The organism is Mycobacterium sp. KBS0706, assembly GCF_005938675.2.
In the GTDB taxonomy this organism is placed as follows: Bacteria; Pseudomonadota; Alphaproteobacteria; order DSM-16000; family Inquilinaceae; genus Inquilinus.
This window is the reverse complement of sequence record NZ_VCCH02000006.1, coordinates 115,344-163,656: the sequence shown is the minus strand read 5'-3', so window position 1 is coordinate 163,656 and position 48,313 is coordinate 115,344. Positions and strand designations below refer to the sequence as shown.

The 48,313-nt window shown below is 69.5% G+C and carries 40 protein-coding genes (1 of these 40 running past the window's edge); 15 read left to right on the top strand and 25 right to left on the bottom strand.

Annotated elements, in window-relative coordinates; all coding sequences use genetic code 11:
- Positions 1 to 208: 208 nt before the first annotated feature.
- From FFK22_RS42720 to FFK22_RS05255, 7 genes are all read right to left on the bottom strand, one after another.
- Positions 209 to 364: a hypothetical protein gene (locus FFK22_RS42720; RefSeq protein ID WP_186002316.1), complete on the bottom strand. Its 156-nt coding sequence runs from the start codon at positions 362 to 364 to the stop codon at positions 209 to 211.
- Between the two features lie 70 nt (positions 365 to 434).
- Positions 435 to 1,187: an ABC transporter ATP-binding protein gene (locus tag FFK22_RS05280; RefSeq protein ID WP_138888971.1), complete on the bottom strand. Its 753-nt coding sequence runs from the start codon at positions 1,185 to 1,187 to the stop codon at positions 435 to 437.
- A complete protein-coding gene (locus tag FFK22_RS05275) occupies positions 1,184 to 2,038 on the bottom strand; it encodes an ABC transporter ATP-binding protein (protein ID WP_138888972.1) in 855 nt (284 codons plus the stop codon). Before FFK22_RS05275 ends, FFK22_RS05280 begins: the two co-directional genes overlap by 4 nt.
- Positions 2,035 to 2,958 carry a nickel transporter permease gene (gene nikC / locus FFK22_RS05270; RefSeq protein ID WP_138888973.1) on the bottom strand — a complete coding sequence of 308 codons (924 nt, stop codon included), beginning with the start codon at positions 2,956 to 2,958 and terminating at the stop codon, positions 2,035 to 2,037. Before nikC ends, FFK22_RS05275 begins: the two co-directional genes overlap by 4 nt.
- Positions 2,955 to 4,001: an ABC transporter permease gene (locus tag FFK22_RS05265; protein WP_138888974.1), complete on the bottom strand. Its 1,047-nt coding sequence runs from the start codon at positions 3,999 to 4,001 to the stop codon at positions 2,955 to 2,957. Before FFK22_RS05265 ends, nikC begins: the two co-directional genes overlap by 4 nt.
- Positions 4,002 to 4,008: 7 nt before the next feature.
- Positions 4,009 to 5,592 carry an ABC transporter substrate-binding protein gene (locus FFK22_RS05260; RefSeq protein ID WP_138888975.1) on the bottom strand — a complete coding sequence of 528 codons (1,584 nt, stop codon included), beginning with the start codon at positions 5,590 to 5,592 and terminating at the stop codon, positions 4,009 to 4,011.
- Positions 5,593 to 5,635: 43 nt separating this feature from the next.
- The gene (locus FFK22_RS05255; protein ID WP_138888976.1) at positions 5,636 to 6,832 is read right to left on the bottom strand and encodes a mandelate racemase/muconate lactonizing enzyme family protein; all 1,197 of its coding nucleotides are present in this window, start codon (positions 6,830 to 6,832) and stop codon (positions 5,636 to 5,638) included.
- Between the two features lie 112 nt (positions 6,833 to 6,944).
- On the opposite strand from FFK22_RS05255, the gene FFK22_RS05250 reads away from it, so the two are divergent.
- Together FFK22_RS05250 and FFK22_RS05245 are read left to right on the top strand one after the other, a co-directional pair.
- The gene (locus FFK22_RS05250; RefSeq protein ID WP_221938402.1) at positions 6,945 to 7,625 is read left to right on the top strand and encodes a GntR family transcriptional regulator; all 681 of its coding nucleotides are present in this window, start codon (positions 6,945 to 6,947) and stop codon (positions 7,623 to 7,625) included.
- Between the two features lie 6 nt (positions 7,626 to 7,631).
- Positions 7,632 to 8,543, top strand: coding sequence for a dihydrodipicolinate synthase family protein (locus FFK22_RS05245; protein ID WP_138888978.1), 912 nt, complete (start codon positions 7,632 to 7,634; stop codon positions 8,541 to 8,543).
- Between the two features lie 30 nt (positions 8,544 to 8,573).
- On the opposite strand, the gene FFK22_RS05240 is transcribed toward FFK22_RS05245, so the two are convergent.
- From FFK22_RS05240 to FFK22_RS05225, 4 genes are all read right to left on the bottom strand, one after another.
- On the bottom strand, positions 8,574 to 9,548 hold the full coding sequence (locus FFK22_RS05240) for an amino acid ABC transporter permease (RefSeq protein ID WP_138888979.1): 975 nt from the start codon (positions 9,546 to 9,548) through the stop codon (positions 8,574 to 8,576).
- Between the two features lie 32 nt (positions 9,549 to 9,580).
- Positions 9,581 to 10,867 (bottom strand): FAD-binding oxidoreductase, encoded by a 1,287-nt coding sequence (locus FFK22_RS05235; protein WP_138888980.1) that lies wholly within the window; start codon positions 10,865 to 10,867, stop codon positions 9,581 to 9,583.
- A 70-nt stretch (positions 10,868 to 10,937) separates the two neighbouring features.
- Complete coding sequence (locus FFK22_RS05230; RefSeq protein ID WP_221938401.1) at positions 10,938 to 11,786, bottom strand: transporter substrate-binding domain-containing protein; 849 nt, start codon at positions 11,784 to 11,786, stop codon at positions 10,938 to 10,940.
- A gap of 91 nt (positions 11,787 to 11,877) precedes the next feature.
- Entirely contained in the window at positions 11,878 to 12,609 is a 732-nt protein-coding gene (locus FFK22_RS05225) for a GntR family transcriptional regulator (RefSeq protein WP_138888982.1), read from the bottom strand.
- A 150-nt stretch (positions 12,610 to 12,759) separates the two neighbouring features.
- Here FFK22_RS05225 and FFK22_RS05220 point away from each other — a divergent pair, with 150 nt between their 5' ends.
- Positions 12,760 to 13,803, top strand: coding sequence for an SIS domain-containing protein (locus FFK22_RS05220; RefSeq protein ID WP_221938400.1), 1,044 nt, complete (start codon positions 12,760 to 12,762; stop codon positions 13,801 to 13,803).
- A gap of 40 nt (positions 13,804 to 13,843) precedes the next feature.
- Positions 13,844 to 14,641 carry a PfkB family carbohydrate kinase gene (locus tag FFK22_RS05215; RefSeq protein ID WP_138889043.1) on the top strand — a complete coding sequence of 266 codons (798 nt, stop codon included), beginning with the start codon at positions 13,844 to 13,846 and terminating at the stop codon, positions 14,639 to 14,641.
- A 38-nt stretch (positions 14,642 to 14,679) separates the two neighbouring features.
- Here FFK22_RS05215 and FFK22_RS05210 read toward each other — a convergent pair whose 3' ends face one another.
- The 5 genes from FFK22_RS05210 to FFK22_RS05190 are packed head-to-tail and all read right to left on the bottom strand — an operon-like array spanning position 14,680 to position 21,773.
- Complete coding sequence (locus FFK22_RS05210) at positions 14,680 to 15,900, bottom strand: mandelate racemase/muconate lactonizing enzyme family protein (protein ID WP_138888983.1); 1,221 nt, start codon at positions 15,898 to 15,900, stop codon at positions 14,680 to 14,682.
- Positions 15,897 to 17,630, bottom strand: a complete 1,734-nt coding sequence (locus tag FFK22_RS05205; protein WP_138888984.1) for an ABC transporter ATP-binding protein — start codon at positions 17,628 to 17,630, stop codon at positions 15,897 to 15,899. Before FFK22_RS05205 ends, FFK22_RS05210 begins: the two co-directional genes overlap by 4 nt.
- An 8-nt stretch (positions 17,631 to 17,638) precedes the next feature.
- Positions 17,639 to 18,763 carry an ABC transporter permease gene (locus FFK22_RS05200; RefSeq protein ID WP_138888985.1) on the bottom strand — a complete coding sequence of 375 codons (1,125 nt, stop codon included), beginning with the start codon at positions 18,761 to 18,763 and terminating at the stop codon, positions 17,639 to 17,641.
- 9 nt (positions 18,764 to 18,772) lie between these two features.
- A complete protein-coding gene (locus FFK22_RS05195; protein WP_138888986.1) occupies positions 18,773 to 19,759 on the bottom strand; it encodes an ABC transporter permease in 987 nt (328 codons plus the stop codon).
- 58 nt (positions 19,760 to 19,817) lie between these two features.
- Positions 19,818 to 21,773, bottom strand: a complete 1,956-nt coding sequence (locus FFK22_RS05190) for an ABC transporter substrate-binding protein (RefSeq protein ID WP_138888987.1) — start codon at positions 21,771 to 21,773, stop codon at positions 19,818 to 19,820.
- Between the two features lie 257 nt (positions 21,774 to 22,030).
- Here FFK22_RS05190 and FFK22_RS05185 point away from each other — a divergent pair, with 257 nt between their 5' ends.
- The 3 genes from FFK22_RS05185 (at position 22,031) to FFK22_RS05175 (ending at position 25,041) form a co-directional block, all read left to right on the top strand.
- Positions 22,031 to 22,759 carry a FadR/GntR family transcriptional regulator gene (locus tag FFK22_RS05185; RefSeq protein WP_138888988.1) on the top strand — a complete coding sequence of 243 codons (729 nt, stop codon included), beginning with the start codon at positions 22,031 to 22,033 and terminating at the stop codon, positions 22,757 to 22,759.
- Between the two features lie 3 nt (positions 22,760 to 22,762).
- Positions 22,763 to 23,647 (top strand): NAD(P)-dependent oxidoreductase, encoded by an 885-nt coding sequence (locus tag FFK22_RS05180; protein ID WP_221938399.1) that lies wholly within the window; start codon positions 22,763 to 22,765, stop codon positions 23,645 to 23,647.
- A 338-nt stretch (positions 23,648 to 23,985) separates the two neighbouring features.
- The gene (locus FFK22_RS05175) at positions 23,986 to 25,041 is read left to right on the top strand and encodes a LysR family transcriptional regulator (protein ID WP_138888989.1); all 1,056 of its coding nucleotides are present in this window, start codon (positions 23,986 to 23,988) and stop codon (positions 25,039 to 25,041) included.
- Positions 25,042 to 25,092: 51 nt separating this feature from the next.
- Here the strand turns inward: FFK22_RS05175 and FFK22_RS05170 are convergent, their stop codons facing one another.
- Genes FFK22_RS05170 through FFK22_RS05160 form a run of 3 tightly spaced genes read right to left on the bottom strand, consistent with a single transcriptional unit; the run spans position 25,093 to position 29,347 of the window.
- Positions 25,093 to 27,624, bottom strand: a complete 2,532-nt coding sequence (locus FFK22_RS05170) for a two-component system VirA-like sensor kinase (protein WP_138888990.1) — start codon at positions 27,622 to 27,624, stop codon at positions 25,093 to 25,095.
- The gene (locus FFK22_RS05165) at positions 27,621 to 28,631 is read right to left on the bottom strand and encodes a cytochrome-c peroxidase (RefSeq protein ID WP_138888991.1); all 1,011 of its coding nucleotides are present in this window, start codon (positions 28,629 to 28,631) and stop codon (positions 27,621 to 27,623) included. Before FFK22_RS05165 ends, FFK22_RS05170 begins: the two co-directional genes overlap by 4 nt.
- Positions 28,631 to 29,347 (bottom strand): response regulator, encoded by a 717-nt coding sequence (locus tag FFK22_RS05160; RefSeq protein ID WP_306770072.1) that lies wholly within the window; start codon positions 29,345 to 29,347, stop codon positions 28,631 to 28,633. Before FFK22_RS05160 ends, FFK22_RS05165 begins: the two co-directional genes overlap by 1 nt.
- Positions 29,348 to 29,646: 299 nt before the next feature.
- Between FFK22_RS05160 and FFK22_RS05155 the strand changes: the two genes are divergently transcribed.
- The gene (locus FFK22_RS05155; RefSeq protein WP_138888993.1) at positions 29,647 to 30,378 is read left to right on the top strand and encodes a PP2C family serine/threonine-protein phosphatase; all 732 of its coding nucleotides are present in this window, start codon (positions 29,647 to 29,649) and stop codon (positions 30,376 to 30,378) included.
- A 92-nt stretch (positions 30,379 to 30,470) separates the two neighbouring features.
- Here the strand turns inward: FFK22_RS05155 and FFK22_RS05150 are convergent, their stop codons facing one another.
- From FFK22_RS05150 to tssK, 6 genes are all read right to left on the bottom strand, one after another.
- Positions 30,471 to 32,186 (bottom strand): hypothetical protein, encoded by a 1,716-nt coding sequence (locus FFK22_RS05150; RefSeq protein WP_138888994.1) that lies wholly within the window; start codon positions 32,184 to 32,186, stop codon positions 30,471 to 30,473.
- Positions 32,187 to 32,263: 77 nt separating this feature from the next.
- Complete coding sequence (gene tagF, locus FFK22_RS05145) at positions 32,264 to 33,016, bottom strand: type VI secretion system-associated protein TagF (protein ID WP_186002315.1); 753 nt, start codon at positions 33,014 to 33,016, stop codon at positions 32,264 to 32,266.
- The gene (gene tssM, locus FFK22_RS05140) at positions 33,013 to 36,621 is read right to left on the bottom strand and encodes a type VI secretion system membrane subunit TssM (protein WP_138888996.1); all 3,609 of its coding nucleotides are present in this window, start codon (positions 36,619 to 36,621) and stop codon (positions 33,013 to 33,015) included. Before tssM ends, tagF begins: the two co-directional genes overlap by 4 nt.
- 14 nt (positions 36,622 to 36,635) lie before the next feature.
- Positions 36,636 to 37,943 carry a type IVB secretion system protein IcmH/DotU gene (icmH, locus tag FFK22_RS05135; protein ID WP_186002314.1) on the bottom strand — a complete coding sequence of 436 codons (1,308 nt, stop codon included), beginning with the start codon at positions 37,941 to 37,943 and terminating at the stop codon, positions 36,636 to 36,638.
- Complete coding sequence (gene tagH / locus FFK22_RS05130; protein ID WP_138888997.1) at positions 37,930 to 39,429, bottom strand: type VI secretion system-associated FHA domain protein TagH; 1,500 nt, start codon at positions 39,427 to 39,429, stop codon at positions 37,930 to 37,932. Before tagH ends, icmH begins: the two co-directional genes overlap by 14 nt.
- A gap of 27 nt (positions 39,430 to 39,456) precedes the next feature.
- Positions 39,457 to 40,794: a type VI secretion system baseplate subunit TssK gene (tssK, locus tag FFK22_RS05125; RefSeq protein WP_138888998.1), complete on the bottom strand. Its 1,338-nt coding sequence runs from the start codon at positions 40,792 to 40,794 to the stop codon at positions 39,457 to 39,459.
- 309 nt (positions 40,795 to 41,103) lie between these two features.
- Here tssK and tssA point away from each other — a divergent pair, with 309 nt between their 5' ends.
- The 7 genes from tssA to tssG all read left to right on the top strand — a co-directional run.
- Entirely contained in the window at positions 41,104 to 42,090 is a 987-nt protein-coding gene (gene tssA, locus FFK22_RS05120) for a type VI secretion system protein TssA (protein WP_138888999.1), read from the top strand.
- Between the two features lie 34 nt (positions 42,091 to 42,124).
- Complete coding sequence (gene tssB / locus FFK22_RS05115) at positions 42,125 to 42,679, top strand: type VI secretion system contractile sheath small subunit (protein ID WP_138889000.1); 555 nt, start codon at positions 42,125 to 42,127, stop codon at positions 42,677 to 42,679.
- Between the two features lie 2 nt (positions 42,680 to 42,681).
- Entirely contained in the window at positions 42,682 to 44,184 is a 1,503-nt protein-coding gene (tssC, locus tag FFK22_RS05110) for a type VI secretion system contractile sheath large subunit (RefSeq protein ID WP_138889001.1), read from the top strand.
- A gap of 99 nt (positions 44,185 to 44,283) precedes the next feature.
- The gene (locus tag FFK22_RS05105; RefSeq protein WP_138889002.1) at positions 44,284 to 44,817 is read left to right on the top strand and encodes a type VI secretion system tube protein Hcp; all 534 of its coding nucleotides are present in this window, start codon (positions 44,284 to 44,286) and stop codon (positions 44,815 to 44,817) included.
- Positions 44,818 to 44,884: 67 nt separating this feature from the next.
- Positions 44,885 to 45,391: a type VI secretion system baseplate subunit TssE gene (gene tssE / locus FFK22_RS05100; protein ID WP_138889003.1), complete on the top strand. Its 507-nt coding sequence runs from the start codon at positions 44,885 to 44,887 to the stop codon at positions 45,389 to 45,391.
- Positions 45,391 to 47,277 carry a type VI secretion system baseplate subunit TssF gene (gene tssF, locus FFK22_RS05095; protein WP_138889004.1) on the top strand — a complete coding sequence of 629 codons (1,887 nt, stop codon included), beginning with the start codon at positions 45,391 to 45,393 and terminating at the stop codon, positions 47,275 to 47,277. The genes tssE and tssF overlap by 1 nt, the downstream gene beginning before the upstream one ends.
- Positions 47,241 to 48,313, top strand: partial view of a type VI secretion system baseplate subunit TssG gene (gene tssG, locus FFK22_RS05090; protein ID WP_138889005.1) — the 5' portion only. The gene runs 16 nt beyond the window's last position; the window shows 1,073 of its 1,089 coding nt (coding positions 1-1,073); the start codon lies at positions 47,241 to 47,243; its stop codon lies off the right edge, out of view. Before tssF ends, tssG begins: the two co-directional genes overlap by 37 nt.

The following is a 48,313-nucleotide window of genomic DNA, read 5'->3' as shown; positions in this document are numbered from 1 at the left end:
ATCTAGGGCCGTTGGTATCAGACCAACGGCCTCAATCTTAACCCGTCATGGCGAGCCCCGAAGGGGCGTGGCCATCCAGCGGCTCGATCTCTGGATGGCCACGGCGCTGCGCGCCTCGCCATGACGGGGAAGGGCTGGAGAGTCGATCTCAACGGCAGCTGGTATTAGAGCGAGATGCTTTCGGCCGGATCGGATTGTCCGATGGCAGTCAAGACTCACCAGCATCGCCGGCGGCCACCCCCTTGTACCGGCGACGCAACTCGTCGAAGACCTGGTCGGCGGGAATCAGATCGTCGCCCTCGGCCTCGGCGAGCAGCTGACGGATCTCCTCGAAGCGCTCACCAAGTGCGAAGCTGCGGGGCATTGGCCTCTCCTGGATCGCTGGATAATAGATATCACTGCGAGCCGGCACCGCAAGCTCCGCTCAGTGAGCTTCAGCCGGCCGGTGCCTCGCCATAGGCCTCGCTGGCGGTCAGCAGCTCCTGCGTATAGGGGTGCGCCGGCGTGCCGGCCCGGAGCGTCGCCGCGTCGAAGCCGTCGACGATGCGGCCGCCCTGCATCACCGCGATGCGGTGGCACATATGGGCGACCACGGCGAGGTCATGGCTGACCAGGATGTAGGTCAGGCCCCGCTGCGCCCGCAGATCCATCAGCAGGTTCAGGATCTCGGCCTGCACCGAGACGTCGAGGGCGGAGGTCGGCTCGTCCAGCAGCAGCACCTCCGGCTGCAGCATCAGGGCGCGGGCGATGGCCACGCGCTGGCGCTGGCCGCCGGACAGCTGGTGCGGGTAGCGGAAGGCCGCCGTACGGGGCAGCCCGACCGAATCCAGCGCCGCGCCGACCGCATCCGCGGGCGGGGCCATGCCCTGGTTGCGCAGCGGCTCCAGCAGTTGGGCCTGGATGGTCTGGCGCGGATGCAGCGACCCGTAGGGGTCCTGGAACACCATCTGCACCCGCTTGAAGAAGGCGCGCGGGCGGTGCGGCGGCAGCACGGTGCCGTCCAGCCGAACCTCCCCGCCATAATCGGTGTTCAGACCGGCCAAGGCGCGCAGCACCGTCGACTTGCCGCAGCCGGATTCGCCGACCAGGCCGAAGGTCTCGCCCGCGGCGACGGCGAAGGAGACGCCGGCCACCGCCGGCGGGGCGTCGGCGGCGAAGCGCACGACGAGATCGCGGACCTCGATCATGGCGTGCCTCCCGTCCCCCCGAGCCAGGCCGGGTCGCGGCGCAGCACCGGCAGCCGGTCCTGGGCACGATGGATCGACGGCAGCGACGCCAGGAGGCCACGGGTGTAGGGATGCTCGGCCCGCTCCAGATCGGCGGCCGGCAGGATCTCCATCACCTGTCCCGCATACATGATCACCACGCGGTCGCAGAAGCGGCGCACCAGGTTGAGGTCGTGGCTGATCAGGATCAGGCCGAGGCCGCGGCTCTCGATCAGCTCGTCCAGCAGATGCAGCACCTCGAGCCGCACGGTGACGTCGAGCGCCGAGGTCGGCTCGTCGGCGATGACCACGTCCGGTCCGGCGATCAGCATCATCGCGATCATCACGCGCTGGCCCATGCCGCCCGAGATCTCATGCGGATAGAGCCGCGCGACCCGGGCGGGGTCGCGGATCTTCACCGCCTCGAGGATCGCCAGGGTGCGCTCGCGCGCCTCGCGAGCCGGCCCCTTGTGGTGCAGCCGCCAGGCCTCGGCGATCTGCTCGCCGACCGGCACGACCGGGTTCAGCGAGTATTTCGGGTCCTGCAGGATCAGCCCCATGCGCCGGCCGCGCAGATCCATCATCTGCCGCTCGCTCGCCGCCAGCAGGTCGGTGTCGCGGAAGGCCATGCGGTCGGCCGTCACCCGGGCGGCGGGCGGCAGCAGCCGCATCAGCGCACGGCCGACGGTCGATTTGCCGGCGCCGGATTCGCCGACGATGCCGAGCTTTTCGCGTCCGAGGGTGAAGGACACGCCGCGCACCACCGGCACGGCACTGGCGCCGCGGCCGAAGGCGATGCCAAGGTTGCGGACCTCGATCAGGGGGCTGCTCATTCGCCGGACCTCGGGTCGAGCACGTCGCGCAGCGCGTCGCCGGCCAGGTTGAAGGCGAGGCTGACCACGGCGATGGCGATGCCGGGCGCGGTGATCACCCAGGGGCAGTCGATCATGAATTCGCGCCCGGTCGAGACCATGGCGCCCCATTCCGGCAGCGGCGGCTGCGCGCCGAGGCCGAGGAAGCCGAGGCCGGCGGCGGTCAGGATGATGCCGGCCATGTTCAGGGTCAGGCGCACCACCAGCGAGGGCAGGCACATCGGCAGGATGTGGCGGGTGATGATGCGGGTCTTCGACGCGCCCTGCAGCCGCACCGCGGCGATGAAGTCGGCCTTCCGCAGGCTCAGCGCCTCGGCCCGGGCCAGTCGCGCCATCGGCGGCCAGGCGGTCAGGGCGATGGCGATGATGGCGTTGGTGATGCCGGGGCCCAGCGCCGCGGCGAAGCCCAGCGCCAGCACCAGGCCGGGGAAGGACAGGAAGATGTCGGTGACTCGCATCAGCACCTCGTCGACCCAGCCGCCGAGATAGCCGGCGCAGGCGCCGATCAGGAGGCCGATGGGCGCGACGATGACCGTGACCAGCAGGATGATGTAGATCGTCGTCCGCGCGCCGTAGACGACGCGGGCGAAGACGTCGCGGCCGAACTCGTCGGTGCCGAACCAATGCGCCGCGGAGGGCGCCTGCAGGCGGTTCACCATGTCCTGCGCGATCGGGTCGTGGGAGGTGAGCCAGGGCGCCGCGACCGCTGCGATCACCAGCAGCAGGATGACGGCCAGCCCGGCAAGGCCGAGCGGATGCGCGGCGAAGCGCCGCCAGCCGCGATAGAGCTGCTGCATCGCCGACTGGAAGACGGTGCGCGGTGCATCCGTCTTCAGCCAGGCGCGCAGCCCGCCTTGGGGGGCGCTGAAGGTCGCGGTCATCGGGTGCGCGGGTCCAGGATGCGGTAGAGGCGGTCGGAGATGATGTTGATGACGAGGAAGGTGATGCCGATCAGCAGCACCGCGCCCATCACCACGTTCATGTCGTTCATCTTCAGCCCCCGGGTGAGGTACTGGCCGAGGCCGGGCCAGCCGAACACCGTCTCGATCAGCACCGCGCCGTCGAGCAGCCCGCCGAAGGTGAGCGCGAGCACCGTGAGAAGCTGGACGCGGATGTTCTTGAAGGCATGGGCCCAGATCATCCGCCGGCGCGACACGCCCTTGGCCCGGGCGGAGACGATGTATTCCTGGCCCAGCTGCTCCAGCATGAAGCTGCGGGTCATGCGGCTGATATAGGCGACCGAGTAGTAGCCGAGGACGGCGCCGGGCAGGATGATGTGGCCGAGCGCGTCGCGGAACACGTCCCATTCGCCCTGCAGCGCGGTGTCGAGCAGCAAGAGCCCGGTGATCGGCGGGACCATGCCTTCGTTCAGGATGTCGATCCGGCCCGAGGCGGCGACCCATTGCAGCTTGGCGTAGAACAGGATCAGCGCGATCAGCCCCAGCCAGAAGATCGGCACCGAATGGCCGGCCAGGCCGACCACCCGGGCGACATGGTCGATCGGCCTGCCGCGGTTGACCGCGGCGGCGACGCCGAGCGGCACCCCGACCAGCGTGCCGCACAGGATGGCGACCAGAGCGAGCTCGATGGTGGCCGGGAAGACGCTGAGCAGGTCGGCCGAGACCGGCTGGCCGGTGGTCAGCGACCGACCCATGTCGCCGGTGGCGACCCGGCCGACATAGGACAGGAACTGCTGCCACACCGGCTGGTCGAGGCCGAGCTCCTGGTAGACCCGGTCATAGGTGGCCTTGTCGACCTCCGACCCGGTCACCGCCAGCACCGGGTCGGCCGGCAGCAGCCGCCCCATCGAGAAAGTCAGCAGCATCAGCCCGACCAGGGTGACGACGACCGACAGGGTGCGGCCCGACAGGCGCCGCATGCGCAGGAAGCGCGCCGGCCGGTTGAACGTGTCGACCGTCGTCATCGGCCCCTCAGTTCTTCTTCACGTCGTGCCAGCGCGTCGACCAGGTCGGGTTGCCGACATAGCCGCTGATCCCCTGGCGGATGACATAGGGGTCGGTGCGCTGCAGCACGATCACCAGCGACGGCACCATCGCCTTGAACTTCTGGTCGATCTCGGTGAACAGCTGCGCCCGCTTGGCCGGGTCGGTCTCGCTCTTCGACTGGGTGACCAGCTGGGTCAGCTCCGGCGCGTCCAGCGCCGTGCGCCACAGGTAGTAGCCGCCGAGCTTCGCCTCGTCGCGGTTGTCCGGGTTGTAGGCGTATTGCACCAGCGTGCCGAACGGGTCGGGCAGCCGCGTGCCGGAATTGCCGACCAGCACCTGGTATTTCCGGGCGCGGAAATCCGGCGTGTGCTCGCCCGGCACGACCTCGAACTCGACGCCGGCCTTCTTGGCGCTGGCCTGCAGCGCCACCGCCATCTTCAGGAGCGCGTCGCCCGACGGGTACAGCGTCTTCTTCAGCCCGTCCGGATAGCCGGCCTCGGCCAGCAGCTTCTTGGCCAGCTCGGGATCGTACTGGTAGCCGGTCGGCTCGCCGGCCGGGGCGCCGGGCATGCCCTTCGGGATGATCGACTGCCACGGGAAGCCGTTGAAGTTCATCGTGGTCTCGGCCAGTGGCTTCCAGTCGATGATATGCTGGAACGCCTCGCGCACCTTGGGCTTGGCCAGGTCCGGATCCTGCGTGTTCATGGCCATGTAGTAGAAGCCCAGGCCCGGCCCGGGATCGACCACGGCGCCCTTGGCCTTCAGCGCCTCGATGTCGCTGTTGGCCATGTACTGGCCGATATCGATGTCGCCGGCCTCGACCTGCAGCCGCAGGTTGCCGGATTCCGGAACGTGGCGCATGACCACGCGCTTCATCGCCGGCGCGCCGCCCCAGTAATCCGCCCGCGCGTCGCACAGCAGGATGTCGTTCGGCCGCCAAGTGGTGAGCTTGTAGGGGCCGCTGCCGGCGCTGTTGGCCTTCAGCCAGTTCTGGGCCAGGTCGCCATTCTGCTCATGCTCCAGCGCCGCCTTCTTGTCGATGATGCCGAGCGAGGCGCCGGCCAGCGAATAGAGCACGAGGTCGGTCGAGACCGGCTGCGGCAGGCTGATCAGCAGAGTGCGCTCGTCCTTGGCCTGAACCAGCTGGTCGACATTGTCCTTGGTGAAGCCCCACAGCGCGATGTCGGTCGACCCGACCTGGCCCATCTTGATGACGCGCTGGATGGTCCAGGCAGCGTCCTCCGCCGTCACCGGGTTGCCGGAGGAGAAGGTGGCGCCCTGGCGCAGCGTCATGGTGATGCTGCGCTTGTCGTCGGCGACGGTCCAGCTTTCGGCCAGCATCGGCCGGATCGTCTGGAGGTCGTCGGGCGTCACCATCACGAGGTTGTCGTAGAGGTTCGAGACGATCTCGGAGACGGTGCGGGCGTTGATCGCCGCCGGGTCGAGCGACGGCACGGCGCTGAGCTGCGTGCCGATCACCAACGCATTCGCCGGCGACGCCGCCTGCGCCCCGGACGGGCCGAAGGCGAGCGCCAGGGCCGCGGTCGCGGCCAGTAGGGACAGTCTCATTCTCGTCCTCCCTGTTGGGCGGATGCCCGCTGTTCTTGGTTGTTTATGGAAACGCCGACGATCCGTCCGGGCGGCGGCCGACGCGCCGCTCCCAATGGATGTAGCCGTCGGTCTTCAGCACCTCCTCGTCGATCTCGACGCCCCAGCCCGGACGGTCGGGGCGCAGCTCGAGATAGCCGTCGCGCGGGAGATACGGGTCCTTGACGTACCAGGCGCCGGCCGAGGGATCGGCCTTCGCCGCGCCGCCGCCCGCCTCAAAGGTGTAGTTCGGGCCGTGCGGCAGCCGGTATTCGAGGATGCGGAAGTTCGGCTGCGCGGCGGAGAAATGCAGGTTCACCGCTGTGGCCAGCGGCCCCATCGGGTTGTGCGGCGCGACGGTGACGTAGTGCGCCTCCGCGATCGCCGCGATCTTGCGCATCTCCAGGAGGCCGCCGACGACGCAGATGTCGGGCTGGATGATGTCGGCCCCGCGATGGGACAGCAGGCGCAGGAACTCGAAGCGGTTGTATAGCGACTCGCCGGTCGCCAGGGTGCAGGCCATCTGCCGCTTGATGTCGCCCCAGACTTCGACGTTCTCGGGCCGGATCGGCTCCTCGAAGAACAGCGGGTCGTAGGGCGCCAGCGCGTTGCCGAGCTGCACCGCCTGGTGCGGCTCGAAGATGCGGGCATGGGCGTCGAAGGCGATCTCGTAGTCGTTGCGCACCGTCTCCCGCAGCGAGCGGAAATACTCCGCGCTGGTGCGCACCACCTCGCCCCAGCGGTTCTCGTAGATGTTGATACGGTAGGGGCTGAGCTTGAAGGCGGTCAGGCCCCAATTCTCGTTGAGGCGATCGAACTCCTCGCGCGCGGCCGGCGCGTCGGGCGCAGTGTAGACGCCGGCATAGACGCGCACGCGGTCACGGGCGTTGCCGCCGAGCAGCATGTAGACCGGCACGCCGAGCGCCTTGGCCGAGATGTCCCACAGGCAGTGGTCGATCGCCGAGATCGCCGCCAGCGTCAGCGCGCCGGGCGGGAAGCGCGTCTGCTGCATCAGGTACTGGACGATGTATTCGATCCGCCGCGGGTCCTGCCCCTGCAGGAAGGTGAACAGGTAGTCCAGCAGCGGCGCCAGCGCCCGGTCGGGGCCGTGGTTGTAGCACTCGCCCCAGCCGGTGAGGCCGTCATCGGTGTCGATGGCGACGAGCAGGCGCGGACGGTCCTTGTCGCGCGTCATATAGGTCCGCAGACGGTCGATCTTCACGCCGCCACTCCTCCCTTGCCCCGGCGGCTAGACTTAACCTCATGGGACCTGATATATCAAGTCTCAAGAAATTGCCGGTGCCGGAAGCCGCCGGATGCAACGAGAGGACAGCGTGCACCGCCCCCTGCCATCGATCGACCCGAACATGCTGAAGGGGCTGCGCGAGCACGTTCACGAGCAGCTGCGCCAGGCGATCATCTCCGGCCAGCTGCCGACCGGCTCTCTTCTGAACGAGCGCCAGGCGGCGGCGGAGCTGGGGGTCAGCACCACGCCGCTGAAGGAGGCGCTGCGCCGGCTGGAGCTGGAAGGGCTGGTGCGGACCGAGCCGCGCCGCGGCATCCGCATCACCTTCGACGCGGCCCAGGCCGAGGAGATGGCGCTGGCGCGCGCGGCGCTGGAGAGCATGATCGCGCGGCTGGCGGCGGCGCGAATCACGGATGAGACGATCGCGGAGCTGCGCACGGTCGGCGAGAGCATGCGCCAGGCGACGGCGGCGGGCGTGGTGCGCCGGCTGATCGCGCTGAACGAGACCTTCCACGAGACCATCCACGCCGCCTCGGGCTGCCGCTACCTGCAGCGCCTGCTGGCGGGGCAGCTGGTCTACGACAAGGCGGCCCGCCGCTTCCTGCTCGGCGACCAGGAGGAGCGCGAGCGCGCCCTGGGCGAGCATCTGAACATCCTCGCAGCCCTCGAAGCGCGTGACGAGGACGCGGCCGAACGGGCGATGCGCGACCACATCGTGCGGTCGGGCCGGCAACATGTGCAGACGGCGTTCGCGCGCCGGAAGGAGTAGCTGAGAATGGATATCCAGAACGGCCTGCGGCGCGCGCTGTGCGGCATCTCGGGCGTGCATGCGACCGCCTATACGGCCGAGGGCGGCGTCGACGCGGGCCTGACCGGCCGCATCGTCGAGCGCATCGTTGACGGCGGCATCCACAATGTCGTTGCCGCCGGCAACACCGGCGAGTTCTACGCCCTGTCGCCCGACGAGGTCCGGCTGGTGCACGACACGGCGGTGTCGGCCGCCCGGGGCCGCAGCAACGTCGTCGCCGCCATCGGCCGGTCGCTGACCGAGGCGATCGCGCTGGGCCGCCGCGCCAAGGATGCCGGGGCGAACGCGATCATGTCGCACCAGCCCCTCGACCCCTTCGCCGCGCCCCAGGCACAGGCCGCCTATTTCCGGGCGATCGCGGATGCGGTCGACCTGCCGCTGGTCGCCTATGTCCGGTCCGACGCCATGGGCCTGGCCGACCTGCTGTCGGTCGCCAACCACCCCAATGTCGTCGGCGTGAAATTCGCCACCACCAACCTGATGCTGCTGGCCGAATGCGTGCGGTCGAGCGATGCCGGCACCGCCGTCTGGGTCTGCGGCCTGGCGGAGGGCTGGGCGGCGCCCTTCTACGCCCTCGGCGCTCGCGGCTTCACCTCCGGCCTGGTCAATGTCGATCCCGCCCGGTCGCTGGCGATCCACGCGGCGCTGGAGGCCGGCGACTATGCCAAGGCCCGCGCTTTGGTCGGCGAGATCGCCCGCTTCGAGACTTTGCGCACCCGCTACGGCAACGGCGCCAACGTCACCGTGGTCAAGGAGGCGCTGGGCCTGCTCGGCTTCCCGGCCGGGGCGGTGCGGCTGCCGGGCCTGCCGGCCCTCGATCCCGCCGACCGCGAGACGCTGGTGCAGGAGATCGCGCGCTGGGGCATCGGCGGACGCTGACATATCGCACCGCGCCGGCGGCCCTCCGGCCTATCCGCGAAACCGGACCCGGTTAAAGCTGCGCTCGAGCTTGGCCTGGCCGAGCTCGAGCACGATCGACATCAGCCAGTAGATCGCCGAGGCCGTGATCAGCATCTCGACATGCCGGAACTCGGTCTGGCCCTGGGTGCGGGCCAGATACATCAGCTCCCACACCCCGATGACCGAGACCAGGGTGCTGTCCTTGAGCATGGCGATGAACTGGTTGCCGGTCGGCGGGATGATGACCCGCATCGCCTGCGGCAGGATCACCTTGCGCAGCACCAGATGCGGCGGCAGCCCCAGCGCCCGTGCGGCCTCCCACTGGCCGCGCGGAATGCTCTCGATGCCGGCGCGGAAGATCTCGGTCATGTAGGCGCCGTAGCACAGCGACAGGGCGGCGATGCCGGCCGGCACGGCCTGAACGACATAGCCCAGTTGCGGCAGGCCCATATAGATGATGTAGACCTGCATCAGCAGCGGCAGGCCGCGGAAGATCGAGGTGTAGAAGGTGGCGAGCGCATAGGCGATGCCGTTGCGCGACAGCTTCGCGATCGCCCCGACCATGGCCAGCACGAAGGCGATCGCGATCGAGGCGGCGGAGACGTAGAGCGTCGTCGTCACGCCCTGGGTGATCAGGAAGCCGATCTTGCGCTCGACGAATTCGAGGCTGAGGTTGAACGAGCGGAAGAAGATCACGATCCAGAACATGAGCTCGGCCCAGATCACGCCGATCTGCCAGAGCCGCGGCAGGAACACGATGACGTAGAAATTCGCCAGCATCGCCAGGGTGACCACCACCGCGGCGGCGGCATTGCCGGCCCAGCCTTCGGCCGAGGGCTCGCCGATCAGGGCGACGCCGATCTGGCCGAGCCAGGTGTCCTTCAGCCCGCAGGCCCAGAACACCAGGAACAGGACCAGCGCCAGCGGCAGGAAAACGGCCGGCTTGGTGGAAATGCGGGGATATTCGACCTTGTCCGCGTACATCGTCTCCCCGCTCCGTTCTCGAAGGCCGGCGTTCAGGCGGCCTTGCGCTCGCGCCAGGCATCCATCGCCTGGTAGGTCCAATAGGTCAGCTGGGCCGCCGCCCGCCCGAGGGGGCCGCCGTTCCAAGCCAGGCCGAAGGGCTCGAACAGCCGGTAGCGGTCGCCGTCTCCTGCGATCGCCTCGGCGACGACCTTGCCGCCGATCGCCGTGGTGTTCATGCCGTGGCCGCCGAAGGCGGTGCAGTACCAGACGCCCGGCTGCAGCCGCCCGATCTGCGGCATCAGGTGGCGGGCATAGGACATCAGCCCCGACCAGGCGATCTCGACATGCACGTCGGCGAGCTGCGGATAGGTCGTCACCATCTCGCGCCGCAGCCTTTCGGCCAGGTCGTGCGGGTCGCTGGTCCGCGTGGTGATGCGGCCGCCCCACAGGATCCGCTCGCCCCCGACGACCCGGTAGTAGTCGCCGGCCCGCCGGTCGTCGCCGATCGCGGCATTGGTCCGGATCGCGTCGCCGACGCGGTCGCGGATCGGGTCGGTCAGCAGGATGTAGGTGGCGATGGGCAGGAAGGCCCGTCGCAGCGCCGGGCAGACGGCATCGGTGTAGCCGCCGCCGGCGAAGACGACGTCGCCGCATTCGACCTGCCCGCCCGCCGTGGTCACCACTTTGCGCGGCCCGTCCAGCGCCGCCCCGGTGACCAGGCTGTCCTCATGGACCTGCCCGCCCAGGCGGCGCAGCTCGCGGACCAGGGCGCGGGCGTAGTTCAGCGGGTGGAAATGGAAGGAATCGGCGTCGTAGAGCGCCTGATGATATTTCGCGGAGAGGAGGAGCGACCGGACCTCCTTGCGCGGCATGAAGCGCAGCGGGCGGCCGAAGTCGCGCTCCATCCGGTCGCGATAGGCCTGCAGGCCCGCCGCACCGTCGTAGCGGATCGCGGCAATGATGCCGGGAACGGGTCCCGCCTCGGCGATGCCGAGGTCGCGGATGTTGTCGGCGACGATGCGCACGCCTTCGATCGACAGGCGGTACAGCGAAGCGGCGGCGTCGCGGCCGGCCAGCTTCTCGATCGCGCCGAGGCCGGTGGCGTAGCCGGGCGACACGAAGCCGCCGTTGCGGCCCGACGCGCCCCAGGCGACGCGGCGCCCCTCCAGCAGCACGACCTGACGGCCGCGCCGCGCCAGTTCCAGCGCCGCGGTGATGCCGGCGAGGCCGCCGCCGACGACGCAGGCATCGGCGCTCAGCCTGCCCGACAGGGCCGGGAACCGCTCGTCGGTGGCCAGCGTGCGGCTGTAATGGGTATCGATGTAGGAGGCCGGCATGGAGTCTCCGGGGACGGCTGTCACGAGGCGCGGCCGCCGAACGGCCGCGCCGGCAACGGGTGACCGGACGTCACTTGGCTGTCGAGACCGTCATCTGGCTGTAGTCGCGGCCGTACCACTTCTCGGAGAATTTGGAGATGGTGCCGTCCGCGCGCATCGCGCCGATGACCTCCCTGAGCTTGGCGTCCCACTCCGCATCGCCCTTGTCGGCGACCACCACCAGCGGCTCGAAGAAGGCGTAGTCGCCCTGCAGCACCTTGACCGGATAGCCGTTCTTGATGGCGCCGAGCGCCGTCTGCTCCGGCGCCACGATCGCGTCGATCCGCACGCCGTCGCCGAGGCGCAGATCATCGAAGGGCTCGATCGACCCCGGATAGGTGCGAACCTCGCCCGGCTCGACGTCATAGGTGAAGGCCGGCACGTCGGGCGCGTCGATCTCGAGCCGCCGGTTGATGTAATCCTCCGACGTGGTCGAGGTCTCGACCCCGATCACCTTGTCGTTCAGGTCCGACCGCTTGGTGGCCTTCGAGTCCTTGTGCACCACGAACACATAGGGGCTGAAGTAGTAGACCGCCGGGAAATCCAGCACCTGGGACCGCGGCTTGGTCGGCGTGATCGACCCGACCGCCACGTCCCAGCGGCCCTGCCAGCGGCCGCCCGTCATCACCTGCCATTCCGGCGTGTCGAACTTGACCTCGACGCCCAGGCGCTTGGCGATCTCCTTGGCCATGTCGATGTCGAAGCCGTCGAGCTCGTTGGCGTCGTTGAGGAATCCCTGCGGCGGCCAGTTCGCGTTGGTGGCGACGTTCAGCACCTTGGTTGACATCACCCGGTCCAGCGTCTGGCCCGCCTGGACCGGCGACCCGACGAGGGCCAGCATGGCGACGACGGCGACGCCCGACAGAATCTTCCCGAACATGTTCCCTCCCATAGGTTGATTGTGTGGTTGGCCGAGCATAGGCACACTGTCTGACAACTGACAAGTCGAGGAGCACGAAACAGACAGGCGGCTACCGACGCGCGAAGCTGAACGAGAAGGCGCTGCCGCGGTGATAGTCATGCGCGTAGAGGACCGGCCGGCCGGTTGCCGAATAGCAGATCTCCGAGATCAGGAAGGCCGGCCCGAACTCCGCGAGGCCATGCGAATCGACGACATCCTGCGGCAAGAGGCCGGCGGAAGCGGTGGCAGCCGAGGCGCGCGGCCGGTGGCCGCACCGATCGAGGAGCTCGCACAGCGACCCGCCCCAATCGAGCGCCGAGAGTTCAGCCGGAAGAATCGGCCGAGGCACCAGATCGACCGAGTAGAGGATCGCCGTACCACTCTGCAGCCGCAGCCGCTCCAGTCTGACAACTGGTGCGCCCTTGGGGATACCGAGGGCTGCAGCGGTCTCCTGGTCCGCCCCGGCCTCCGACAGGTCCAGGACCTTGTTCTCCGGCGTGTAGCCGAAGTGCCGGACCATGTCGGTGACGCTCTCGAAGCAGGTGATCGGACGCTTCACCCGCACCGCGGCGGCAGCGGAGACGAAGCGGCCCTTGCCATGGACGACCTCGACCATCCCTTCCTGCTCGAGCAGCTTCAACGCCTCGCGCAGGGCCGGCCGGGAAATCCGGAAGCGCTCGGTCAGCGCCGCCTCCGTCGGCAGCCGGTCGCCGGGCTTCAGCCGGCCGCGGTCGATCAGGGCGGTGATCTCGTCCCGGAGCCGGACGCTCAGCGCCCGCTCGTCCCGAAGCGCGGTGGCCATGAACGTCTCCCTCCTCGACCGGAACGCGGCGCGGCCAGCGAAGCCTGCCGTCAGACAACATCCGGGGCAACCCAACCGCAGTCAAGTCCTGCCTTCACTGGACTGACACGAGTGCGTTGTCTGACAATAGCTTTGCTGCTACGAAACCACATGACCATCCAGCCGGGAGGCCAGGCGCCGATGCTGAATTTCGACGAGCAGCGATACATCCAGATCCAGTCGGGCGCGGCGGCGACCGCGGGGCAGATCCACGCGGCGATCCAGGCCTGCCTGCGGGCCGGGGCCGAGAATCTGTTCTTCCTGGGCACCGGCGGCGCCGCCATCCTGATGCAGCCGGCGCTGCAGCTGCTGCAGCGGCGCTCGACCTTTCCCGTCTTCGCGCCGCCGACGGCCGAGCTGGTGCTGGCCGGGTCGAAGCATCTCGGGCCGAAATCGATCGTCGTCATCCCCTCCCTCTCGGGCACCACGGCGGAGAGCGTGGCGGCACTGGCCTTCTGCAAGGCGCGCGGGGCGACCGTGCTGGCGCTGGTCGGGCATGCCGGCACGCCCCTGGCCGAGCAGGCCGACCATGCGGTCGTCAACTTCGCGGAGGACGACACCTCCTGCGAATCCTTCTACCTGCAGTCCTTGTTCATCGCGCTGTCGGTCCTGGAGCATCGCGGCGAAGGCCTCGACCGGGCCGCGATCGTCGCGGAGCTCGGCCGGCTGCCGCAGCTGCTGGCCGGGCTGAAGCGGGAGTTCGAGCCGGAGGCGGGCGCCTTCGCTCGGGCCCTGGCGGAGGCGCCCTACCACATCGTCACGGCCGCGGGTTCGGCCTGGCCCCAGGCCTTCTATTACGGCATGTGCATCCTGGAGGAGATGCAGTGGATCCGGACTCGGCCGGTGCATGCGTCGGACTTCTTCCACGGTACGCTCGAGCTGGTCGAGCCCGGCGTCAGCGTCGTCCTGCTCAAGGGCGAGGACGAGCTTCGCCCGCTGGCCGAGCGGGTCGAGCGCTTCGCCAGGCACTATACCGACAGGCTGCTGGTGCTGGATTCCGCCCGGTTCGCATTGCCGGGCCTGTCCGCCGAGGTGCGGGCGCTGATCTCGCCGATCCTGCTGGCCGCCGCCCTGGAACGGGTGAGCGCCCATCTCGAAGTGCTGACGGACCATCCGCTGACCACCCGGCGCTACTACAAGCGGGTGGCCTATTGAGGGCATGATCTCGGCTGCGCAGGGGAGATCGGTGAGCGGCATGGACTCCTTCGAGGTCGCGACCGTCGGAGACAACTGCATCGACCGGTACCTGCCGGTCGGGCAGTCCGCGGTCGGCGGCAATGCGGTCAACGTGGCCGTGCATCTGTCCGGGCTGGACCGCCGGGTCGGATATTTCGGCGCCGTCGGGGACGACGAGGACGGCCGCCGCGTGCTGGACTGCCTGGCCGCGAGGGGCGTCGACACCGGCCCGGTCCTGGTCCGGCCGGGCCGCACCGCCGTGACCGATCTCGACATCGACCCGACCGGCGACCGGGTGATCGCCTTCGAGGATTTCGGCGCCTGCGCCGGATACCGGCCGCCGGAGGCCGACCGGGCGCGGCTGCGATGCATGCGGCATGTCCATCTCGGCTGGCTGGACGATGGCGGCGCGCTGCGGCGCGAGCTTGCCGCCGCCGGCGTTTCGATCTCGCAGGATCTCGCAGTCAACCCCGGCGCCGAAGGCCTCGCCATCGCCTTCGGATCGGCAGGAGAGGACCGGGCCCGCGCCCGGCAGCTGGCCCGGGAGTTCCTCGGCCGGGGCGCCCGGATCGCGGTGGTGACCTGTGGCGCCCGGGGCAGCGTCGCCGCGGACGGCGCCGCGATGGTCGAGGCCGATGCGGCGCCGGTCGAGGTGGTCGACACCACCGGCGCGGGCGACACCTTCATCGCCGCCTTCATCGACGCGCATCTGGCGGGCGGCAGCCCGGGCGCCTGCCTGGAGGCCGCGCGGCAGGCTGCCGCCCTCACCTGCCGCCATGTCGGCGGCTTCGCCCAGGCGCTTCAGCCGCTCCGCTGAGCGGCCGCCTTCGTCAACCGCCCGCCGACCCCGTCGTGTCAGCGTCCGGTGAAATACGGCACCCGTCGGAGCCGCGTCTGGACATAGACGTGCTCCTGATGGGTGCCCGGCGCGTAGGAGAGGTCGGACCCGGAGACGGCGACGTTGCGTTCGCTGGGGAAGCGGGCGACGAAATCCTCGTCGATGTCGCAGCCCAGCCCCGGCGCCTCGGGCACGGCGATCGAGCCGTCCTGCTGCACCGGATGCGGCACCACGGTCCGGGCCCGGCCCGGCCAGTCGGCGTCGAGCCGCTCCAGCACCAGGCCGTTCGGGATCGCCGCCAGCAGATGCAGTGCCGCGTATTCGGCGACCGGCCCCAGCGAGCCGGAATGCGGCGCCATCATGATGTGATGCGCCTCCGCCATCGCCGCGATCTTCCGCATCTGGGTCAGGCCGCCCGCTCGGCCGGTGTCCGGCTGGATGACGTCGACCAGCTCGCGCTCGATCAGCTCGCGCTCGCCGAAGATCGTCGCCATGCGCTCGCCCGCCGCCAGCGGCACATGGGCGGCATCGCGGATGCGCTTGTAGCCGTCGAGGTTGTCGGGCGCGATCGGGTCCTCGATCCACAGCAGGTTGTAGGGTTCGAGCGCCCGCGCCAGCCGCGCCGCGTCGGCCGGGGTCAGCCAGGGCGGGCCGTGCAGGTCGATGGCGATGTCGACCTCGTCGCCCACCGCCTCGCGCAGCGTCGCCACCTTGCGCACCGGGTCGGCGACGCCGCCGCATTTGATCGTCCGGATGCCGTGGCTCTTCACCGCCAGCGCCGCCTCGGCCGTGTTGGCGTGGGAGTAGATCGGCACCCGGTCGCGCATCTTGCCGCCGAGCAGGTTCCACACCGGCACGCCGAGCGCCTTGCCCTTGATGTCCCAGAGCGCGACGTCGATGCCGGTCATGGCGCCGGCGCCGACCGTGCCGAGCATGCCATGCCCCATCGTCGCGACCTGCATCTTCTGCCACAGCCGCTCGATATGCGTCGGGTCCTCGCCGATCAGCAGGGCCTTCAGGTCCTGCACCGCGGTCTCGATCACCCGCGGCCAGCCGGAGCATTCGCCGATGCCGACGATGCCGGCATCGGTGTAGACCTTGACGAACAGCCAATTGCGGAAGCCGCCGAGCTTACCCTCCGGGATCGCCACGTCGCCGAGCCGGCCATCCGTCGCCCATTTGTCGGGGTCCGGCGGGCCGGCCTGCATCAGGAAGGTCCGGATGTCGGTGATCTTCATCGGGCAAGGCTCCGCTCGGAGGGTTCGGTGTACCGGATGCGGTTGTGGATGCTGCGGCGGCGCGGGTCGGGCCGCGGCACGGCCGAGATCAGCGCCCTCGTGTAGTCGTGGGTCGGCGCCTCGCAGACCTCGTCGGCCTGCCCGATCTCGACCAGCCGGCCGCGATACATCACGCCGACGCGGTCGCACATGTAGCGGATCACGCCGATGTCGTGGCTGATGAAGATGTAGGCGAGGTCGAGCTCGTCCTGCAGCTTCAGCAGCAGGTCCAGCACCTGGAAGCGCAGCGAGACGTCGAGTGCCGAGGTCGCCTCGTCGGCGACGATGACGCGGGGGTTCAGCGCGATGGCCCGGGCGATGCCGATGCGCTGGCGCTGGCCGCCGGAGAAGGCGTGCGGGTAGCGTTCGCGCCAGGCGGGGTCGAGGCCGACCTGCCGCATCAGCCCGGCGACGCGCTCGTCGAGGTCCTTGCCCTTGGCGATGCCGTTGACCAGCAGCGGCTCGCCGATCACCTGGGCCACGGTCATGCGCGGGTTGAGAGAGGAGACCGGGTCCTGGAAGATCATCCGGATCTCGCGCCGGCAGGCCGACAGCGTCGGCTTGTCGACCTTGGCCAGGTCGACCACCGAGTCGTCGGCGCGGCGGTAGCGGATGGCGCCGCCGGTCGGGTCGTAGACCCGCAGCAGGCAGCGCCCCATGGTGGTCTTGCCGGAGCCGGATTCGCCGACGATACCCAGCGTTTCTCCCGCCCTTACCTGCAGCGACACGCCGTCGACGGCGGCGAAGGCGGCGCTGCCGGTGCCGAACTGCATCCGCAGGCCCTCGACCTCGACCACCGGCGGGCGGTCGGCGGGCAGCGGGGGCCGCTTCAGGCGGATCTCGGCCTTGTCCTCGAGCTTGAGGACCGAGCCGATCAGCATCTTGGTGTAGGGCTCCTCCGGCGCGTGGAAGATGCGGTCGGCCGGGCCGTGCTCCACCACCTTGCCGTGATACATGACCAGCACGTCGTCGGCGATCTCCGCCACCACGCCCATGTCATGGGTGATGAACAGCACCGCCATGCCGTATTCGGCCTGCAGCCGCTTGATCAGGTCGAGGATCTCGGCCTGGGTGGTGACGTCCAGCGCCGTCGTCGGCTCGTCGGCGATCAGCAACTGCGGGTTGCAGGCCAGCGCCATGGCGATCATGGCGCGCTGGCGCATGCCGCCGGAGAACTCGAAGGTGTAACGGTCGATCGCCCGCTCCGGCCGCGGGATCTCGACCTGCTTCAAGAGCTCGATCGTCCGCGCCCGCGCCGCGGCTTTGCTCATGCCTAGATGCAGGCGCAACACCTCGATGATCTGGTCGCCGACGGTGTGGATCGGCGACAGCGACGACATCGGCTCCTGGAAGATCATCGCGATCTCGCGGCCGCGCACCCGGCGGATGGCCCGGCTGCGCGGATGCAGCTTCGCCAGGTCGACGCTGCTGCCATCGGCCCGGTTCAGCACCATCTCGCCGGAGACGATGCGGCCTGGCGCATCGACGATCTGCAGGATCGAGCGGGCGGTGACGCTCTTGCCCGAGCCGCTCTCGCCGACGACGCAGAGGGTCTTGCCGCGCTCGACGGTGAAGGAGACGCCATCCACCGCCTTGACCAGCCCGGCACGGGTCGGGAAATGGGTCACCAGGTCGCGCACCGCCAGGACGGGCTTGGGGCGGCCGGGGAACGGCACCGGGGGCGTCGACATCGCGGCCATCACTTGTTGTAGGGGTCGGCCGCGTCGCGCAGGCCGTCGCCGAGCAGGTTGAGCGCCATCACCGCGACGACGACGAAGGCGCCGGGCGCGAACAGCCAGGGGGCCGTGGCGATCGAACGGATGTTCTGCGCCTCGCGCAGCAGCACGCCCCAGGAGATGGTCGGCGGCTGCAGCCCGAGGCCTAGGAAGGACAGCGCCGTCTCGGCCAGGATCATGGCCGGGATCGCCAGCGTCACCGAGGCGATGATGTGGCTGAGGAAGCTCGGCATCATGTGGCGGAAGATGATCCGCCCCTCGCTGCAGCCGTCCAGCCGGGCGGCCGTGACGAACTCCTCGGTCCTGAGCGACAGGAACCGGCCGCGGACGACACGGGCCAACTGGGCCCAGCCGGTCAGCGACAGGATCACCGTGATCATGAAGTACTGGGTGATCGCCGGCCAGTCCTGCGGCAGGGCGGCGGCCATGGCCAGCCAGATCGGGATCGTCGGCAGGGCCAGCACGAATTCGATCACGCGCTGGATCACGAAGTCCGGCCTGCCGCCGTAATAGCCGGAGATGCCACCGAGGACGAGGCCGATGGCGAGCGACAGGAACACGCCGACCAGACCGACCGACAGCGAGATCTGGGCGCCCTGCATGATCCGGCTCCAGACGCAGCGGCCGAGGCGATCGGTGCCGAACAGGAACAGCGGCTGCTTCGGATCGGCCGAGGCCAGGAGATGGATGTTGGTGGTGAACAGGCCCAGCACCGAATACTCGTAGCCGCGGCCGAACAGCGAGACCGCGACCTTGCGGGCCGGATCCTCCTTGTAGACCGCGGCCAGCGTCTCCGGGTCGCGGGTCAGCTTGTGCGGGTGGAAATAGAGGCCGACCTGCAGGCTGCCATCCTCGGCCCGGTCGAACAGGTGGATCGCCTGCGGCGGGTGGAAGGCCGCACGGGCATTCTGCTGGCTGGGATCGTTGATGGCGAAGAAACCAGGCACGGCCGCGATCACATAGAGAATGACCACGATCACCAGCGAGGCCATGGCCAGCCGGTGGCGGCGGAAGGCCCACCAGATCAGCTGCCATTGCGAGGCGACGGCGAGCTGGCCGGCAGGCGCGACGGTCGCGAGGTCGGTCATGGAGGCCCCCTATTCGAGGCGGATGCGCGGGTCGACCAGCGCCAGCAGGATGTCGCTGATCAGCGACCCGATCAGCGTCAGCGCGCAGATCAGCAGCACGAAGGCGCCGGCGAGATACATGTCCTGCGCCATCAGCGACTGCAGCAGCAGCGGCGCCGCCGTCGGCAGGTTCAGCACGATCGCCACCACGATCGAGCCGGACACCAGGTTCGGCAGCAGCCAGGCGAGAGTGGAGATGAACGGGTTGAGCGCCACCCGCACCGGGTACTTCAGCAGCAGCCGGAACTCCGACAGGCCCTTGGCGCGGGCGGTGGTGACGTACGGCTTGTGGATCTCGTCCAGCATGTTCGCCCGCATCACCCGGATCAGGCTTGCGGTGCCGGATACCGCCAGGATCAGCACCGGGATCCACAGATGCTGCAGCAGGTTCCAGGTCTTGGCGATGCTCCAGGGCGCCTTCTCGAATTCCGGCGAGAACAGGCCGCTGACGTCCTGCCCGAACTCGATGGCGGCAACATACATCAGCACCAGCGCCAGCAGGAAGGACGGGATCGCCAGCCCGGCGAAGCTGATGGTGGTGACGATGTAGTCGCCGATCGAGTACTTCCGCACCGCGGAATAGACCCCGATCGGCAGCGCGATCGCCCAGGTCGCGATCAGGGTGGCCAGGGTCAGCACCAGGGTCAGCGCCATCCGCTCCCAGATCAGGTCGCTGACCGGCTGCTGCCATTCGAAGGAGAGCCCGAAATCGCCCCGGGTGATGATGCCGCCGATCCATTTGGCGTATTGCACCAGCATCGGGTCGTTCAGGCCGAAGCGCTCGCGCAGCGCCGCCGCCGCGTTCTGGTCGACGATCTCGTTCGAGGCGGCGAGCGTCGCGACATAGCTGGTCACGAAGTCGCCGGGCGGCAACTGGATCAGCACGAAAGCGAGGAAGCTGACCGCGAAGAGCGCGGGCACCATCCACAGCAGGCGCTTGGCGATGAAGCGGAGCATCCGGGGCTCTCCTCGGAACGGTCGCTGAGCGGGGGAGGAAGACCGGTGGCGCCGGGCGTCAGCTGGTGAAGAAGAACTGCTGCGGCATGGCCGGGCCGGGATTCGGCCAGGTCCAGGAATCCGGCTCCTTCTCCGGCGCGTTGACGAGGTTGTTCTTGACCACGCCGAAGGAGTTGACGGCGAGGCAGATGCCAACCGTCTCGAAGGCCTCGGCGGTCAGGTCGAACAGCTGCTTCATCGTCGCGCCGCGCTTGTCGAGGTCGGCGGTGCTGCGCGCCTCGTCGAACAGCTTCATGCGCTGCTTCTGGCTCTCCGGCGGCTCCTCGCCCGACTGGCCGTTCGAGACGTACCACTGGGTCCAGGGAATGGCGTAGCGCGAGCCCTGCGGATGCTGGGCGAAGAAGTCGCGCGGGTCGAACATCGGGTCCAGCCCGCCCGGGCCCGGCCACACCTGGGCGTCGTGGTCGTTGCTGTCGCCACGGGTGTAGTAGAGGGCGCGCTCGATGGTGTTGACCTTGATGTCGATGCCGATCGCCGCCCAGTGCCGCTTCACCAGCTCCAGCACGTCGACCAGGTCGGCATAGAGGGTCGGGATGACATCGATGGCGAAGAAGATCTTGCTGCCGTCGGGATGCTGGCGGAAGCCGTCGCCGTCTTTCTTGTCGTAGCCGGCTTGGTCCAGCATCGCGCCGGCCTTGTCGGCGTCGAGCTCGGTGAACTGCCGGGCCAGCGTCTCGTGATACCAGGGATGGCTCGGCCGCGGCCCGGCCTGGTACGGCTCGGACTGGCCGAAATAGACCAGCTCGATGATCTCCTGCCGGTCGATGCCGAGCGACAGCGCCTGGCGGACCTCCTTCTTGCCGAAGAAGGCCTTCAGCTTCGGGTCCTTGTGGCAGATGTTCAGGTAGATCTGGCATTGCTGCGCCGCGGAGGGCTCCAGCTCGATCAGCCGGTATCCGCCCTTCTCCCGGTTCTGCGACAGGGTCGGCTTGTTCTGCAGCAGGTTGACGTGCCGCTCCTGGATGTCGAGCTTGCCGGAGATGGCGTCGAGCAGCAGCGATTCGACGTCCTGCGAGATGCCGAAATACAGCTCGTCGATATAGGGCAGCTGGTTGCCCTCGGTGTCGACCTGCCAGAAATACGGGTTGCGCTTCATCACCACGCGGGTGGTGCCGCCGACATAGGGCTCAACGACCACCCAGGGGTCGAGGGTCGGCTTCTCCGGATTGCCCCAGCGCTGCGGGATCTCGATGTCGCCGTTCTTGGCGCGGAACAGGTCGCTCCATTTCTGCAGGTTGGCCTGCTTCACCAGATCGTCGACCTTGTCGTTGTATTTCGGGTGGAACTGGCTGGCATAGTGCTTGGCGAACAGCGTCGGGTGCTGGCCCAGCGGGGTCGCCAACGTCTCGAGATAGGTGGCGTAGGGCGCGGCGAAGGTGAACTTCACCGTCGCGTCATCGACCTTGCTGACGACCACCGGCTTGCCGGCGATGGTGAGCTGCGACGGGACCGAGCCGTAGAGCTCGCTGTTCTTGGCGCAATCCTCGATCGAGAAGACGACGTCGTCCGCGGTGAAGGGATGGCCGTCGGACCATTTCATGCCCTTGCGCAGATGGAATACGAACTCGGTGCCGTCGGGGTTGACGTCCCAGCTTTCCGCCACGTTCGGCAGGGCCTTGGTGAAGCCGAGGTCCCAGCGCACCAGGCCCTGGTTGCCGACCACGCGCAGGATGCCGTTGTGGTCGGCCGAGCCGCGCAGGCCGCGATGCAGCGTGCCGCCATAGGTGCCGACCTTGGTCAACGGCTGCACCACCAGCGGGTTGGCCGGCAGCCGTTCGGCCAGCGCCGGCAGCTTGCCATCCTTTGCCAGCTGCGCCAGGTCGGGCGCCTCTCCCTTGGCGGCCTGCGCATGAGCGAGGCGCACGGCCAGCGGCAACGCCGCCACCCCGGCGAGCCCCTTCAGGACCATGCGTCGGGCGAACACGTGCGGCGAGGCGCTGAGCTTGTCGTCCATCCTGGGACCCTCCCCTGTGTGCTGCGTCGAGTCCGGCTTCGCCATGCGTGCCGACCTGCTTCCTTTGCCGCTCCGGTCATATTACAAATATTGACAAATCACAACCGGAATGGCCTTGTTCAGGACGTTTTCTGTCGCCCGGCTTTGCTGCAGCGCAAACAGCGGAAAGCCCGCGGTGGCGGACCAATTCGGCATGAAAGCCAGGCGGTCACAGCCGTGATCAATCTTGACAACTTGCCGGCGGGGGGAAGGCGGGCATGAGTGGCACGGACGGCGATGCCGGCCTATTGCCGCGGGACGGCGGGCCGCCGGCCCGGCTGAGCGAAGTGGTCTATGACGGCATCGTGTCGCTGATCGCGCATGGCGACTTCGCCGTGAACAGCCGGCTGCCGTCGGAATCGGAGCTGTCGGCGCGGTTCGGCGCGTCGCGGCCGGTGGTGCGCGAGGCGCTGGGCCGGCTGCGCCAGGACGGGCTGGTGGTCTCGCGCCAGGGCTCCGGCTCCTATGTCCGGCGGCAGCCGGATCTCGAAGTGCTGCGCTTCGCCCAGGTCCGCTCGCTGGCCGATGTGCAGCGCTGCTTCGAGTTCCGTGCCGGCCTCGAGGGCGTCGCCGCGGCGCTGGCCGCCGAGCGCTGGGAGGCGGCGGACCTCCGCGAGATCGAGGACGCGCTCGAGGCCCTCGAAGCCTGTCTCGGCAATGGCGAGCTCGGCGCCGACGAGGACCGGCGCTTCCACGAGGCGATCGCCCGGGCGACGCGCAACCCCTATCACGTCGCCGTGCAGTCCTCGCTGGCCTCGCACATCGCCGTCGGCATGAACATCACCCGGCATCTCAGCCGGATGCGGACGCCGGAGCGGATCCGGGCGGTACAGGACGAGCATGTCGCGATCGTCGCGGCGATCCGCCGGCGCGATGCCGGGGCCGCGGCCGAAGCCATGCGCCGGCATGTCCTCAATGCCCGGCAGCGGATGTTCGAAGGAGTCTGAATCTTGATTTCACCCGTCCCGGCCGGCGGCAGCGTCACCGGCGCCGAAAGCGCTATGTCCGCCAAGTCGATCGTGCTGACCGGCGGCGCCGGCAATGTCGGCCGGGTCCTGCGCCGCGCACTGGCCGGCCGCATCAAGGCGGTGCGCATCCTCGACATCGTCGATCCCGGCCCGCTTGCGGAGCATGAGAGCTGGGTCTCGGTCGACATCACCGACCTGGCGGCGCTGACCGCGGCGGTCGAGGGCGCCGACGCCATCGTCCATTTCGCCGGCTATCCGAATGAGCGCGCGGCCGAGGACATGCTGCGGGTCAATGTGCTGGGCACCCACAATGTCTATGAGGCGGCGCTGCGTGCCGGCATCGGCCGCGTGGTGCAGGCGTCGAGCAACCATGTGACCGGCTTCTACCCGCGCGACGCCCGCGTCGGGGTCGAGGACCAGATGCGCCCGGACGGGCTCTACGGCCTCAGCAAATGCTGGGGCGAGTTGGAGGCCGGGGTCTATTTCGAGAAGGCGGGGATCCGCACCCTGGCGATCCGCATCGGCAATGCCGGCGAGCGGCCCTTCGACGCCCGCGGCCTGGCGGTCTGGATCAGCCCGCGCGACCTGGCCCAGCTGGTGCTGATCGGCCTTGAGCATCCCGGGATCGACTGCACCACCGTCTACGGCATGTCGGCCACCGATGCGGCCTGGTGGGACAACTCGGTCGCGACCGCGCTGGGCTACCGGCCGCAGGACCGTACCGTCGACTTCGCCGCGCCCGAGGCCTTCCAGGACAAGCCCTCGGACCTGCCGCAGGTGACCGATCATTTCCAGGGTGGCTGGTTCAGCGCGCAGGGCCATGACGGGACCGTGCGCCGCCGCCGCGTCTGGCGGAACCGGAGCTGACGCCAAACCGGATGCCGTCATGCGCCTGACGGATGTTCACAGCCCGGGCTCGGCGGGGGCAGTTTAGGCTCGGCGCCGGCCGTCCCGGAGGCGCATCGGTTCCCGCGGGCACAGCCGGGGGCGCCGGATTTCATCTGTAACGATTTCGGCTGGTTCTGAAATCCGCAATTAACGCGGCTGACGACACTTGGCTCCTGGGGACCGGGTCCTAATCCCGGTCCGAAACGCCCAGTCCGAGCCGAACCGGCGGCCACCGCCGGACAGGCACCATCACGATCCGTCTTTCCGTCACAGGAGCCCCCGTCCCGACGGGCCTCTCCTGCGAAGAGGGGAAAACCATGTCCGAACTCGCATTGACCCGGAAGACCTCGATGGAACGGCCGCAGCCGGCCCTGATCGTCGGCGGCCGTCAGGCCGCGCCGCAACGGACGATGCCGAACCTGGCCTCGGTCGACCTCAATCTGCTGGTGGCGCTCGATGCGCTGCTGGAACACCGCAACGTCACCCATGCCGCCCAGCATGTCGGCCAGAGCCAGCCGGCGATGAGCCGGGCGCTGTCCAGGCTGCGCGGCATGTTCAACGACGACATCCTGGTCCGCACCTCGACCGGCCTGGCGCCGACGCCGCGGGGCGAGCGCCTGGCCGCGCTGCTGCCGTCGGTGCTGGAGTCGATCCGCGAGATGGTGACCAGCCGCAGCTTCGCCCCGGGGGAATGGCGGTCGAAGGCGACGCTGGCGATGCCCGACCACCAGGCGCTGGTGCTGCTGCCGCGCCTGCTGCCGCGGCTGCGCGAGCGCGCGCCCCATCTCGACGTCGTCACCGATCCGCTGCTGGCCGGCGCGCTGCGGCGGCTCGAGCTGGGCGAGATCGACCTCGCCGTCGGGCAGATCAGCGACACCCCGCCCGGCTATCTGCGGCGCAGCCTGTACTCCGACCGCTTCGCCTGCCTGCTGCGGCAGGACCACCCCGCCTTGGCACGGGAGTGGACGATCGAGAGCTTCTCGACCCTGCGCCATGCCGTGATCGCCTCGGGCTCCGAGGACGGCTTCGGCCAGGTCTATGACGGGCTGGCCAAGCTGGATCTGCCGGATCGCGACCCGATGCTGGTGCCCAACATGCTGACGGCGCCGGCGATGATCGCCGAGACCGACCTGGTGCTGACCGTGCCGCACCGCGTCGCCACCCGCATCGCCGCCATGATGCCGCTCACGGTCGTCGAGCCGCCGCTGGAGCTGCCGCCCTATGAGGTGGCGCTGATCTGGCACGAGCGGCGCCATCGCGACCCGGACCACAGCTGGCTGCGCAGCGAGATCGCGGCCGCCGCGCTGGCGACGGTGCAGGGCAGCCAGCAGGCGGCCCAGGCGATGGGGTCGTGCGACGCTGTGGCGTCCTGACTCCCTTTCGGATCGGGATGGGCCGGTCTCACCAGGACCGGTCCGGCCGCCTCAGACCCGCTCGCTGCTCGCCGGCGGCGCCACGGGCGCCAAGCACGAAGACAGGCCTTCCGCCAGCAGACGCGACCGCAGCGGCTTCCTGAGAACCTTGAGGATCCCGGCATCCTCGATGTCGGCGGCATCGAGGCCGCCGAAATGGCCGGTCATCAGCAGGATCGGCAGGCCGGGACGCAGGCGATGCACTTCCCTGGCCAGCTCGATCCCCGTCACCTCGGCCATCAGCGCGTCGGTCAGGACCAGGTCGAAGCGGTCGGGATCGGCGCGGAAGGCGGCCAGGGCCGCGGCGCTGCTGTCGAAGCCGACAGGCTCATACCGCAGGGCGGCCAGCATCTCCTCCAGCACCAGCACCAGCGGCTTCTCGTCGTCGACCACCAGGATCGTCTCGCCGCGCCCCCACAGGGACGACGCCTCGGCGAGCTCCTCCTCATCCACCACCGGATCCTCGGTCAGGGGCAGATAGGCCTCGAAGGTGCTGCCGACGCCGGGCAGGCTGTGGACGTTCATGGCGCCCCCCTGCCCGGTCACGATGCCGTACACGGTCGGCAGGCCGAGACCGGTGCCGCTGCCCACCGCCTTGGTGGTGAAGAACGGCTCGAAGATCCGCTTCATCACGGCGGCGTCGATGCCGTGGCCGGAATCCGACACGCTGAGGCGGACATAGTCGCCCGCCCCCAGAGGCCCGTGCGACAGCACCGTGTCCGAGGGAATGCGGGCCAGATCGAGGCCGATCTCGACCCGGCCCTGGCCGGACATGGCGTGCGCCGCATTGGTGCACAGGTTCATGACGATCTGCTGCAGCTCGGTCACATCCCCAAGGATCGCCGCGTCCCCGGCCGCGAAGCGCCGGTGCAGCGCGATCGACGGGGGCAGGGAGGCGCGCAGCAGTTCCAGCGCCTCGGCGACCACGGGCTCCGGGCGGATCGCGCGGGTGCGGCGTTCGCGGCGGCGGCTGAAGGCCAGGATCTGGTCGATCACCGACTGCGCCCGCGTCCCCGCGGTCATGATCTGCTTGACATATTGCTGGGTCGAGCCGGTGCGCGTCAGCGTCGACAGCGCCAACTCGCCATAGCCGAGGATCGCACCCAGGATGTTGTTGAACTCATGGGCGATGCCGCCGGCCAGGGCGCCGAGCGATTCCAGCCGCTGGGACTGGGCCAGCTGGGTCTCCAGCGCCTCGCGCTGGACCTCGCTGCGCTCGCGCTCGATCGCGTTGGCGAAGCTTTCCGCCGCGGTGCGCAGCAGGGCGACGTCGCCGGTGGACCAGCGCTTCTCGGCCGTCACCCCCTCGAACATCAGCACGCCGGAGCGGCCGCCGGCCTTGCCCAGCGGGATCGACAGCCAGGACCGGAGGCCGAGCAATGCCAGGCGGTCCTTGATCGGCCCGTCCGGCAGGGCGACGACCGACGGCACGTGGATCGTGCCGTCGTCGCCCCCGGCCGAGATCGGCCAGTCATTCGCCAGGTCGAGCAGCATCCGGCCGGTGTCGGCCGTGTTCGGCACCTGCGGCTGCGACCAGGAGTACTCGCGGGGCGCCGTATCCAGGCCCCAGACGAAGATGTGGGCGCGGTCGAACAGCATCTGCTCGGCCAGCCGCGCCAGGCCCTGCTCGATGCCGTCGTCGAGGCTGGTCCGGGGCAGGTTGATGAAGTCGGTCGAGATCGTGGCGATCAGGTTTTCCAGGGCCAGGCGCTTCTCCAGCGCCCGGGCATTGGCCCGCAGCCGCAGGAACAGGTAGCAGACATAGGCCGCCAGGCCGACCGCCGCGGCATAGAGCAGGAGCCGGAAATACAGGGCCCGCGTCGCCGCCCGGCCATAGGCGGCGAAATAGGCCTGCTTGATCGTCTGCGCCTGGGTCGCGATCGGCGCGGCCTGCAGGCGGACGACCAGGCCGTCCACGGTCGGCAGGGTGGCGAGGATCAGATGCCCGTGCGTGACCAGCGCGTCCACACCCTGGGCCGCGGCGGCCGGCACGTCCAGGCTGCGCAGCCGGTCGAGCGCGGCCGACAGCTCGGCCGCCATCTCGCTTCTGGGGTCGGCGGCGAACAGCAGCATGGCGCTGGCCAGGCTGCCGATCTCCGACGCCAGGGCGGTCTGCCGCACGCCCTCCGCCTGGTCGAGCTGCCGGGCGGTGTGGTTGAAGAAGCTGAGCGAGTTCTGCAGCAGCGCATTGCTGGATTTGAAATCGTCGACCAGCCCTTCCTGATCGTCGACCGCCGCGGTCAGCTGCGCCACGTCCTGGTCGAGGACGGTGCGGGTGTCGCCGTCGGCGATGTCGCCGGCGGTCTTCAGGCTGGCCGCCGCCTGCCGCAGTGCCGCCACGGAGTGCACCAGGGGGTCGTAGGTCCGCAGCAGCCCGGTGCGGGACCGCAGCACGTCGCGCTGCAGCGCCGCATTGTTGAGGTCGAGGGCGCGCAGCGCGTCCAGCGTGCGCTCGTGCTGCGCGGCATCGGGCGTGGCGCCCTGGACCACCAGATAGGTCAGCGCCAGCAGCAGGGCCAGCAGCGCGACGCCCAGCGTTCTCATCGGGCCTCGGCGGCGGTGATCTGCGACAACGGCCTGCCTTCGTATTCGCCGGTCAGCGTGCCCAGGAATTCGATGATCAGGTCGCGATCCGCCTGCGGCAGGTCCCGGCCGAGCTGGGCCTGGGCCATGATCGCCACCGCCGCGTCGAGCGTGTCGGCGCTGCCGTCGTGGAAATAGGGCGCCGTCAGCGCGACGTTGCGCAGGCTGGGCACGCGGAACACCCGGCGGTCGGCCTCGCGACCGGTGATGGCGAAGCGGCCCTGATCCGCGACGTCGTCGTCCGCCCGGCCCGAGAAGGGGTCGGAGAAGATCCCGAATTTCTGAAACAGGTTGCCGCCGACGTTCCGGCCCTGGTGGCAGGCGACGCAGCCATAGGCCTTGAACAGCTCGTAGCCGCGCTCCTCGTCCGCGGTGATGGCCGTGTCGTCGCCGCGCAGATAGCGGTCGAAGCGGGAATCGGGCGTCGACAGCGACCGCTGGAAGGCGGCGAGCGCGTCCAGCACCGATTCGCGGCTCGGCCCGTCGCCATAGGCCGATTCGAAGGCGCTGCGGATGCCGGAATCCTGGTTCAGCTTCGACAGCAGGTCGGGCCAGCGCGCATTCATCAGCCGCGGCTCGAGCAGCACCGCCTCGTTATGGACCTCCAGCGACCGGAAGTTGCCGCGCCAGTTCAGGCGGAAGTCGCCGGCGACGTTGAACACGGTCGGCGTGTTGAAGGGCTCCAGCTGCCCGTTGGCGCCCTTGGAATGGGCGAGGCCGTCGGCCCCGCCGCGGTTGAATTCGTGACAGGAGGCGCAGGAGCGGACATCGCCCCCGGACAGCCGGACGTCCGAGAACAACACCTTGCCGAGCGCGACCTTCGCCGGGTCCAGGGTCCGGTCCGGCTCGACCGGCGTGATCGGCTCCTCGCGGGCGGCGTCGATCCCCTGCCCCAGCGCCGCGCCGAAGACCAGGACCGCGAGGCCGGCGGCGGCGGCCCATGGCAGGCACCGGGCAAAGGCGGCCATCACAGCGACTCCACGGCGGGGGCGAAGACGTAGCCGATGCCGCGCTCCGTCCGGATCAGGGCCGGATCGCTGGGATTGGCCTCGAGCTTGCGGCGCAGACGCAGGACCAGCACGTCGACGCTGCGGTCGAAGACCTCGGCATCGTGCATCCGGCTGGTGACCAGCAGCTGCTCCCGGGTCATCACCCGCTGCGGCGACCGGACGAAGGCCGTCAGCAGGTTGAACTCGCCGGAGGTCAGGCCCACCTCGGCGCCCGCCGGGGACGTCAGCCGCCGCTTGGCGACATCGAGCTCCCATCCGTCGAAGCGGTAGCGGGCCCGGCCCTCCTTCCGCCGCGCCCGCTCCCCCGCCGATTCCACGCGCCGCAGGACGGTGCGGACGCGGGCCACCATCTCGCGCAGGGCCAGCGGCTTGGTCAGGTAGTCGTCGGCACCCAGCTCGAGCCCGATGACCCGGTCGATCTCTTCCAGGCGATGGCCGGTGATCAGGATCACGGGCGCGTCCGAGTTCGTGCGCAGGCCCCGCATCAGATCCATCCCGTCTTCCTGCCCCAGCTTCAGGTCGAGGATGACGAGGTCGATCTCCTCGGTAGCCAGGATCCGCGTCATCGCCGCGCCGGACGCGGCCGAGCGGACCTCGAAATCGTGGCGTTCGAGGTATTCGCAGATCACGTCGCGCATCGCCGGATCGTCATCGACCACGAGAATACGTTTCACCGCGTAACCTCGCCCGCGAGCCCGCCCAGATCTGTCTTCACGCGATTGACCATGGCGGTGAGCGTAAAAGCATAGGAAATACAGCCTCATCCGCCAGGGCGCCACGCCGCCCCGAGACATACCACCATACCACTTTCGGATGAAGCGAAACCACCCGGCGCCCGCCATAACATGGTCCATGGCGAGCGCACAGGCGGAGCGGGAGGAACGGTTGCTGAGAGATCGAGCCGGCCGGACCGGCGGCAGCGCCGCTTCTCCGAACCCGGCGGTCGGCAAGGCCCGTCCGGCCCGGTAGCCGCATGATCGACCATCGATACGACGGGGCGGCGAAAACCGACGCCGGCGCCGTCCGCAAGCACAATGAGGACGCGTTCCTCCAGCGGCCCGAGCATGGTCTCTGGGCCATCGCCGACGGCATGGGCGGCCATCTGCGGGGCGACCACGCCAGCCGCACGGTCGTTGACGCCCTGGCGCGGGGCCATCACCCGGAGGCCGAGCCGGCCGCCATCGAGGAAATCCGCGCGCGGCTCGCCGCGGCCCACCGATCTCTGTTGACCGACGCCGCCGGCCTCGGCGACGGCGCCGTCATCGGCGCGACCGTCGTCGTCCTGCTGCTCCGGGACGGCCGCTACACCTGCCTGTGGGCGGGGGACAGCCGGCTCTATCTGCTGCGCGACGGGGCGCTGCGGCAGCTCACCCGCGATCATTCCTATGTCCAGCGCCTGATCGACAGCGGCAGCCTGACGCCCGAGCAGGGACGCCGCCATCCCGGCGCCAATGTGATCACCCGCGCCGTCGGCGCCTCGGGGCCGCTCGAGCTCGATATGGTGCAGGGCGACAGCCGGCCCGGCGACGTCTTCCTGCTGTGCAGCGACGGCCTGACCAATGTCGTCGCCGACGCCGAGATCGCCGACCGCCTGGCCGCCCAGCCCTGCGAGGCGGCCGCGGCCGCGCTGCTGGACCTGGCGCTCGCGCGCGGCGCCCCCGACAATGTCACCCTGGTCGTCCTGGCTCATCTCGCCGACGCCTGAACGGCCGCGGCCGTCCCGTCCGCCTCTGACACAGTATCGCCCGCGCGATCCCGGGCCGGCCTCCGGGGTGTGGAGACCGGCCCGGTGAGCGTCTATGCCGCGGCCGCGACGCTCAGCGATTCGATCCGCTTCAGGCCATCGCTGACGCCGGTGAGCCCTTCCCGCAACGTCTCGCCGACGGCGCCCTGGCCGACGTCGAACGGCGGATTGTCGAGCAGATCGACGATGTTGTTTCCATCGAGATAGCTGAGATTCGTCTGGACCGTGTCCGCCGCGGCGTCGATCGCCTTCGCCCTGGCATCGCCCTCCTGCCCGCTGATGGCGGCGAGCTGGTCGGAGATCTCGCCGTCGATCTGCAGGAAGATGTCGTCGACATGCCCCCAGGTGCCGCCGAGGTTCTCCACCCTGGTCCCGATGATCTGCTGGACCTTCTGCTTCAATTCGTCCTTCTGCTTGATCGCGGCGTTGCGGTGCGCCTCCCACACCTCCTTGATGCTTTCGACCAGGCTGGCGACGAGATTGTCTCCGTCGGCCGCATCATTCTTCTTGAAGCCGAGCAGGCCGATGAGCTGGTCGTCCTTCGCGAACATCTGCTGCACGACGGCGACCAGGCGCTGCACGGCCTTGCGCTTGCCCTCCGCATCGCCGTCCTCCTTGGGCCATCCCGACGCCACCATGCCGGCGATCCGGTCGGGGCTCGCCTGGTTCAGGGGATAGGGAAGAAGCCGCTCCTGAGCCCGCGCCTTGGCCAGCTTGAACAGGCTTTCCGTCACCTCCTCCGGGTTGAGGTCGTCGGTCGAAACGTTGTCGAGATCGATCCCGTTCACCAGGAGCTTCTCTCGGCCGGGCTTGTCCTGATCGCCGTCGCCGGCTGCCGGGGCCGCGTCCACATATTGGAGGTTCCGCAGATTCTCGGGATAGGCCAGCATCAACAGCAGCCGGCTGGTGAGGTTGTGCAGCCGCATCTCCCGCTCTTCCGGCGACAGGCCGGCCAGCATGTCCTCGAGCCAGGCCGCGATCTTGTCGGTCAGCGGGCCCAGCTCGGCCTTCTGCCCCACGCCGATCTCCCGGCTCAGGCTCAACGCGTGGCCGGCGATGGTCGCCGACGCGGTGGCGATGCCCTGCTTCAGCTCGTCCGAGAGGGGGTTGTCCTCGTCATCCTCGTCCTCGCTCTCCGACTCCTCCACGCCCTCCATCAGATCCTCTTCGGGGACGTCGTCATCCCCGGCCTCGCTGGCCGTGGGCGTCAGGATCGGTGAGCCTTCCGAGTCCGAATCCGGATCCTTGCCGACCGGCGGGATGGGCTGTTCGGCAGCGCTCGCCGGCTGATCGGTCTCGGTCTCCTCGGAGGAGAACTTCAGTTGGTTCTCCGCCTCCGTCTGAGCAAAGAGGTTCTCCTGATCCTCCGGAAGATTGGTCTCCGTACCGATCGAATCGTAGGGAACTTCCAGTCCAAATCCTCCCCTGAAATATTCCCGAAGGCCCTTATGCAGCGACTGTGCGCTGCCTTTCTTCAGCCTCACGTTCAGAACATTGTCCGGACCTAGCTTCGCCAGACCAATTGCAATGAGCTTGTATTGATCCTTTTCTTTCTTTGTCGTGATCTTTTTCGGTTTCCCTTCATAGTCCATGACCTGCAGCTTTTTCGTCAGCCCGCTGAGTCCCGACGGCATGACAAGCGCAACCGACTGGCCCTCAAACCCGAGATGGGCCAGCGCGATGCAGCACTCGGCACCGTTGCGCTGCGTCTCCTCGATCCAGGCCACAGACTTCTTGGCCCGAGCCTTGTTGTGCACATATGTGACCATGACTCACCTCTCCAGAACGCTATGGTTGAAGAACTCTGATGCGGGATGGGTTTCGACCCCTGCCGGCGGGGTGGTTCTCACAGCTCCCGGTCCCATTCGTTGTCTCCGGCACCGCCACGGGCCGGCGACCGGACCGACCAGCCGTGCCGTGCCCAGCTACCGTCGATCAGGGCCGCGAAGCCGTCAGGCGCCACCAGGCCGGCGCTGATCGCCACGCCCGGCGGCACATGCCGGGCGCCGGTCGTCCACCACAAGGCGCCGTGACCGGCCAGCGCCGCGACCGCGGCCGGCGCCGCCGAAGCGATCGGCAGCTCGACCCAGGTCCCGACCCCGTCCTCGCGGGCCGGAGACGGAGGGGCTGCCGCACCGCGGACGACCGACCAGGGCGGCAGGTCGCGGCCGAACTCCGCCAGGTCGAAGCCGTCGGCCAGGGCGTCGAGCGCCAGGGCCTCGGCGGCGGCGAACCAGGGGCCGCTGCCGGCCATCAGCCCGACCGGGTCGACCGGCCGCTCGATCTCCTGCCCCAGCATCAGCGGGAAGCAGCGGCCGACCGCGTCGACGCTGGGCATCAGCACACCGATCAGGGTGGACCGGCCGCAGGCGCCGGCGGGCAGGATGAAGCGCCACAGCGGCGCGACGAAGAACAGCTCCGCCCAGTCGGCACCGATCGCGGCCTCGCCGGCGGCGAGCGACTGCTGGAGCCAGGCGTCCCAGCGGCCGACAGTCTCGGGCCGCAGCCCGGCGCCGACGAAATCGGCGCGGGCCGGCAGCTTGCCGTAGAAGCCGCAGGGCCGCCCGGCTGCGATCGCGGCCGGGACGCGGGCGCTCACAGATCCTGCGGGCATCGGAACTGCGCCAGCAGCTTGCCGGACAGCGGATTCATCACGCTGTCGGCCTGGAGGATGAAGGTCGCCCAATGGCTGCCGGCCGCCAGCCGCAGCTGCAGCCGGTCGGAGCCGCCGAGGCGCTGCGAATCCGCCTGGTCCAGCAGGCGGAACAGGCCCCAGGCGCCGGTCCGGGACAGGGTCGCGCCCTGGTCGCCGGTGAAGGTGACCGAGGCGCCGCCGACGCCGCCGGTCGCCGGCCAGCGGAAATGCATCGCCGTCGACGCGCCCCGCCGATGCTCCAGCCGCTGGCCGTCGATGTCGACCACCACCGTGTCGGTCGACGGGTCGGTCTCGGCGACGGTGAGCACGAAGCCGACCGAGGGCTGCGCCCCGGCATCCTGGAACATGCTGTCGCGGATCGCCGCCGCCCGCTGGAACTGGGCCAGGGTGCCGCGGTCGAGCCGGAAGTCGACATTGCCCGTCGGCCGCACCTTCCACGACCCTTCGGACATGTCGACGAAGGGGGCGAGGTTCTCGGCGAAGAAGCTGTCGATCGCGCCGTTGCGGCCGAACAGCCGGGCGAAGTCGCTGAGCGGGACGTCCTGACCGGAGCTGGCAGTGAAGGGGTAGCGCCCCTCGGTGGCCCGCTGGCACAGCGCGCCGGGGCCGCTGCTCCAGACGCTGGCCAGCTGGCGCTTGGCGCCGGTGATCGACAGGTCCGAGCTGGTGCGGCTGACGCCGAGGATCCATTGCCGGATCGGCTCCGGCAGGTTGGCCGCCCCCGACTCCATCTGGCGGATCGCGACGGCCGCCTGGTCGCCCTTCTGCAGCGAGCCGGCGCCCAGCCCCTGCATCTCGCTGAGCGAGCGGTACAGGCCGCCGAGGTCGCGGATGGCGCTGTCGATCGGCGCCTGGGCGTCGGCCTGGCTGTTGGGCGGCACGTCGACCAGCTGATGCAGCGACTGGAAATGGTCGTTCAGATAGCGCCGGGCGATGCCCTCGGGCGTGTCCACGGCCGACTGCGACCGGAACAGCGCCTCGAGCTTGCTCGGCGGCACCTTGCCCGGCTGGGCGGCGCCGTCGCCGGCCGGCGCGGCGTCGTCGGGCGCCGGCGGCCGCTCCAGCTTGGTCTCCTGCGCCGCCGCGACCAGCAGCAGGCGGATCGGCGAGGTCGGCGCGGCCAGAGTGTTCAGGGTCCGCAATGAGTCGTCGACCGTCCGCATCGGCCGGATGGCGATGTCGCCGATCATCTGGTCCCAGCGCAGCGCGAATTCCTGGGCATAGAGTGCCGACGCCTCGCGCTGCAGCTTCAGGCTGGCATCGCTGCCGGCCGGGGCCGTGGCCGCCTGCGGGTCCAGCACCCAGCCATCGGCGGCGACGGCATCGGCCGCCTGCGGCAGCAGCGGCAGGAAGGTGTCGTAGAAGCCGGCACTGGTGTAGATGCCCGGGATGCCGGCGCTGAGCGGCTGCCCCGACCGGCGGGTCAGCACGCCCTCGGCCACCGGCCCGGCGTGGTCGGCCAGGCGCCAGCTCGGCTCCCGCGCCGCCTCCGGGCTGGCCACGACGGCGTCGAGCACGCGGCGGGCGAGCGAAACACCCTGCAGCTTGGCGCGGCTCTTCTCGATCAGCTCGCCATTCAGCCCGATGTTGGACAGCGGGCCTTCCAGCATGGCGTCGAGATGGCCGGCCAGCGCGCGGCGCAGCCCGGCATCGGCGTCGCCGGGAAACTGCACGCCCCAGTCGAGCGCCATCCAGTTGCGGATCACGTCGCGCTGCAGCGGCCCCTGCTGGCCCAGCATCAGATAAACCTTCAGCGCCTCGTACAGGAACGCCGGGTCGTCCTGCCGCTCGGCCAGCACGGTCTCCAGCCGCAGGACCAGGCGCGGCAGCAGCAGGGTGTTGAGGGTGTGGCGATAGGCCGCCCGCGTCTGCACCCCGAGCTTGTCGCTCTGGTCCAGGCCGAAGCCGGAGAGGCGGTCGGGCGCGGAGTCGCCTGACGCATAGCCGGTCGGGATCTCGCGCAGCTTCTGCAGCAGCGGCACGACCGGCCGCAGATCGGCGCTGTCGACCCGGTCGAGCTTCAGCGTGTTGGCCTCGGCGGCATAGCTGCTGGCGGTCAGCCGGACGCTCTCGATCAGGTCGACGTTGCGGCCGTAGCTGACCGTCCACAGGATGCCGGCTGCGGCCACCACCGCCGCGATCCCGGCATAGAGGCCGTATTGGATCCGCCGCCGGCGCCGCTCGGCCCGGGGGTCGGCGTTGACCAGCCCGGCCTCGGCGAAGACCACGTCGCGCAGCAGCCGGCTGATGAAGTAGCTGCGCTTCTGCCCGCCGAGCGCGGGACGCGGCGGCCGGGGGACGTCGAAGGTCCGCGACATCGCCTCGACGACGCGGTCCAGCGGCGTGCCGACCTGCGTCCCGCTGACGAAATAGACGCCGCGGAGCATGATCGGCTCCTCGAAGGAATTCGGGGCGAAGGCCTCCTGCATGAACTGGTGGGTCAGGTGCTTCAGGCTGGCGACCTGCTGCGGGAAGCCGAACACCAAAGCGCGGCGCTGGATGTCGCTCTCCTGCTGCATCCGCTCCAAGAGCCGCTCGCCGAGACGGCCGACCAGCGCGTCGTATTCCGCCTCATAGCCCTCCATCGCGCCGCCCTCGCGCTCCGGCTCATGCGCGAAGGTGAAGCCCCAGACCGACTCCCGCCCCTCGCGGCCGAGATCGTCGAAGAACTCGACGAAGCCGGCCAGCAGGTCGCTCTTGGTCAGCATCACATAGACCGGCAGCCGCAGACCGAGCTCCTTGTACAGCTCGAGCACGCGCTGGCGGATGCGGGCGGCATGGTCGAGCCGCGCCTCCTCGGAGGTCGAGGTCAGCTCGCTGATGCCGATCGCCACCAGCACGCCGTTCAGCGGCTGGCGCCGGCGGTGGCGCCGCAGCAGCCGCAGGAAGCCCAGCCACGCCGCCTTGTCCTGCTCGGCATCGCTGTCCTGGGTCATGTAGCGGCCGGCGGTGTCGATCAGCACGGCGTCGTCGGTGAACCACCAGTCGCAGTTGCGCGTGCCGCCGACCCCGCCGACCGCCTTGCGGCCGAACTTCTCCGCCAGCGGGAAGCTGAGGCCGGAATTGACGATCGCAGTGGTCTTGCCCGACCCCGGCGGGCCGATCATGACGTACCAGGGCAGCTGGTACATCCAGCGCCGGCCGCTGGCCCCGGCGAAGCGCCGCCCCTTCAGCGTGCCCAGGGCCTCGCGGAAGCGGCCGGAGATCGTCTCCAGCTCGCGGCCGGCGGCGGCGGTGCCGTCCCGTCCGCCGGTCCGCGGGGAGTCCGCGGTGCCGGCCTCGTCCTTCTGCCCGGTCCCAAGCCCGGTCAGCGCATTCGAGACCCGCGACTGCACGAGGCTCTGGAAATGCGACTGGATCATGTAGGTCACGGTGTACCCGACCGGGATCAGCATCGATGCCACGATCTGGCTGCTGATGTTGTCGAGCGGGGCGAAGCCCGCGATCGAGATCAGCGGCCCGAGCGTGAAGATCAGGGCACAGATGATCCCGGTGCCGAGGCCGACATAGAGCCATTTCGACCGGAGTGCGCTCTTGATGGACTGCATGGCCATCCGTCCCCTCAACTATTCGTCGTCTTGCTGATGATGATTTCGGTCCGGCGGTTCTGCTGGCGCCCCTCCGGCGTGTCGTTCGACGCCACCGGCTCGGTGCTGCCCCGGCCTTCTTCCTGCACGCGCCCGGGCTCGTTCATCTTCGATTTGATGATCTCGCCGACCGATTTGGCGCGGGCGACCGACAGGTGATAGTTCGACGGGAAGGCCAGCGACCGGATCGGCGTCGAATCCGTGTGGCCGGTCAGGAGGACCGCCCCCGGCTGGTCGTTCAGCGCCTCGCCGATCCGCCGCAGCAGCGGCTCGAACTGGCTCTTCACCGTCGGGCTGGCGGATTCGAACATGCCGGCGCCACGGATGGTGACGACGATCTGCTGGGCGTCCTCGGCCACCGTGACCAGCCCTTCGCGGATCTCGGGCTCGAGGAAGCGCCGCAGCTTGTCGCCGCGCATCACGATCACCGCCGGCGGCGGTGCCACCCGCGCCAGGCTGACCGGACCGGTCGGCGGCAGCGCGGCGAGGTCGTCGAACACCAGGTCGGAACGGCCGTTCAGCGCGAACAGCAGCCCGGCATAGAGTGCCAGGAGCAGAGCTACGCCGGCCGCCGCGACGACCCAGGCCGGGACGATACTGCGCAGCAGCTTGCGGGCGGCAGCCACCCCGCGCCAGTGGGGGGAGATGTCGCGCTCGAACTCGCCGCGGGCCGCGCGGATCAGGCGGTAGACGTCCTCGCGCAGCACGCTGAGCTCGGAGGCGCCGCGGGAGGCGATCCGGAACCGGCCCTCGAAGCCCAGGCTCATGCAGTAGTAGAGCAGCTCCAGCAGGTCGACATTGACGCCCGGATCCTTCTTCAGCTGCGTCAGCAGGTCGAAGAACCGGTCGCCGCCCCAGGTCTCGCTGAACAGCGACCCGACCATGCTGCGCGTGGTCCAGACGCTGCGGCTGCCCCAGGGCGTGTTCAGGACGATGTCGTCGATCGTGGCGCAGAGCGCGTATTTGCTGGCCTTGATCGCCCGCGGCGCCAGGCCGAGCGGGGTGACCCGGCGCTCGAAGGCGTCGATCTCGCGCAGCACCCTCAGGCGCAGCCCCTCGACATCGGGATGGCTGGTGCTGTTCTTGAGCTGGGCGCAGAGGCCGAGCAGCGCCGCCGCGGCCGCGACCAGCGGGCTGAGCCGGTCGAGCGCCAGCGCCTCCCAGAACCGCTCGACCGGCGAGGCCGGGGACGGCGGCGAGGACACCAGCGTCAGCCGCCCGCCCGGATTGGGCCGGGCGGCGGGACCGCGCGGCAGCAGGACGGTTTCCTCAGTCATCGCCATCCTGCCCTTCTCCTTGCGGACGGGCTCCGCCATCCGTGTCCCTGCGTTCCGGTCCTCGCGGGCGAGCGGTCTCGGCGCGATAGGCGCGCGCGAAATCGGCGCCGAAGATGCGCAGCGCGTCGTTCTCGAGGCCGGAGACCACGTCGTCGAAGGTCCGCCGGTATTCGTCCCAGCCCCGGGCCTTCCTGGTGCCGGGCCAGTGCCAGCCGGCCTGCCCGACCGTGCGCTCGACCGAGGCCGGCGACAGGCGGTCGCAGACGCTGTGCAGCGCCTCCTGCAGCGCCGCGAGCATCGCGACCTCATGCGCCCTGATGTCGGAGAAGGCCTGCTCGACCGCCGCGTCGCCGCGGATGAAGCCCGGGATCTCGACGCAGAGGAGCGTGTGCATCGCCTCCTTCGCGTCCAGCGTGAACTTCAGCGGGTTGTTGCCGGAGCGCTCGATCATCGTGCGCTCGAGGCCGAATTCCTGTTTCGCCAGCTGGCGGGCCGAGAGGATGCCGTGCAGCCCGGCGACGGAATGCGCCAGCATCCGCCCCGCCCGGTCCATCATGGTGGTGAGGTCGGCCGAAGCGACATCCGCCTGTGACAGGCCGCAGGCGGCAAGGAAGGCCGCCACGGCACGACTGGCGTCGTCGCCGGGAACAGCGGCCGGCGGGTTTGCCACAGGCCGAGCGGGTGGTGGGTCCTGCCGTGTCTCCGGCTGCTGCTGCGGCGGCGCCTCGAGAATGTCGTCGTCCGGAGGGGTGATGATGTCGACCTTGGTGAAAGCCGGCGCGGCCGCCGCGGCCGAGGCGATGCCGAGCTCCGCCATCAGGTCCCAGTCATCGGGGATCGCCTCGACGCCGGATTTGGGCTGCACGAAGACGACGGCATGCTCCGGCACATGGTCGGCATAGGCCTTCGGCTTGCGGACCGCCGCCCAGTCGTCCTCCGGCGGATCCAGCGGCGCGCCGAAATCCGATCCCGGCACCGGCAGCAGGTCGCCCTCGATGTCGCCGAGCAGCGGCTCCTCGCGCCGGCTGGTCGTGGCGCCCGGAACGCGACCGTAAACACCGCCCAGCGCCGGGCCCATCTGCACCGTGCCGAGGAAGCTCAGCTCCTCCGGCGGCGGCACGGTGCGCTCCGGCTCGTCGGCCTCGACAACGGCGGGGGTCGAGCCCGGCGCCGCGATGACGTCGATGCGGTAGCTGCCGATCTGGATGACGTCGCCGGCCTTGAGCGCCACCGGCACCTCGCGCGGCAGCGCCTCCGACTCGTCGTTCAGGAAGGTGCCGTTGCGGCTGCGGTCGATCAGGACGAAGCGGCCCTCCGCCGGCTCGATCGAGCAGTGGTGCTTGGAGATGGTCTGCTGCGCGTCGCGCAGGACCAGGCCGTTGTCGTCGGCCCGGCCGATGGTCAGCGCGTCCTCGGCCTCGACCAGACCGTCGGATCCGACGGTCTCGGGCAGGCTGGAGTCCGGGCTGTCTACGCGTAGGACGAGGGCCATGGGGGACACCTGGTCGGTTGCGGGTTGCTACTGGCCACGGATGGCCCAGAGCGCCATTTCGAGATTCGGGAACTCGCCGGCGACGTGCAGCGCCAGGCCGCCGGAATGGCGCATGTCCTTCCAGAACGGGCTCTGCTGATCGACCTCGAAATAGGTCACCCCGACATGGAAGGGGATCTGCCGCGGCGCCACCGGCAGCGGGTTGATGATGATCCCCGGCAGCGCGACGTTGACGAGCTCCTTGATCTTCTCGGCCGGGCCGATCTTGATCTGGGTCGGGAATTCGCGGCGCAGCCGGTCGACCTCGACATCGGCGCGGGCGGCCAGCACGAAGGTCGCGGTCGTGAACAGCGAGCGGTCGGCGACCTCGGCGATGTGGACGCCGTATTTGTGCTGCTTGAGCGGCACCGGCACCGCCGTCTGCTCCAAGACGGCGCTGAGCGACGCCCGGATCGACTGGATCACCGGCCGGAAGCTGAGCGCGAGGTCCTCGTGCTTGTAGCCGCCGAAGGCCGGCGGCCGCTTCTCGGTCCGGGCATAGGTGGCGAGCTCGCCGGCGAGCTGGACCATCAGGCCGTACAGCGACTCCGGATGCACCACCGCGGCGCCGGAGAGATGGGAGAAATAGGGCTCGTAGCGGTTGATCGCCTGCAGCAGCAGGAAGTCGGCGATCTCGGCCACGCCGCGCGTGCCCGACTGCGACACCCGGGCGGCCAGCGCCTCGCCGCGGTGATGCAGCAGGCCGGTGATCTCGGTGATGAAGTTGGCGAGGATGCGGGAGCCGGCGCAGTCCAGCGTCGGCGGGATGTGGGTCTCGTCGAGCACCACCTGCCGGTCGGCCCGGACCTCGACCAGCCGGGCGATCGGCAGGCAGGAGAAGCCGGCCCGGTCCGCCCCGTCCGGCAGCAGCTGGAAGCGCAGCCGCGCCACCTCGATCGAGGCACCGTCGCGCTCGCCGGCATTGGTGTCGACCAGGTCCTGGTCCGCGACCGCGAAGCGGATCGGCACGTCGGTCGCCGCGCGCCCGTCGGTCTCGACCGCCCCGGGCTGATACAGCGGCATGGCCAGGTGGATCAGCGAATCCCGCAAATGCTCCGGCACCTCATAGGGGATCGGCTGGTCGGCGTCGTCGGGGATGCTGAACGGCGTGCCGTCCTCCATCACGCCGCGGGCCGTCTCGATCGCGATCTTGCCGAGGCTGAGCATCTCGCGGTTCAGCCGCAGCTCGGTGACGCCCCAGCCATAGCCGCGCAAGGCGGCCGTGCGGCTGCGGACGAGCTTTTCGACATAGCGGTCGCTCTGCTGGAAATGCTGCGGCCGGAGGAACAGCCCTTCCGACCAGACGACCCTGTTGTCCCAAGACATCCTGCGCTCCGCTTCATCCGAGGCCGCCCGGGGACGGGCCGGCGATCAGGAATGCGGACACTCTGACGGCTTCAGGCGCGCCCTTCGCATGCGCAGTTGATATCCGGTCATTCGGGATCGGGATGCGGCGCACGCGCCGCAACATGCCCGCATATCAATCGCGCATGCAGTACGGCGCCGAGGCTTCGCTAGATTTCTGAAATCGAACGACCGCCCCTTCCCCCGGATCTTCTTGGCTTTACTGCCGGGACCCGAAGGTGGCGCGAGCCGGAAAGCCCCAGCGGCGGACATGCAGTGACGGACATGGTGATGCTCGACGCAGATCATCTGCTGAAGCCGGTCGACGACAGCGACGCATGCGGCGAGGCCCTCGACTACGATCTGGGCTTCCTCGAGCTCGAGATGGCGTCGCAGGGCAAGCCGGGCCAGCAGATCGGCGATGCCGTGGTGGCCGAGGAGCCGCCCGACTGGCGCGAGGTCTGGCGGCTGGGCCTCGACCTCGCCGGCCGCAGCAAGGACCTGCGCATCGGCGTGCTGCTGGCGCGCTCGGCCCTCAACCAATCCGGCTTCTCCGGCCTCCGCGGCGGCCTCGAGCTGCTCGCCGGCTATGTCGAGCAGTTCTGGCCGGACCTGCATCCGCGGCCGGATGCTGAGGATGGCGACGACCAGACCGTGCGCCTGAACACCCTGGCCAATCTGTGCGACCCGGCCGGGCTGATGGCGGAGATCCGCCTGGTTCCGCTGACCGCGTCGCGGCAGTTCGGCAACTTCACGCTACGCGACTGCATCGAGGCGCAGCGGCCCGGCGAGATCGACCTCGCGGCGGTCGAGCGCGCCTTCGGCGACACCGATCCCGGCCAGCTCGATCGGGCTGGCGCCGATCTCGACGCCGCCCTGGCCGCCGCGATCCGCCTGGATGCCGGCATCAAGCAGCGCGTCGACATCACCGAGGCGGTCCGCTTCGATCCGCTGATCGCGTTGCTGCGCCAGGCCAAGGAACTGGTCGACGCCCACAGGCCCAGCGCCGCGCCGGCGGCCGAGGCGTCCCCGGAAGCGGCGGCCCCCGTGGCCGCCCTGTCCGGCGAGATCCGCGACCGCAACGACGTCATCGGCTCGCTCGACCGGATCTGCCGCTGGTATCGGGCGAACGAGCCGGCCAGCCCGGTGCCGGCCCTTCTGGAACGGGCGAAGCGGCTGGTTTCCAAGGACTTCATGGCTCTGCTCCTGGAGCTCGCGCCCGAGGGCGCCGCCCATTACCGCTCGATCGCCGGCCTGGCGGCCGACGAGAGCCCCTGACGACCGGAGCCGCCCCACACAAGGAGAATGAGAGATGGCAAAGGCGAGCAGTCAAAAATTCATCGCGCGCAACCGGGCGCCCCGGGTCCAGATCGAATACGACGTCGAGACCTACGGCTCGAACAAGAAGGTGCAGCTGCCCTTCATCGTCGGCGTCATGTCGGATCTCGCCGGCAACCCGACCGAGCCGCTGCCCCCGGTGGCCGAGCGCAAGATGATGGAGATCGACATCGACAATTTCGATGATCGGCTCCGGTCCGTGAAGCCGCGGGTGGCGCTGCGGGTGCCGAACCGGCTCACCGGCGAAGGCCAGCTGGCGGTCGACCTGACCTTCGAGAGCATGGAGGATTTCTCGCCGGCTGCGGTGGCGCGCAAGGTCGACAGCCTGAACCGGCTGCTCGAGGCCCGGACGCAGCTGTCCAACCTCCTGACCTACATGGACGGCAAGAACGGCGCCGAGGAGCTGGTCGCGCGCCTTCTCGCCGACCCCGCGCTGCTCAGCGCCCTCGGCCACGCGCCGAAGCCCGAAGCCCCCGAGGAGAAGACGGACGCGCTTCCGTCCCCGGCCCCAGAGACGGAGGAGAACTGACCATGTCGTCCGCAGTCACCAGGTCCGCCGAGGCGCAGGCCGCCCCGGCCACCACGGTCGATCCCGGCGATTTCGCCAGCCTGCTGCAGCGCGAGTTCAGGACCCGCTCGGACCAGGCCCAGGAGGCGGTGGAGACCGCCGTCCGGACGCTGGCCGAGCAGGCCCTGCGCGACACCTCGGTGATCAGCGACGACGTCGTCGACACCATCCAGTCGATCATCGCGTCGATCGACGAGAAGCTGTCGGCGCAGATCAACGAGATCCTGCACCATGAGGAATTCCAGCAGCTGGAATCGGCCTGGCGCGGCCTGCACCACCTGGTCTTCAACACCGAGACCGACGAGACGCTCAAGATCCGCGTCTTCCCGATCTCGAAGAAGGAGCTGTCCCGCACGCTGCGCAAGTACAAGGGCATCGCCTGGGACCAGAGCCCGCTGTTCAAGAAGATCTACGAAGAGGAATACGGCCAGATCGGCGGCGAGCCTTATGGCTGCCTGATCGGCGACTACTACTTCGACCACAGCCCGCCGGATGTCGAGCTGCTGTCGGCGGTGTCACAGATCGCGGCGGCCAGCCACGCGCCGTTCATCTCCGCCGCCTCGCCGCACCTGCTGCAGATGGACTCCTGGCGCGAGCTGGCCAATCCGCGCGATATCACCAAGATCTTCCTGACGCCGGAGCACGCCGCCTGGAGGTCGTTCCGCGACGGCGAGAACTCGCGCTACGTGGCGCTGACCATGCCGCGCACCCTGGGGCGCCTGCCCTATGGCGCCAAGACCAACCCGGTCGACGAATTCGCCTTCGAGGAGGAGTCGGACGGCGGCGACAGCGCCAAGTATCTGTGGACCAACGCCGCCTATGCCATGGGCGTGAACATCACGCGCTCGTTCAAGCTGTATGGCTGGCTGTCGCGGATCCGCGGCGTCGAATCCGGCGGCCTGGTCGAGGACCTGCCGGTCCACACCTTCCCCAGCGACGACGGCGGCGTCGACCTGAAATGCCCGACCGAGATCGCGATCAGCGACCGGCGCGAGGCCGAGCTGTCCAAGAACGGCCTGCTGCCGCTGCTGCACCGGAAGAACACGGATCTCGGCGTCTTCATCGGCGCCCAGACCGTCAACAAGCCGATCAAGTACGAGGACCCGGACGCCTCGGCCAATGCCGAGCTGAGCGCCCGGCTGCCCTACATCTTCGCGACCTGCCGCTTCGCCCATTACCTGAAGTGCATGGTCCGCGACAAGATCGGCACCTTCAAGGAGCGGCACGAGGTCGAGGAGTGGCTGAACCAGTGGATCCAGGGCTATGTCCACCCGTCGCCTGAGCTGGGCAGCGAGGAGAGCAAGGCGCAGCAGCCGCTGTCCTCGGCCGAGGTCAAGGTCGAGGAGGTCGCCGACAACCCCGGCTACTACACCGCCCGGTTCTACCTGCGGCCGCACTACCAGCTCGAAGGCCTGACCATCTCGCTGCGGCTGGTCTCGCGCCTGCCGTCGGCCCGCAAGGCCTGACGATCCGCTCCATCGGCGGAAGGAGGTCGCATGCGGCACAGCTGATCGCCCCCGACAGACTCCAACCCATTCCAAACCACCAGATGAAGGAAGACGAACATGGCGTTCGACGCGGTCATGGTGTTCACCCAGGCGTCCAAGGACGGCATCCAGCCCAAGGGTGAATCCCTCATCCTGAAGGACGGCATCACGCTGGCCGACGAGTGGAGCTTCTCGCTCGAGAACAAGCTCAACATCGGCCCGCACACCAGCGGCGCCGGCTCCGGCAAGGCCGAGTTCGAGGTCTTCACCGTCAAGAAGCAGGTGGATACCGCCTCGCCCTATCTGTACGTGGCCTGCGGCCGCGGCGCCCATTTCAGCAATGTCGACCTGAAGCTGTTCAAGGCGACCGGCTCCGGCACCAGCACGTCCGGCACCAACCTGTTCCTGCACTGGACCTTCAACATGCTGGCCGTGGAGAAGGTCGAGTGGTCCTACGCCGAGGAGGCGCCGGAGGAGACGGTCACCTTCCGGTTCGGCGCCTGCAAGGTCATCTACTACAAGCAGAACGACAAGGGTGCCCTGACGAAGCAGGGCGAGGGCATCTGGAACCAGATCGCCAACAGCACCGACTTCACCAAGCTCGTCGCCTGACGGCGTCGCGACCGGCCGGTGCCCCGGCCGGTCGCCCTTCCCCCGACCCTACCCACCCAGGTGAATCATGGCCCGAGCCGTCAAGCGGGACCTGGTCCAGCCGTCGCTTCTCGACCGGCTGACCGACGACCAGCCGCGCAGCGCGACCGAGGCGCAGGACCGGCGCAGCTTCTCGGTGCGCCAGCTGCGGGAGGTGATCCTGCGCGACATCTCCTGGCTGTTGAACACCAATCAGCTGGCCGCGACCGTCGACCTTCAGGCCTATCCCCATGTCGCCGCCAGCACGCTGAACTACGGCATCTGGCCGCTGGGCGGGCACATCCGCGAAGGCGTCGATGCCAGCGCCCTGCGGCAGGAGATCCTCGCCAGCCTGCACCGGTTCGAGCCGCGGCTGCTGCCCGACAGCCTGAGGGTGACGGCGATCGAGGACGGGCAGGACATCGGCTCGCTCCATTTCAAGATCGAGGCCGACCTCTGGGCCCATCCGGTGCCGCTGCGCATGGTGATGCGCACCGAGGTCGACCGTGAGCTCGATGTCGTCCGCGTCGTCGAGATGCGCGCGGAGGCCAGCTGATGGATCCCCGGCTGCTGCGCCTCTACAATGACGAGCTCGCCTATATGCGCGACATGGGGGCCGAGTTCGCGCGCTCCTTTCCCAAGGTCGCCGGCCGGCTCGGTATGGAGACGACCGAGGTCGCCGACCCCTATGTCGAGCGGCTGCTCGAAGGCTTCGCCTTCATGGCGGCGCGGGTGCAGTTGAAGCTGCAGTCGCGCTTCCCCGATTTCACCCAGCATCTGCTCGAGCTGGTCTACCCGCATTTCCTGCCGCCGGTGCCGTCGATGGCGATCGTCCGGTTCGAGCCGGACCCGGAGGCCGGGCGGCTGGAGAACGGCTACCTGGTGCCGCGCGGCACCAAGCTGCTGAGCCAGCTCGCCCCCGGCGCCGTCACCCATTGCGAGTTCCGCACCGCCCATGACGTCCAGCTGTGGCCGGTGGTGGTCAGCGCGGTCGACTACTACGCCACGCCGGGGCAGCTCTCGGCCCTGCACCTGCCGGGCCGCCAGTCGGTGAAGGCGGCGCTGCGCCTGCGGCTGCGGACCACCAACGGGCTGCCCTTCAACAAGCTGGCGCTGAAGGCGCTGACGCTGCACCTGACCGGGCCCGGCGGCATTGGCGCGATCCTGGCCGAGCAGCTGGTCGCCGACATCCGCGCCATCGTCGCCCGGCCGCTGAGCCGGCCGGTGCCCTGGCAGGAGACGATCCCGCGGCAGGCGCTGCGGCAGGTCGGGCTGGAGCCGGGGTCGTCGCTGCTGCCCGAGGTGCCCCGCTCCTTCGACGGCTACCGCCTACTGCAGGAATATTTCGCCCTGGCGGACCGGACCCTGTTCGTCGAGCTCGGCGGACTGGCCGACGCGGTGGCGCTGTCGACCACCGAGGAACTCGAGATCGTGTTCGCGCTCGGCCGCGCGGAGCCGCGGCTGGAGCGCCATCTCGGCCCGCAGAACATCGCCCTGTTCGCGACCCCGGCGGTCAACCTGTTCGAGCGCCAGGCCGACCGGATCCATGTCAGCGACAAGCATTACGAGCACCATGTGGTGGTCGACCGGATCCGGCCGCTCGACATCGAGCTGCATTCGATCCTGGAGATGAGCGGCGAGGGCGAGAGCAACGACGCGGCCCCGCTGCCGTTCCTGCCCTTCTACAGCATCCACGAGCATGGGCGGCGCGAGCAGCATTCCAGCTACTACACCGTACGGCGCGAGCAGCGCCTGCTGTCCGAGCACCAGCGCCTGCACGGCACGCGGACCGGCTATATCGGCAGCGAGACCTTCGTCTCGCTGGTCGACCGCCAGGCCGCTCCCTATTCGGCCGATCTGCGCCAGCTGTCGCTGCGCTGCCTGTGCTCGAACCGGGACCTGCCGCTGCTGCTGCCGGTCGGCCGGGGCGAGACCGACTTCACGCTCGAGATCGGCGCCCCGGTGACCGGCGTCCGCTGCCTGTCGCTGCCGAGCCGGCCGCGGCCATCCTTCGCCAATGGCGACGTCGCATGGAAGCTGATCAGCCATCTGTCGCTGAACTACCTGTCGATCACCAATTCCGACCGGGCCGATCACCAGGGCGCCGAGGCGCTGCGCGAGCTGCTGCGCCTCTACATTGATCCGGACGACGCCTCCGCCGCGCGGCAGATCGACGGCATACGCGAGGTCCGGTCGAAGGCCGTGGTCCGGCGCCTGCCGGGCGGCGGGCAGGCCGCGGTGGCGCGCGGGATCGAGATCGGCGTCACTTTGGACGAGGCGGCCTTCGAGGGCGTCGGCACCTTCCCCCTGGCCTCGGTGCTCAACCAGTTCTTCGCCAAATACGTCTCGATCAACGGCTTCACCGAGATGGTGCTGTCGACCCTGCAGCGCGGGGAAGTGATGCGATGGCCGCCGATGATCGGCCGCCGGGCGGTGGTGTGATGCCGGACGCGCTCGACAGCTTCCTCGGTGCGGTCGCGGCCGAACCGCATGATTTCGACGTGTTCCAGGCGCTGCGGCGGATCGATGCCCTCAGCCCGGATCGCCCGCGGCTGGGGGAATCGAGCCGGCCGGGCTCGGACCCGGTGCGGATCGGGCAGCAGCCGGCGCTGGCGTTCCCGACCCGGCCGATCGCGGGCCTGACCGAGGCCGAGGAGGACGGGCCGGCCCGGCTGGCCACCTATGTCTTCGGGCTGTTCGGGCCGAACGGTCCGCTGCCGCTGCATCTGACCGAATACGCCCATCTGCGGCAGCACAACGCCGCCGACGAGACGCTGGTCCGCTTCGCCGACATCTTCCACCACCGCATGGCCTCGCTGTTCTTCCGCGCCTGGGCGGAGAGCGAGCCGACGGTGAGCCACGACCGGCCGCAGCAGGACCGTTTCGCCCTGCAGCTCGGCGCCCTCGCCGGCCTCGGCATGGAATCGCTGCAGGGCCGCGACGCGATGCCCGATTTGGCCAAGGTCCATTTCACCGGCCGGCTGGCCTCGCACACCCGCAACGCCGAGGGGCTGGGCGCCATCCTGGCCAGCTTCTTCGCGGCACCGGTCGAGATCCGCGAATTCGTGCCGAAATGGGTCCAGCTGCCGCGCGACGCGCTGTGCCTGCTGGGCCGCGAACCAGGCACTGGCACGCTGGGCAGCACCGCCACCGCCGGCGCCCGGATCCAGGTCTATCACCACCGCTTCCGGATCGTCATCGGCCCGCTGGAGCTGGCCCAGTACGAGCGGCTGCTACCCGGCGCCCCCGGTCTCGACAAGATGGCGCAGACCGTCCGCAACTACCTCGGCGACGAGCTGGACTGGGAGGTCAACCTGGTCCTGCGCCGCGACGAGGTGCCGGCGGTCCGGCTGGGCCGCAGCGGCAAGCTCGGCTGGACCGGCTGGATGGGCAAGCGCCGGTCGCGCCGCCACGCCGACGACCTGACGACGACCCCGCCCCGTCCCGGCCCGACGGAAGCGGCATCCCCCGAAACAGC

Coding starts and splice junctions, on each gene's coding strand:
- FFK22_RS05220 (WP_221938400.1), top strand. CDS start 12,760: ATGACCATCCAGCCGGGAGGCCAGGCGCCGATGCTGAATTTCGACGAG.
- tssF (WP_138889004.1), top strand. CDS start 45,391: ATGGATCCCCGGCTGCTGCGCCTCTACAATGACGAGCTCGCCTATATG.
- FFK22_RS05280 (WP_138888971.1), bottom strand. CDS start 1,187: ATGATCGAGGTCCGCGATCTCGTCGTGCGCTTCGCCGCCGACGCCCCG.
- FFK22_RS05105 (WP_138889002.1), top strand. CDS start 44,284: ATGGCGTTCGACGCGGTCATGGTGTTCACCCAGGCGTCCAAGGACGGC.
- tssA (WP_138888999.1), top strand. CDS start 41,104: ATGCTCGACGCAGATCATCTGCTGAAGCCGGTCGACGACAGCGACGCA.
- FFK22_RS05260 (WP_138888975.1), bottom strand. CDS start 5,592: ATGAGACTGTCCCTACTGGCCGCGACCGCGGCCCTGGCGCTCGCCTTC.
- tssK (WP_138888998.1), bottom strand. CDS start 40,794: ATGTCTTGGGACAACAGGGTCGTCTGGTCGGAAGGGCTGTTCCTCCGG.
- FFK22_RS05205 (WP_138888984.1), bottom strand. CDS start 17,630: ATGTCGACGCCCCCGGTGCCGTTCCCCGGCCGCCCCAAGCCCGTCCTG.
- FFK22_RS05195 (WP_138888986.1), bottom strand. CDS start 19,759: ATGCTCCGCTTCATCGCCAAGCGCCTGCTGTGGATGGTGCCCGCGCTC.
- FFK22_RS05210 (WP_138888983.1), bottom strand. CDS start 15,900: ATGAAGATCACCGACATCCGGACCTTCCTGATGCAGGCCGGCCCGCCG.
- FFK22_RS05155 (WP_138888993.1), top strand. CDS start 29,647: ATGATCGACCATCGATACGACGGGGCGGCGAAAACCGACGCCGGCGCC.
- tssC (WP_138889001.1), top strand. CDS start 42,682: ATGTCGTCCGCAGTCACCAGGTCCGCCGAGGCGCAGGCCGCCCCGGCC.
- FFK22_RS05275 (WP_138888972.1), bottom strand. CDS start 2,038: ATGAGCAGCCCCCTGATCGAGGTCCGCAACCTTGGCATCGCCTTCGGC.
- tssB (WP_138889000.1), top strand. CDS start 42,125: ATGGCAAAGGCGAGCAGTCAAAAATTCATCGCGCGCAACCGGGCGCCC.
- FFK22_RS05185 (WP_138888988.1), top strand. CDS start 22,031: ATGAGTGGCACGGACGGCGATGCCGGCCTATTGCCGCGGGACGGCGGG.
- nikC (WP_138888973.1), bottom strand. CDS start 2,958: ATGACCGCGACCTTCAGCGCCCCCCAAGGCGGGCTGCGCGCCTGGCTG.
- FFK22_RS05190 (WP_138888987.1), bottom strand. CDS start 21,773: ATGGACGACAAGCTCAGCGCCTCGCCGCACGTGTTCGCCCGACGCATG.
- FFK22_RS05215 (WP_138889043.1), top strand. CDS start 13,844: ATGGACTCCTTCGAGGTCGCGACCGTCGGAGACAACTGCATCGACCGG.
- FFK22_RS05170 (WP_138888990.1), bottom strand. CDS start 27,624: ATGAGAACGCTGGGCGTCGCGCTGCTGGCCCTGCTGCTGGCGCTGACC.
- FFK22_RS05175 (WP_138888989.1), top strand. CDS start 23,986: ATGTCCGAACTCGCATTGACCCGGAAGACCTCGATGGAACGGCCGCAG.
- FFK22_RS05225 (WP_138888982.1), bottom strand. CDS start 12,609: ATGGCCACCGCGCTTCGGGACGAGCGGGCGCTGAGCGTCCGGCTCCGG.
- FFK22_RS05240 (WP_138888979.1), bottom strand. CDS start 9,548: ATGTACGCGGACAAGGTCGAATATCCCCGCATTTCCACCAAGCCGGCC.
- FFK22_RS05245 (WP_138888978.1), top strand. CDS start 7,632: ATGGATATCCAGAACGGCCTGCGGCGCGCGCTGTGCGGCATCTCGGGC.
- FFK22_RS42720 (WP_186002316.1), bottom strand. CDS start 364: ATGCCCCGCAGCTTCGCACTTGGTGAGCGCTTCGAGGAGATCCGTCAG.
- tagH (WP_138888997.1), bottom strand. CDS start 39,429: ATGGCCCTCGTCCTACGCGTAGACAGCCCGGACTCCAGCCTGCCCGAG.
- icmH (WP_186002314.1), bottom strand. CDS start 37,943: ATGGCGATGACTGAGGAAACCGTCCTGCTGCCGCGCGGTCCCGCCGCC.
- tssE (WP_138889003.1), top strand. CDS start 44,885: ATGGCCCGAGCCGTCAAGCGGGACCTGGTCCAGCCGTCGCTTCTCGAC.
- FFK22_RS05235 (WP_138888980.1), bottom strand. CDS start 10,867: ATGCCGGCCTCCTACATCGATACCCATTACAGCCGCACGCTGGCCACC.
- FFK22_RS05200 (WP_138888985.1), bottom strand. CDS start 18,763: ATGACCGACCTCGCGACCGTCGCGCCTGCCGGCCAGCTCGCCGTCGCC.
- FFK22_RS05265 (WP_138888974.1), bottom strand. CDS start 4,001: ATGACGACGGTCGACACGTTCAACCGGCCGGCGCGCTTCCTGCGCATG.
- FFK22_RS05150 (WP_138888994.1), bottom strand. CDS start 32,186: ATGGTCACATATGTGCACAACAAGGCTCGGGCCAAGAAGTCTGTGGCC.
- FFK22_RS05165 (WP_138888991.1), bottom strand. CDS start 28,631: ATGGCCGCCTTTGCCCGGTGCCTGCCATGGGCCGCCGCCGCCGGCCTC.
- tssM (WP_138888996.1), bottom strand. CDS start 36,621: ATGCAGTCCATCAAGAGCGCACTCCGGTCGAAATGGCTCTATGTCGGC.
- FFK22_RS05230 (WP_221938401.1), bottom strand. CDS start 11,786: ATGTTCGGGAAGATTCTGTCGGGCGTCGCCGTCGTCGCCATGCTGGCC.